This window comes from Amycolatopsis palatopharyngis, from assembly GCF_003385185.1.
In the GTDB taxonomy this organism is placed as follows: Bacteria; Actinomycetota; Actinomycetes; order Mycobacteriales; family Pseudonocardiaceae; genus Amycolatopsis; species Amycolatopsis palatopharyngis.
In genome coordinates, this window is sequence record NZ_PQHZ01000006.1 from 111226 (window position 1) to 168079 (window position 56854).

The window sequence follows — 56854 nt, forward strand, 5'->3', positions numbered from 1 at the left end:
CCGGTTGACAGTGGTGGCGAATCCGGCGCGGGAGTCCCTTGACTCTGACACCGTGTGAGGCCGTCCACTCGGAGGCGTCATGTTCACCATCGGAGATTTCGCCAGGCACGGCGGGGTTTCGGTCCGGATGCTGCGGCACTACGACGCGATCGGCCTGCTCCGCCCTGCCAGAGTCGACCAGTACAGCGGCTACCGCTACTACGGGGCAGCTCAGCTGACGCGGCTGAACCGCATCGTCGCGCTCAAGGGTCTCGGCTTCACCCTCGAGCAGGTGCGGGACATGCTCGACGAGCAGTTCAGCGTCGAGCGACTACGCGGGATGCTCACGTTGCGCCGGGCAGAGCTCGAAGCGGCACTGGCCGCCGACACGGCGCGACTGAACCAGGTCGAGGCGAGGCTCCGAACGATCGAGAGCGAGGGCAGCATGATCGCCGCCGACGTCCTACTCAAAAGCATCCCGGCCGCCACGGTGGCCGAACTGACCGGCATCGCCGCCGACTTCCGGCCCGAGGACATCGCGCCGGTCGTCCAGCCGCTGTGCGCGGAGTTGTTTCGGCGGCTGGAAGGCACGACGATCACTCCAACCGGGCCACTGACCTGCTATTACGAGAGGACGTCCGACGCGGAGGGCAAGGTCGTCGTGCACGCGGCGATCCCGGTGACCGGTGCGGTCGATGACCCCAACGGCCTGACGATCACGACCCTGCCTGCAGCCGACAAGGCGGCCGTCCTCGTGCACCGGGGGTCGATGGACGACTGCATGCCGAGCTGGCAGGCGATGGCCCGCTGGATCGAGGACAACGGGTACCGGTCGACCGGCTTTCCACGCGAGGTCTACCTGGGGTGTCCCGCCGATCCGGACGAGTGGGTCACGGAGCTGCAGGAGCCGGTCACGCCGGTGTGACCGGCGGCTCGTTTGCCCGGCAGCCCAGCTCCCGTGACGGCTGCCGGGCGGAGCTCCGCCGCGATTTGCGAGACTGGGTGTCGTGACACAGCCAGTTGATGAGTCCAAGGCATGGTTCGAGCGCGCGAGCGTCGCCACGCCCGGCGGGGTCAACTCGCCGGTGCGGGCGTTCAACTCGGTCGGCGGCACCCCGCGGTTCATGGCGGCCGGTGACGGCGCCTACCTGACCGATGTGGACGGCAACCGGTATGTCGACCTGGTTTCGTCCTGGGGGCCGATGATTCTCGGGCACGCGCACCCGCAGGTCGTCTCCGCCGCGCGGGCGGCCGCATCGGAAGGCCTCTCGTTCGGCACCCCGACCGTCGGCGAGGTGGAGCTGGCCGAGGAGATCATCGACCGGGTGGATCCCGTCGAGCAGGTCCGGCTGGTGAATTCCGGTACCGAGGCGACGATGAGCGCCATCCGGCTGGCCAGGGGATTCACCGAGCGTTCGAAGATCATCAAGTTCGCGGGCTGCTACCACGGTCATGTGGACGCGCTGCTCGCACAGGCCGGTTCCGGAGTGGCGACACTGGGCCTGCCGGCCTCGCCCGGCGTCACCGGCGCGCAGGCCGAGGACACCATCGTCCTGCCCTACAACGACATCGAGGCCGTCCGGCAGACCTTCGCGGACGCGCCGGACACGATCGCGGCGATCATCACCGAGGCCGCGGCGGGCAACATGGGTGCGGTCGCGCCGGACCCGGACTTCAATGCCGCGCTACGCGACATCGCACACGAGCACGGCGCGCTGCTGATCATGGACGAGGTGATGACCGGCTTCCGGGTCTCCCGCAGTGGCTGGTTCGGTCTCGAACGGGTCGCCGGTGACCTCTACACCTTCGGCAAGGTCATGTCCGGTGGACTGCCTGCCGCCGCGTTCGGCGGGCGCGCCGACGTCATGGCCAGGCTCGCCCCGACCGGCCCGGTCTACCAGGCGGGCACCCTCTCCGGAAATCCCGTCGCGGTCGCGGCGGGGCTGGCCACGCTGCGTGCCGCTGACGAGTCCGTGTACCGCGCGCTGGACGCCAACTCCCAGCGCCTCGGCGCCCTGCTGGGAGAGGCGCTGACCGCCGAGGGTGTCCCGCACAACGTGGCGTACGCGGGCAACCTGGTGAGTGTGTTCTTCCGCGAGGAGCCGGTGCGCAACTTCCACGACGCGGCCGCCGCCCGTACCGACTGCTTCCCGCCGTTCTTCCACGCCCTGCTCGAACGTGGGGTGTACGCCCCGCCGAGCGCCTTCGAGGCGTGGTTCGTCAACGCCGCCATGGACGACGACGCGTTCGAGGCCATCGAGGCCGCGCTGCCGTTCGCGGCTCGCGCCGCGGCGCAGGTCGTGCAGGCATGACAACGACCATCGTGCACGTGCTGCGCCACGGCGAGGTGCACAACCCGGACGGGATCCTCTACGGGCGGCTCGCCGGTTTCGGCCTCTCGGAGACCGGACGCAAACAGGCAGTGTCCGTAGCGGAGGCGCTGTCCGGGCACCAGCTGGTGCACGTCGTGGCGTCCCCGTTGCAGCGGGCGCAGGAAACCGCGGCCCCGATCGCCGCCGCCCATCGGCTCGACGTCGACACCGACGACCGGCTGATCGAGGCGGACAACCAGTTCGAAGGCCTTCGAGTCTCGGTGGGTGACGGTGTGCTGCGTCAGCCGAAGCACTGGTCGAAGTTGTGCAACCCGATGAAGCCCTCGTGGGGTGAGCCCTACGCCGAGATCGCGCAACGGATGCTCGGGGCCGTGCACGCGGCCCGCGCGAAGGCCGAGGGGCACGAGGCGCTCTGCGTTTCGCACCAGCTCCCGGTCTGGACGCTGCGCCGGTATCTGGAGGGGCGTCCGCTGTGGCACGACCCCCGCAGGCGGCAGTGCTCACTGGCGTCGCTGACCAGTTTGGTCTTCGAGGGTGAAACGCTGGCCGACATCGTCTACAGCGAACCCGCGGGAGCCAGCGACCCGACTAAGACCGGTGCCTGACATGAATACGAGAAGAGCGCGAAAGGCCGGCGCGGCACTGTGTGTGGCGGTGCTGGTACTGGCGGGATGCACGTCGGGAGACGACGCCGTGTCCCAGGGCAGCACGTTCGAGTTCGTCTCACCCGGCGGCAAGGTCGACATCTTCTACGACGATCCGGACCGGCAGTCGCTGGAAATCACCGGTGAGGACCTGTTCAACGAGGGCCAACAGCTCTCCACGGCGGACTTCCCCGATGACGTGATCGTGATCAACCTGTGGGGCCAGTGGTGTAACCCCTGCCGGGCCGAGGCGCCGGAGTTGCAGAAGGTCTACGAACAGACCAAGGACGACGGCGTGATGGTTCTGGGGATCGACCTGCGGGACCCGAACCGGCAGGCCCCGATCGACTTCATGCGCGACCGGGACCTGACCTATCCGTCCATCTACGACCCATCAGGGCGGACCCTGCTACAGCTGTCCGGATACCCGCGCAACATCGTGCCTTCGACGATCGTGCTGGACCGCCAGCACCGGGTGGCCGCGGTTTTCCTGCGCACGCTGCTGGCGAGCGACCTGCTGCCGGTGGTCGAGCGCCTCGCCGCCGAGCGCCCCCCAGCCGCGGCGGCGGCGGCGCCCCCGAGCCGCTGAGCGGTGCCGCGTCGGGAGTTCCCCAATGTGGCATTCGGGACATCTAACGTCCCCAATGTGGCATTCGGGACATCTAACGTCCCCAATGTGGCATTGGGGAACTCCAACTGCCCAAACGCCGCATTGGCGGCTGTGACCGGGCTCCTGCTCGTGGCCACCCGCAGCGCCTCACGTCGTTCACACTCCTTACCCTGATCGTGTGGATCCCGTGACCGAGCTGGCGACCTCAGGGCCGCTGTTGCTCGCGGCCGGGGTGGCGCTGCTCGCCGGGACGATCTCCTTCGCTTCACCGTGCGTGGTGCCGCTCGTGCCGGGCTACCTCGCCTACCTCGCCGCGCTGGTCGGCGCGGACGCGCCTGCCGTTAGCGAGGACGAGGAGCGCAAACGGGGCAGGTACGCCGTGGTCGGCGCTACCGGGTTGTTCGTGCTCGGCTTCACCGTCGTCTTTGTCGCAGGGGTCGGCACCCTCGTCTGGCTCGCCGACGCCCTGCTGGTGAACCAGGACGTGCTGCAACGCGTCGGCGGGGTGCTGACGATCGCGATGGCACTGGTGTTCCTCGGCCGCTTCCGGTTCATGCAGCGCGAGGTACGCGGGCATCACGTGCCGCGCGGCGGACTGTGGGGCGCCCCCGTGCTCGGGGCAGTGTTCGGCCTCGGCTGGACGCCCTGCATCGGGCCGACGTTGTCCGGTGTCCTCGCGATCGCGAGCGCCAGCGGAAGCAGCGGCGCACGCGGCTTCCTGCTCGTACTCGTCTACTGCCTCGGGCTGGGACTTCCCTTCCTGCTCATCGCCCTCGGTGCCCGCTGGGCCGTGCGCGCCACCGACTGGCTACGCCGCAACGGCAGGCGCGTCCAGCTCGCCGGCGGCGGTCTGCTGTTGCTGGTCGGAATCATGCTCGTCACTGGATTGTGGGGCGACCTGGTGGCGTGGATGCGCGACGCTTTCATCGCTGACACGGAGCTGCCGCTGTGACAACCACCGAAGCCCCGCCCGCACAGCCGCGCAGGCCCTACCGGCAGACGCCGATACGTCGTGCGCTCGCCTTCGTCCGAAACACCTGGCGCGGGCTCATCTCGATGCGCACAGCGCTGATCCTGCTGTTCCTGCTCGCGCTGGCCGCGCTGCCCGGCGCACTGCTGCCGCAGCGGTCGCTGAACCCACCGAAGACCGAGGAGTACATCGCCGCCTACGGCTGGTGGGGTGAACTGCTGGACCGGCTGCAGTTCTTCGACGTCTACAGCAGCGTCTGGTTCTCCGCGATCTACCTGCTGCTGATGGTGTCGCTCGTCGGCTGCCTCGCGCCGCGCAGCCGGGACTACGTCCGGTCGATGCGGGCGAAGCCGGTACTGACCCCGCGCAACCTGAGCCGGATGCCGCATCACCAACGCGCCGAGGTGGCAGCCGAGCCCGCCGAGGTGCTCGCGGCCACCAGCACCCGGCTACGCGGCTGGCGGGTGGCGGAGCGCGAGGAGCCCGACGGCGCGCGCAGCATCAGCGCCGAACGCGGCTACCTGCGCGAGACCGGCAATCTGGTGTTCCACTTCGCCATGCTCGGGCTGATCGTCGCGTTCGCACTGGGCAAGATGGTCTCCTACGAGGGTCAGGTCATCGTGCAGGCGGACGGACAACCGTTCTGCAACTCCGGCATCCTCAACTACGACTCGTTCAACCCCGGTCTTCAGGTGGACGGCACCCAGTTGAACCCCTTCTGCCTGCGGGTCAACAGCTTCACCGCCGAGTACACCGAGGCCAACCAGCCAGAGCACTACGAGGCCGACCTCGAGTACCAGTCCGGGAAGGACCTGCAGACCGGCACCTGGCGGCCGTACACCCTGGAGGTCAACGAACCGCTGCGTACCGCGGGGGATCGGGTCTACCTGCTCGGTCACGGGTTCTCCCCGACCTTCACCGTCACCTTCCCCGACGGCAGTGTGCGGACCCAGACGATCCAGTGGCGCCCGATGAACCAGACCACCCTGCTGTCCGAGGGGGCGACCAAGTTCGACCCGCCCGGCGTGACCGACCCCGTGCAGCGCCGCGAGCAGCAGTTGGCGATCACCGGGCTGTTCGCCCCGACCTCGCTGTTGCACGGCAATGTGCTCAGTTCGGCCGGCCCCCAGCTCGACGATCCCGCCGTCGCGGTGGACGTGATGAAGGGCGATCTCGGCCTCGACTCCGGAAAGGCACAGTCGATCTTCGAGATCGACCAGGGCATGGTGGACCAGGGCAGACTGGAACGGGTGGCCAGGGAGAACCTGGAGCTCGGTGAGCGGATCACCCTCGACGACGGCACGACCGTCAGCTTCGACGGGGTGCAGCGGTGGGTCTCGCTGCAGGTCTCGCACGACCCCACCCAGCTCTGGGTGCTCGGGTTCGCCGTCGCGATGCTGCTGGGCCTCGCCGGTTCCCTGCTGGTCAAGCGCCGCAGGCTGTGGGTGCGCGTGACCCCTGCGGTGGGTGCGGACGGTCAGCGACTTACCGTTGTGGACATCGGCGGTCTGGCCAGGACTGACCAGGCCGGGTACGGCGAAGAGTTCAACCGGATCGCAGCCGGACTGCTGCGCGAGACAAGGAAACACTGATGCCGGTCAACGAGACACTGTCGCAGTACAGCGACTGGTCCTACACCACCGCGGTCGTCGTGTACGTGGTCGCGATGATCTTCTTCCTGGTCGAGCAGTCGTTCGGACATAAGGGTGCGCAGGCTGCCCAGCGGACCCGGGAGCGTGCCGCCGAACTCGTCGGAGCGGGCGGACCGTCCAGCACTGTCGAGCCTCCTGCCGAGCACACCGGGACGACCTCCGCCAGGCCCGAACGCAACCGCGCCGAGCGGTTCGGCCGAATGGGTGTCGCCTTGACCGTGCTGGCGGTCTTGCTCCACCTGAGCGCGCTGGTGCTGCGCGGTCTGTCGGCCGGCCGTGTGCCGTGGGGCAATATGTACGAGTACACGATGGCGATCTGCCTGGTCGCGGTCGTCACCTGGCTCGTCGTGCTACGCCGGTCGCCGCTGCGGCATCTATCGGCGTTCGTGCTGTTGCCGGTCGTGATTCTGATGTTCATCGGCGGCACGATGCTCTACAGCGAATCCGCTCCAGTGCAGCCCGCCCTGCAGTCGTACTGGTTGGTCATCCACGTTTCGGCCGCTGCCGCGTCCTCCGGGGTGTTCCTCGTGCCCGGTGTGGCGAGCCTGCTTTACCTGGTTCGGTCACGGCACGAGAAGAACCCGCAGAAGTTCGCGCGGTTCGGTGCCCGGTTGCCCGCGCTCGACGTGCTCGACCGGGTCGCATACCGCACGACGGTCTTCGCGTTCCCGGTGTTCACCTTCGGTGTCCTGTGTGGTGCCGTGTGGGCGGAGGCCGCGTGGGGCCGGTTCTGGGGCTGGGACCCCAAGGAGACCGTCGCCTTCATCGCCTGGGTGGTCTACGCCGCCTACCTGCACTCGCGGGCGACGGCGGGCTGGCGGGGCAACCGCGCCGCCGTGATCAACGTGATCGGCTTCGCGATGACCGTCTTCAACCTGTTCTTCATCAACCTCGTCACGACGGGATTGCATTCCTACGCCGGGGTGGGGTAACGCACCTGCGTTCGACCCCCGGCCTTCCTGCGACTACCGTCGCTACTGACAGGGCGTCTGGAGTGCGGATTCCGAGGTCACAGTGATTCCTGGAACTCGGCCGACGAAGTCCCGCTATCGAGGCGGCAGGGCGTCACGCGGCAGAACTGGACAGTGCCTGGGTGCCAGAGCCCTGGGGATTCGATCGCGGACCCGAGTTCTCAGACAGGCCCTGATGGCGCCGGGGCGTGCGCGTCCTGCGACAAGCACAGGAGGAATGCAGAGCGGTGACCGGACCCAACGACGAGCCGGCTGACGGCTATACCGGGGACCAGGAAGGGCTGGCCGCCGAGACGCCCACGCAGTGGCACAACCCGCAGACGGATCAGGCCGAGGGTGCCGCGGCGTTCTCTGAGGAGAGCACCGACTCGACTCCGCACCCCGCCGCACCGAACTCCTCGGCTCCGGGTCAGCACCAGGCGCCGGCAAACCCGAGCACCTCGGGGCCGTACCAGGTGCCACCACCTTCTTCCGACCCAGCGCAGCCCACCTACTACACCGAGGCCACCCCCTCCGGTCCGCAGCAGCAGCCCGTCTATCACCACGGCTACGACCCGAACCTGCCTCCGCTGCACCCACCGCAGTACCAGCAGCAGCCGCCGAACCCGGGTCAGTACCCCGGCCCGCCACCGCCCCTGCCGGGACAGCAACAGGGCGGCAGGCACGCCCTGGCCGGGGGCAGCGACCTGACCTCCGCGCACCTGGTCAAGCGGATGAAGCGGCGGCCGCAGACGGGCTGGCGCAAGGCCCTCTTCGTCGGTACGGGTGGGCTGATCAATCCTGGTGAGAGTCCAGCGGACCGGCGCAAGCGGGAGCTGATCTCACGCGTCAACCAGCCGCTGCGTGGGTGCTACAAGATCGCCATGCTCAGCCTCAAGGGCGGGGTGGGCAAGACGACCACCACGACCACACTCGGCTCCACCTTCGCTTCGCTGCGGGGGGACCGGGTGGTGGCTGTCGACGCCAACCCCGACCGGGGGACGCTGTCACAGAAGATCCCGATCGAGACCACGGCCACCGTGCGGCACCTGCTGCGGGACGCGGACAAGATCACTCGATACAGCGACGTCCGCTCCTACACCTCGCAGGGCGCGAGCAGGCTGGAGATCCTCGCCAGCGAACAGGACCCCGCGGTGTCGGAAGCGTTCTCCGAGGACGACTACCGGCGCACGGTCAACCTGCTGGAGCACTTCTACAACATCGTGCTCACCGACTGCGGGACCGGCCTGATGCACTCAGCGATGAAGGGCGTGCTCGACGTCGCCGACGCGCTCGTGATCGTGTCTTCGGGTTCCGTCGACGGCGCCCGCAGCGCCTCTGCGACCCTCGACTGGCTCGACGCGCATGGTTACGGCGACCTGGTGAAACGCTCCGTCGCGGTGATCAACTCGGTGCGGCCGAAGGGTGGCTCCGTCGATCTCGAGAAGCTGTCCGCACACTTCGGCGCCCGGACGCGGGGAGTGTGCAAGATTCCGTTTGATCCGCACCTGGAAGAGGGCGCGGAGATCGAACTGGACCGCCTGGACACCGGCACGAGACTGGCGCTGCTGGACCTGGCGGCGACGGTGGCCGACGGATTCCCGAACGACCGCACCGTCCGCTGACGAAGATCGGCAGGGCACCAGACCCTGCCGATCTCACTACTTCTCGTCTTCGCGCCGCCGCTTACGCTGTTCCTCCGCGAGTTTGCGGAGGAAATCCGGGTCGTCGTCGGGTGCGGTCGGCGCCTGCCGTGTCGGCACGCCGACGCGCTCGGAGCCGAACGACCGCCACAACAGTACGGCGATGGTCAGTGCGCCGATCACCGCGAGCAGGTAAACCATGCCCGCTCCTTCCGTCGTGGAATGCGTGCCTGTCACTTCCGAGGTTAACCCTTTTGTCAGGATATGGGGGCACAGGCCTGCCACGATTGTCTTGGGCGCGCTTCGCGGCGCCTCACGGGCACGCGAGTGAGCGCGGTTTTGGCGTTACAACCGTGGCGTTGGCTCACTCGCTGTGTTGGCCCGGCGCGCTCCGCGGCGCCTCACAGTGACGCGAGTGAGCGCAGCTTTTGCATTACAACCGTGGTGTTGGCTCACTCGCTGTGTTGGCCCGGCGCGCTCCGCGGCGCCTCACAGTGACGCGAGTGAGCACAGCTTTTGCGTTACAACCGTGGCGTTGGCTCACTCGCTGTGTTGGCCCGGCGCGCTCCGCGGCGCCTCACAGTGACGCGAGTGAGCGCAGCTTTTGCATTACAACCGTGGTGTTGGCTCACTCGCGTCCGTGGTCAGTTCGGCCAGGAGTTCGTTCACCTCGGCCTCGCGGAATCGGCGATGTCCGCCCGGGGTGCGGATCGAACCGATCCGGCCCGCGGTGGCCCAGCGGGTCACGGTCTTCGGGTCCACTCGGAACAACGCTGCGACCTCACCCGGTGTGAGCAGCCGTCCTCCCATGGTCGCGGTCATTTTCCGCCTCCTTCACGCGCTGCCTGTTAGACCTGCGGTGGGCTTCGGCCGTTCGGCCGAAGGACCCGGTCTTCCAACAAGGGCAATCGTTGCATCTCACCCGTCGGGTACTCGAACGGTTGTCGGACAGTAAAGAGGTAGTAATGGGACAAATCGCCCCAGCGTTGGCGCGTACTGCCCACCGCCTGGCCGATGGTTAGAGTGGGCTGGTGGATCAGCTGGACCGCAAGATCATCGCCGAGCTGCGGCTGAACGGCAGGGCCACCTACGCGGAGCTCGGCCGCACGGTGGGGCTGTCACCGTCCTCGGTGCACGAGCGGGTCGGCAAGCTAGAGGCCGCCGGGGTCATCACCGGTTACCACGCGGTGGTCGATCCGGGCACCGTCGGCCTCGGCGTCACCGCGCTGGTCGGTATCCAGCCCACCGACACCGCTACCGACGACGATGTGGCCGAGGCGCTCGGCCAGCTCGCCGAGGTGGAGAGCTGCTATGCCGTGGCAGGTGACGAAGCCTTCGTGGTCAAGGTCCGCGTTGCCACCGTGGACGAGCTGGAGCGCACTCTCGGCAGGCTTCGCCGGATCGGTGGTGTCGCACGCACCCACACCACCGTCGTCCTGTCCACGCGCTTCGAGGGCCGTCCCAACAATGCCGTTCTCACCGAGCGCGTAGCCTCTGCAGACCGTGAGTGAATCCCCCGACGAGCAGCGAAACACCCCCGGCCACCTCGCCCGCGACCTCACGCTGTACATCCTCGCCCGCTTCGTGCTGATCGCGGTTGTCGCCGGGATCCTCGTGCTGTTCGACGTTCCACTGCTGGTCGCGCTGGCCGTGGGGACAGTCGTCGGCCTACCGCTGGGCCTGCTCACGTTCCGCGGTCTCAACGCCCGCGTGACCGCTGGGCTCGCCGCCCGCAACAAGCATCGCGCCCGGCAACGCGCCAAGCTGCGGGCAGAGTTGCGTGGCGAAGACGTGCCGAAGGAACCGGAGGACGATACGTCCGAGCAGCCGACCGAGGACCGGGAGCAGGAGAAGTGAGCCAGCCGGGCAGGGCATGGGTCCGGGAGGCCGTGCGGATCATCGAGGCCGACGCGAACCGCAGTGCGGACACGCACCTGCATGTCTTCCCGCTGCCCGCGGACTGGGGCATCGATCTTTACCTCAAGGACGAGTCGGTACACCCAACCGGATCGCTGAAGCACCGGCTGGCCCGTTCGCTGCTGCTCTACGGCCTGGTGAACGGCCATATCGGCCCGGACACCGTGCTCATCGAGGCCTCCAGCGGATCCACCGCGGTGTCGGAGGCGTATTTCGCGCGGATGCTCGGCCTCGACTTCGTCACCGTCGTGCCGCGAAAGACCAGCCAGGAGAAGGTCGCGCTCATCGAGTTCTACGGCGGCCGCTGTCACTTCGTGGACACCCCACCGGAGATGTACACCGAGGCCGAGCGCCTCGCCGCCGAATGCAACGGGCACTACCTGGACCAGTTCACCTATGCCGAGCGCGCCACCGACTGGCGGGGAAACAACAACATCGCGGAGTCGGTGTTCGCGCAGCTGCGCTCCGAGCGACACCCGGTACCGTCCTGGATCGTGGTGGGGGCCGGAACCGGCGGTACCAGCGCGACCTTCGGGCGCTACGTCCGTTACCGCAGGCACACCACCAAGATCGCGGTCGTCGACCCGGAGAACTCCTCGTTCTTCGGGGCCTGGCAGACCGGTGCGCTGGACTACTCCACCGGAATGCCGTCCCGGATCGAGGGGATCGGGCGGCCGAGGGTGGAGCCGTCATTCGTGCCAGGTGTGATCGACGAGATGTTCCAGATCCCCGACGCCGCGTCCATGGCCGCCATCCGGCTGCTGCGCGAACGCACCGGGCACTGGGCGGGCGGGTCGACCGGGACGAACCTGTGCGGCGCGTTCCAGCTGATCGCCCGGATGCTGGCGATGGGCCAGACCGGCAGTGTGGTCACGCTGTTGTGCGACGGCGGTGACCGCTACGCCCACACCTACTACGACGACGACTGGCTGGCCGAGCAGGACCTCGACCCGGCGCCGTACCGGGAGTCGATGGAGCGCTTCCTGGCTACCGGCACCTGGTCCGGCCAGTACTAGCGAGGCCCAGAAACCGCACTTTCCCGGGAAAGTGCGAGGTCGGAAAACTCCAGCCGCAGGTCGTGGGCGTGCTCGTCGGCACTTTCCCGGGAAAGTGCTACGCCGCTAGCACCAGTCCCAGTGCCGTGAGTACCGACCAGACCAGCATCGCCATACCGGTGTCCCGCAGGGCCGGAATGAGGCCCGGACCGGTGGCCCCGCCCGTCACGGCCCGCACCGGCTTGAGCAGGGGGGCCGCGGCGAGCACGGCCAGCAGCGCCAACGGGAAGGCCGGGGCGAGCGCGAGGGTGATCAGGAACGGCACCAGCGCCAGCCCGAGGTACAGCCTGCGGGTCCCCGCGTCACCGAGGCGAACCGCCAATGTCCGCTTGCCGGCGGTCACGTCGGTGGGAATGTCGCGCAGGTTGTTGGCCGTGAGCACCGCCGTGGAGAAGCAGCCCACGGCGACGGCGCAGCCCAGCGCGGCCCAGCTCACCGTGCCTGCCTGGACGTACACCGTGCCGAGCACCGCGGCGAGGCCGAAGAAGACGAAGACAGCGACCTCGCCGAGGCCGGCGTAGCCGTACGGCCGCCTGCCGCCGGTGTAGAACCAGGCTCCCGCGAGGCAGGCCGCCCCGCCCGCGAGCAGCCACCAGCGTCCGGTCGCGGCGACGAGGGCCAGGCCGAGGACGCCCGCGACGCCCAGCGAAGCCAGTGCGGCCGTCAGCACGGCACGGGGCCTCGCGGCCCCCGAGCCGACGAGTCGCAGCGGGCCCACCCGGTCGGCGTCGGTTCCCCGGATGCCGTCGGAGTAGTCGTTGGCGAAGTTCACGCCGATGATCAGGGAAAGCGCCACCAGTAGCGCGAGCAGCGACTGCCACCAGGAGAACGCATCCAGTTGCGCCGCGACACCCGCGCCTGCCAGCACGGGTGCCACCGCGTTCGGCAGGGTCCGTGGCCGGGCACCCTCGATCCATTCCGTCACCGTCGCCATGGCGATCATTCTTCCCATGGCGGCCGTAGGTACCGGCCGCGGCCTCCCGTGATCAGCAGGCGCCGGGTGCGGAGCCGATCCTGACGTAGGCGCGGGCGACGTACTTGCCGCTCGCCAGGCGATACCAGAGATTCGAGGTGCCCTGCGTTCCCGTGACACTGGCGCCGGTCACCTGGCACTCGATCCGCACCTGGGCGTGCCTCGCCGCCAAACCCACCTGCGAGGCGGACCCCTGCGGCCCGGAGCGGACGTTCAACGGCGTGCTCTCGGTCGCGATCGTGCCCCACGGGCCGGAACCGGTCCATTCGTAAGTCACGTTGACCCAGGCGTTGTCGGCGAGTTTCAGCCCGTCCCAGAACGTGCCGTCGGCGAGGTCGATGCCCGCCGGGTTGGCGACCCTGCGGCCGAACTGGTCCTTGCCGCCGTTGTAGCCGTCCTGGTACGCGGCCTGTGCCTGTGGCTTGCCCTGCGGCAGGTCGGTCCACATCTCGCGGTCGGCGTTCCAGTAGTCGTCCTTGGTGTTCCAAGGTCCGACGTCCCACACCGGGGCCCACTCGCAGCGCGCGTTGTCCGAGGTGCAGACCTGCACGGTGTAGTTGCCGCTGCCCTTGTTCGCGAGGCCCCTGCGGGAGGGCAGCGCGACGAAGTGGTCCCGGCTGACGATCACGTGCCCGTTCGCGGTGGTGCCCCCGACGAGTCCCTCGCGGGTGGCGAAGACCCGGTAGGTGGAGGCGGCCGCCTGTACCGACCGGGTCGCGACGGTGTTCCCGGTGTTCCCGGCGTTCCATGCCGTCAGGTCGATCCGGTCGACGTCGGCTCCCTGAGTGCCTTCCGGTGTGATCAGCACGAGTCGCGTCTGCACCGAGGTCGTGGCCTCCGGCAGCACCGCCGCTGCCTCCGGGGTGATCTCGGTCCACTCGCTCCACATGCCGTCGGCCCGCAGGCCGCGGACATCCACCGCGGCTTGTGCCTCGTCCGGGATCGTCGCGTCCAGTTCGGCCACGACGGTGTTCACTGGCGACTCGAGTCGTTCGGCCGGAAACTCCTCGATCGAGGTGAGCTCGCTTCGCTCGGCACTCGCATAGGTGCCCGCGGCCGTGCCGTCGTACTGGGGCTCGGCCGGATTGACGAACCAGGTCAGGGTGCCGCTGGCCGGTACGGGTGGCCCCGCCGAGGCCGGTGCGGCGAGCGCGGTGGCGGCGATCGCCACTCCTGCGAAGGCCGCCGCCACGGAAGTCCACCGTGGACGGCGTCTCGTTCCGGTTCTCGTCGGCGTCATCGGGCATCTCCTCCGGCGGGCCACGGAGCGACCTCCCGCAGGTCGCTACAGGGCCGCACCCCGCCTGGCTAGGGAGAGCCAAAACCGATCGTGGTGATCTGTCAACCAACCGTGTGAAAGCGAGTGAAAATTACCGACTATCGTCGCCCAGCAGAGTGTCCAGCTCGGCAAGTGGGCGTGCCGCGTTGCTGCACCCGGGGGACGCTCGCGCGGGGGAGTCACCCAGCGAGACGGCCTCGCACCGCCTCGCGGTCGACCTTGCCGGGGCCACGCAGCGGAAGTTCCGCGTTGAACTCCAGCCGCTTCGGCACAGCGGCGCGCCCGAGTTCTGCCCGCACTCCGGCCAGCAGCCGGGAGTGCAGCTCCTCTCCGCCGGACGAGCTCCCGGTGGGCACGACGACCGCGGCGACGGATTCGCCCCACTCGGGATCGGGCAGGCCGACCACGCAGGCCATGGCCACCCCAGGGTCTGCCGTCAGTACGCGTTCGACGGCCGCCGCCGCGATCTTGACGCCGCCAGTGTTGATCACGTCGTCGGCGCGGCCCAGGATCTCCAGCCTGCCGTCGTCGTGCAGCCGTCCGAGGTCGCTGGTGCGGAACCAGCCTCCGGTGAAGGTCGTCGCCGTGAGGTCGGGCCGCAGCCGGTAGCCGTGCGCGAGCATCGGTCCCGCCAGCTCCACGCGGCCTCCGGTGTCGAGACGCACGCGCACCCCGGTCAGCGGAACCCCGTCGTACACACAGCCGCTGGCGGTCTCGCTCATGCCGTAGGCACTGATGACGCTGATCCCCGCCCAAAGGGCAGCCGACCGCAACCGGTCGTCCAGCGCGGCTCCACCGAGGACGATCGCGTCGAACCCGGCGGCCGCACTGACCGCGTCCTCGCCCGCGGAAAGCAGCCGGGCGAGCTGGGTCGGTACGAGCGCGGTGTAGTGCGGTCCGGGCAGGCGCTGGTGTGCCCTCGCGGCTTCGGCGAAGGCGCTGGGATCGAAACCCGACGACGTGTCGAGGACGGTGGGTTCGTGCCCGGCGAGCATCCCGCGCACGAGCACCTGCAGGCCGCCCACGTAGTGCGCGGGGGTGGCGAGCAACCACCGCCCGGGCCCGCCAAGGCGGTCGATGGTGGCCGTGGCGGATGCGGTGAGCGCGGCGGCGGAGAGCAGGACACCCTTCGGTGCGCCGGTCGAACCGGAGGTCGGCACGATCACCGCGGTGGACGGCTCCACCGGCGTGCCGGGTTCCATCGCATCCCTGACCGCACCGGCACCAGGGGAACGTGAGTCAAGCGGCAGGACCGCGGGGCCGCCGTCGAGAGCGGTTTCCAACGCGCTCATCAGCTCACGTACGGACTCCGGCCCGCTGTCGGTCCACACCTCGTGCACCCTGCCTCCTCTCTCACCCACGTATCGCACTTTCCCGGGAAAGTGCGATACGTGCACGCGCAACTACCGCGCTTTCCCGGGAAAGCGCGCGTCGAAGGTGCCCCCGGCCTTGGGAACCCTCGCACTTTCCCGGGAAAGCGTGATGACTGTCAGTAGTAGTAGGGGTGCGGGGACCAGTCTGGGTCTCGTTTGGCGAGGAAGGCGTCCCGGCCCTCGACGGCCTCGTCCTGCATGTACGCCAGCCGGGTGGTTTCCCCGGCGAACAACTGCTGCCCGACGAGCCCGTCGTCGATCAGGTTGAACGCGTACTTCAGCATCCGCTGGGCGGTCGGCGACTTGCCGTTGATCTCCCAGGCCCAGCGCAGTGCCTCGGCCTCGAGCTCGGCGTGCGGGACGGCCGCGTTCACCGCGCCCATCGCCTTCGCCTCCTCCGCGCTGTACTCGCGGCCGAGGAAGAAGATCTCCCGCGCCACCTTCTGCCCGACCTGCCTGGCCAGGTAGGCCGAGCCATAACCGCCGTCGAACGAGCCGACGTCGGCATCGGTCTGCTTGAACTTGCCGTGCTCGGCCGAGGCCAGTGTCAGATCACATACGACGTGCAGGGAGTGACCGCCGCCTGCCGCCCAGCCGGGGACCACCGCGATCACCACCTTCGGCATGAACCTGATCAGCCGCTGGACCTCGAGAATGTGCAGCCGGCCTGCGCGAGCGGGGTCCACAGTGTCGGAGGTCTCCCCGTCCGCGTACTGATAGCCGGAGCGACCGCGAATACGCTGGTCACCACCAGAACAAAAAGCCCAGCCGCCGTCCCGTGGCGATGGGCCGTTACCGGTGAGCAGGACGCAGCCGACGTCCGAGCTCATCCGGGCATGGTCAAGCGCCCGGTACAGCTCGTCCACGGTGTGCGGACGGAACGCATTACGCACCTCGGGACGGTCGAACGCGATCCGTACCACGCGTTTGCCGGACCGGTTTTCGGTCGAACGGTGGTAGGTGATGTCGGTGAAGTCGAAACCTTCGATTTCGCTCCATTGGGCGGGGTCGAACAGCTCGGAAATCTGGACGTCATCCACGTTTGGGAGAATAGGTCTTGTGACGACGACCAGTACGACGACATCAGGGGTCCGCTGGTGAATCCGTCAACCGCGCAGGCCAGGGTCATCGTCGACGAACTCGTCCGCAACACCGTGTCCCACGTGGTGCTCTGTCCCGGCTCCCGCAACGCCGCGCTCTCGCTGGCGCTCTACGAGGCCGCCTCGGCCGGGAAACTGCGCCTGCACGTGCGCATCGACGAGCGCGGCGCGGCCTTCCTCGCCCTCGGTATCGCCGCCCGCACCGGGCGCCCCGTCGCCGTGATGTGCACCTCGGGCACGGCCGCGGCCAACTTCCACCCGGCCGTGCTGGAGGCCGACCGCGCCGGTGTCCCGCTGATCGTGCTCACCGCCGACCGGCCGCCGGAGCTGCGGGCCGCGGGCGCGAATCAGGTCATCGACCAGCACCAGCTCTACGGCGGTGCCGTGCGCTACTTCGACGAGCTGGCGGTCGCTGAGGGCAGGGCGGGGCAGAACTCGTACTGGCGCAGCCAGATCTGCCGGGCCTGGAACGCTGCCTACGGGGAATGGCGCTGCGGGCCCGTGCACCTCAACGTGCCGTTCCGGGAACCGCTGGTGCCCGAAACCGGCCCCGGCGCCGACGAGTGGTTCGAGTCGCTGGAGGGCCGCGCGGGTGGTGCGCGGTGGACCGAACTGCCCGACTTCGGCGCGCTGCCGGCTTTCGTCGTGCCCTCGGCCCGGCACGGGCTGGTCATCGCCTGCGACGCGGGTGTGCGGGCGGCCAGCGAATGGGCCGAGCAGCACGGCTGGCCCGTGGTCTCGGAGACCGGCGGTCTCGGCCTCGGCGGCGCGACCGCCATGGGCTCGGGCGCCTGGCTGCTCGGTGTCGAGGAGTTCATCTCCGAGCACAAGCCCGAGCAGGTGCTGTGCATCGGCCGCCCGACGGTGTTTCGCCAGGTCCAGGGCTTGTTGTCCGATCCGGACGTCGAGGTCCTGCTCGTCCGGCCCGACTCGGACTGGCCCGCGCCCGCGCACAATGTGCGGCAGGTCGGGCAGTGGTTCGACGAGCCGACCAAACCCGCCGACCCCGACTGGCTGGCCAGCTGGCAACGCGCGGACGCCGCCGCGGGCGCGGCCGTGCGCCACGCACTCGCCGAGGAGCCGTGGCCGAGCGGGCTGGCACTGGCAGCCGAACTTGTCGACGCCCTGCCCGAGGACTCACTGCTGGTCGTCGGCTCGTCCAACCCGACCCGGGACGTCGCACTCGCCGCAGGCATCCGGCCGGACGTGCTGGTGCACCGCAACCGGGGCGTCGCGGGCATCGACGGGACCGTGTCCACCGCCATCGGCGCCGCCACCGTGCACCGCGGCCACTCCTACGCGCTGATCGGCGACCTGACCTTCCTGCACGACGCCAACGGCCTGCTCACCGGCTCGGCCGAGCAACGCCCCGACCTCACGATCGTGGTACTCAACGACGACGGTGGCGGCATCTTCTCGCTGCTGGAGCAGGGCGCGCCGGAGCACGGCGCGAGCTTCGAGCGGGTGTTCGGCACGCCGCACGGCGCCGACCTCGGCGCACTGTGCGCGGCCTATCGGGTGCCGCACAGTGTGGCGGCCACCCGGACCGAACTGCGCGCCGCGCTGCGCCCGGAGCCCGGCCTGCGTGTCGTTGAGGTGCGGGTCGACCGGTCCAGGCACCGCGATTTGCACGCCCGCGTCCGGGCGGCAGTGGCCAGGGACGTCGGCACCAGGCGGTAGGTCCCGGCCAAGCGCCGCCTAGACCCCAGCGAACGCGCGTAGCGTCACACCGGCATCGAGCAGTGCGGCGCGGACCGCATGGGCGATCTCCACCGCACCTGGGGTGTCCCCGTGCACGCAGATCGAGCGCGCCGACACCGCGACGTCGGTGTCCCCGGTGCTGCGCACCGTCGCCTCGGTGGCCAGCCGGACGCAGCGGGCCGCGATGGCCTCGACGTCGTGCAGAACGGCACCGGGCTCGCGGCGGGAGACCAGCCTGCCCTCCGGGGTGTAGGCCCGGTCGGCGAAGGCCTCTGGCACACCCCGCGCCCCGGCCGCCGTGAGCAGACGCGATCCGGGCAGCCCGAGGATCGGCAGGTCCGGTGCGTACCGCGTGACGCCCTCGACCACCGCGGCGGCCTGCGCCTCGTCGGTCACGGCGGTGTTGTAGAGCGCGCCGTGCGGCTTGACGTAGGCCACCCTGGTGCCTGCCGCTCTGGCGAAGCCGTCCAGCGCGCCGATCTGGTAGATCACCTCGTCGGCGAGTTGGGCAGGGTCGACGTCGATGTACCTACGGCCGAATCCGGCGAGGTCGCGGTAGGAGACCTGCGCTCCGATCACCACTCCTGAGGCGGCGGCACGCGCACAGGTGGCGCGCATGATCGACGGATCTCCGGCATGGAAGCCGCAGGCGACATTCGCGCTGGTCACCACGCCGAGCAGAGCCTCGTCGTCGCCGAGGGTCCACACCCCGAATCCCTCGCCGAGATCGCAGTTCAGGTCGATCACCGGTGTATGAGCCAAGAACCATCCTTCGGCCGTGTTCCGGCGGTCGAAACGCCGGATACGTTCGTCGGGCTTGTACTACTGGGAGGCTATACATGCGCGTTCGAACTCGCGCCGGGATCGGCCTCGCGGCCACCGGGCTCGCGACGGTCATGCTCTCCACGACGGCCACGGCCGCGCCGGCCCACGGCGCTCCCGGCGTCGGCGACCCGTACTACCCGGGCGCGGGCAACGGGGGATACGACGTCGCCCACTACGACATCCGGCTGACCTACCAGCCCGAGATCGACCTGCTCAGCGGCACCACGACGATCCTCGCGACGACGACGCAGGAGTTGTCCCGCTTCAACCTCGACTTCGGCCTCGGCGTCGAGTCCGTGCGGGTCAACAACGCCCCGGCCCGCTTCCGCACCTCGGGCAAGGACCCGAGCGAGTTGATCGTCACCCCGGCCAGGCCGCTGGCGGCGAACCAGTTCGTCGCCGTGACCGTGCGCTACTCGGGTACGCCCTCGGAGGTGGAGATCGACGGCTACACCGCCTGGAAGCGCACGGCCGATGGCGGACTCGCCGTGGACGAACCGCAGAGCGCCGAGTGGTGGTACCCGTCCAACGATCACCCGACCGACAAGGCGACGTTCGACGTCTCCGTCGAGGTCCCCGACGACTCCGCCGCGATCTCCAACGGCACCCTGGTGCGCAAGACCAAGCAGCGGGCGGGCTGGACCAGGTGGAACTGGCGCAGCACCCAGCCACAGGCCACCTACCTGACCTTCCTCGCGGTCGGCGACTTCGAGGTATCGCAGTCGACCACCCCGAGCGGGCTGCCGATGATCAACGCGTACGACCCCGCGCTCGGCGCGAACCTGTACGCCGCGAAGGCGAGCATCGAGCGCACTCCCGAGGTGGTCGAGGCACTGGAGCAGTACTTCGGGCCCTACCCGTTCGAGGCGCAGGGCGGTGTCGCTTCCACCGGCCTCGGCTTCGCCCTGGAGAACCAGACCCGCTCGGTCTACAGCGACAGGTTCTTCCGATCCGGCTCCAACACCTCGGTCGTCGCCCACGAGAACGCGCACCAATGGTTCGGCGACTCCGTTTCGCTCGGCCGGTGGAGCGACATCTGGCTGAACGAGGGCTTCGCGACCTACGCCGAGTTCCTCTGGTCGGAGGACCAGGGGGAGGGTACGGCCGCCGAGCTCGCGCGGTATATGTACGACTCGGTCCCGGCCGACGACGACTTCTGGCAGGTGCTGCCGGGCGATCCCGGCGCCGAAAACCAGTTCGACGCGGCCGTCTACGACCGGGGCGCGATGGCGGTGCACGCGCTGCGCACGACCGTCGGTGACGAGGCCTTCTTCACCATTCTGCGGACGTGGCTGGAGCAGCGGAAGGGCGGCGACGCACGGATCCCCGAGTTCGTCGCACTCGCGGAGCGCGTCTCCGGGCAGGAGCTCGACGAGCTGTTCCAGACCTGGCTGTTCACCAAGGGCAAGCCGGAGATCGGCCCGAACGGCGAGACCGTGCGGACCATGACCGCCCCGGTCCAGCCCGAGTCCTACGCCCAGATCAAGGCCAACCAGCAACACCTGCACGAGCACTGAGCCCGGACAGCGCTGGGGGCCGCTGGGGCCACGACTGGAGTCCGCCCGCCACACACGGGGGGTGGGCGGACTCCACTAGGCTGGATGGCGTGGTGGCGGGCAGCGAGCGTACGTGGCGGATCGCCCTGCGGGCGGTGTTCGCGGTGGCCGTTCTGCTGACCGTGCTGTGCGTCGCGCTGCTGCTGGCCGCGATCCGGAACGACAGGGCCATCTCCGCCAACATGGGCACCGCGTACGCCACGGTCGAGCAGGTCAGTTTCGACCGCGCGATCATCCGCTACGAAACCCCGGATGGCATCGCGCACAGTCCCGCCAACGGTGTGCTCTATCCCGAGGGGTTGGCCGCTGGAGACCTGGTGTGGATCGAGTACGACACCACTGATCCGGATCTGGCCAGGGTCGCGGGCCGCGATGCCTCCCTGACCCTGCTGCCGCTCGGCACGATGCTCCTGTTCACCTGGCTGGTGGCCGGCCCGTTGATCTGGTGGATCCGCCGCAACGTGTCCGCTGCCGCCGCGCCGGCCCCCGAAGGCGCGAAGACCGAGGCCACCCACCCCGCCTGATTCCGCGCTTTCCCGGGAAAGTGCGACGCCGGGTCAGGGGGAGCCGGACGAGCCGGGGGAGCCGGAGGCTGTTTCCTGCCACCACGCGAGCACGTCCTCGGCCGCGCTCGGTGCGGCAACGAGCAGGCCGTCCGCGGGGAGTGCCGTGCCCTCGCCCCGGCGATCAAGCACGACCGCTCCCGCCTCGATCGCCAATGCGACCGAGCCCGCGACATCCCACTCGTGGTAGCTGTGCAGCACCGCCGCGGCGGCGTGACCGAGGGCGACCTGCGCGATCGACAGGGCTGCCGAGCCGAGTACCCGAACACCGGCACGTGCCGCTGCCGCTCGTTCGATGAACTCGCCCATCCCCGGCCACGGCCCGGTACGGGACAGTTCGGTGCAGACGATCGAACCAGCACCGCCAGGCCGGTCGGTCAGCAGCACGGGAGTGCCGTTGGCGCGAGCTCCCCGGCCGCAGGCGGCAGCGTAGATCTGCCCTCTGAAGGGGTCCGCGACCACGCCGACCACCGGTCCCGACGCGTCGATCAGGGCGAGGCTGTAGGCGCACCACGGCACCCCGGCCACGTAGTTGGCCGTGCCGTCCACCGGATCGACCACCCAGCGGTACTCCGCGACATCGGCACCGACGTCGGCGCCGAACTCCTCGCCGACCACCGGGATACCGGGAAACTCGGCGGTCAGGACGCGACGCGTGTGCCGCTCCAGGGTCCGATCCGTATCGGTCACCCAGTCGAAGGGGGAATCCCGGGGAGCGGGCCGCGCCCCGCGTCCAGCGGTCGCGGTGATGACGTCGGTGGCGTCATTGGCCAGCCGCCCGGCCACCTCGAGCGCGCGGGACAGCAGGCCGGGCTCCACGGGCTGCCATTGGCGGGAGGACAGGAGAGTCACCCCCTCAAGCGTGGACACCCATCGTTTACGGAACGCGACCATCAAGTGACGGCCGTCTCGACATCTGACAACAGGTTCCCCTCACCCTCGCGGGGGAATCGGACAATCTTCGTCCAGCGTTGGCCTGGTGGACACGCTCGTGTCGATGTGCTCGCAGCCTGCCGATGCGACAGTGCTGGCGTGCGAGTCGCGATTGTCACCGAGAGTTTCCTCCCGCAGGTGAACGGCGTGACCAACTCCGTGCTGCGGGTCGTCGAGCACCTGCGCGACCGGGCACACGAGGTACTCGTGATCGCGCCCGGCGCGGGCCCCGAGGAGTACCGCGGAGTACCCGTGGTGCGAGTGCCCGCCGTCGACCTGCCCATGGTCAACTCGATGCCCGTCGGGGTACCGACCAGAACCGTGCTCACGGCGATGGCCGGATTCGTGCCCGACGTGGTGCACCTCGCCTCGCCGTTCGTCGTCGGCGCCCGGGGGCTGGCGGCCGCTCGAAGGCTGGGGGTGCCCTCGGTCGCGGTGTACCAGACCGACGTCGCGGGATTCGCCTCCGCGTACGGTCTGGGGCTCGGCGCCCGTGCCGCATGGCGCTGGGTGCGGCGACTGCACTGCAGGGCGGACCGCACACTGGCGCCCTCCACGCACTCGGTCCGGCAGCTGCGGCTGCACGGTGTGCCGCGCGTGCACCGCTGGGGTCGCGGTGTGGATATCGAGCGGTTCGCACCCGGACACGCGGACCCCGCGCTGCGTGCCACCCTGGCACCCAACGGGGAGCTGCTGGTCGGGTTCGTCGGCAGGCTCGCACCGGAGAAGGAGGTCGACCGCCTGGTCGCGCTCGCGGGGATGCCCGGCGTGCGGGTCGTGGTGGTCGGCGACGGACCCGATCTCGCCGCACTGCGTGAGCGGATTCCGGACGCGGCCTTCCTCGGTGCCCGCTACGGCGAAGAGCTCTCCGCCGCATACGCCAGCCTCGACGTTTTCGTCCACACCGGCCCGCACGAGACCTTCTGCCAGGCGGTGCAGGAGGCGATGGCCTCGGGGCTCGCGGTGCTGGCTCCCGCCGCGGGTGGTCCACGGGACCTGGTGTCGCACGGCAGGACCGGGTACCTGCTCCCACCGGAGCGCGCGGAGTTCGCGGCCGAGCTGCGCAACAGGGTCGAGGAGCTGCGCGACGCCGCACTGCGCGCCGAATTCGGCGCGAACGCAAGGGCGGCGGTGCTCGGCCGGACCTGGCCCGCGGTGTGTGAGGAGCTGGTCGGCCACTATGAGGCGGTGCGGGGACGTGTCGCCAGAGCAGCCTGACCGCGTGTCCGAGAACTCGGGTCCGCGATCGAGTCGCCAGGGCGCTGACTTCCAGCGACTGTCGACTTCTGCTGCTCGACGCCCTGCGGCCTCGACAGCGGGACTTCGTCGGCGTTCCCAGACGCCCCCTGACCGAGCCGGGTAGCGCATGCACATCGTCCAGCTGGCGAACTTCTACGGTCCCCGTTCCGGCGGTCTGCGTACCGCGTTGCACCACCTCGGCGCGGGATACGTCGCGCAGGGCCACCGGGTGACCCTGGTGGTTCCGGGCCGCCGATACGCCGACGAAATGTTGCCGGGCGGCGTCCGGCGGTGCTCATTGCCAGCGCCGCGGATACCCGGCACGGGCGGCTACCGCGCGGTGGACCCGCGCCGGGTCCGTGCGGTGCTGCGGGAACTGCGCCCGGACCGGCTGGAGGTGTCCGACCGGCTGACCCTGCGCGGGATGGGGGAATGGGCGAGACGGGCAGGCGTGCCGAGTGTGGTGATCTCGCACGAGCGGCTCGACCGGTTGCTCGAGCAGTTCCTGCTGCCCGCGCCACTGGCCAGGCGCGTCGCCGACACCGCCAACCGCAGGATGGCGGACAGCTACGACACCGTGGTGTGCACGACGGCCTTCGCCCGCGCCGAATTCGACCGTATCGCCGCACCGAACGTGCGCAGGGTGCCGCTTGGAGTGGACCTGTCGGTATTCGCTCCCGCACGCCGGGACGACGGCTGGCGGCACACACTGGCGGGCGGGGCCGACGCGCTGCTCGTGCACTGTGGCCGCCTTTCGCCGGAGAAGCACGTGGAGCGCAGTGTGGACACCGTCGCGGCGTTGACCGACGCGGGTGCGCGGGTACGTCTCGTGGTCGCGGGGGACGGGCCCCGGCGCAGGGCACTGGAACGCAGGGCGCGGGGACTGCCCGTCACGTTCCTCGGCTTTCTCGGCGACCGGATGGACGTGGCCAGGTTGCTGGCCAGCTCGGACGTCTCACTCGCCCCCGGCCCGCACGAGACGTTCGGCCTCGCCGCGCTGGAGGCACTGGCCTCTGGGACCCCGGTCGTGGTGTCGGCCTCCTCGGCGCTCGGGGAGATCGTCGGTCCGGTGGGTGGGCCTGCCGGCGCAGCTGTGCAGGACGCCGCCCCCGCGTTCGCGACGGCCGTGACCGGCCTGTTGGAGAGCCCCGAGAGCATCCGCCGGTCGGCTGCCCGTGCCCGGGCAGAACAGTTCTCCTGGGGGGATTCCGTTGCGGAGATGCTCGGTGTTCTCGGTGCCGATCACTGACCGTCACCCAAATGAGGCAGCGTGACGACCCATCGTTGTGGCATTCGACACCGAATGACTTTCGCAGAGGTGCGGCGGCGGTTCCATTCCCGCGGAGCCGCACCTCTGCGCCCGCACGCCCGGCCAAGATCACACTGCCGGGTGCCGTTCGCGCGACTACCTTCCACAGCGTGACCGGGAAAACGGGCAAATGCCCTGATGCTTTCAACGGAGAGTCCTCCGACGTCGTGGCCGAGCGGATGGTGGACATCGCCTGGACGATCACGTCCTCGTGCGGAGTGGGCAGGCGCAGGGCCGCCAGGAGTGTCTCCCGGGTCGTGCCGAGGCTGAACTGGAGTTCGCTGGCCGACGACCCGACCGGCCGCGAGGTCCGCGACGAGTTGATCACGGAGATGGCCGCCGTGGCTGGCAGGCGCGGACGCAGGGCGTTCGCCGAGGCAGCGGGGGCCGCCGTCGCCCGCGACGAGTTGAACCTGTTGCCCTCCCCGCAGCGCGAACTCCTCACCGGCGTTCTCGTTGACCATCTCGACCTCGCGCACGCGGCCGAGCGGGCCAGTACCCCGGCCGAGCAGGCGCCTGTGCTGCTGCGGACCGGCCTCGCGCAGCTCTCCGCCCACATCTGAGGAGGCGGAGCCGAGCTCGCGGACAGGCACCGAGGGGAAGCAGGCGCGTTGCCGGGGAGCTGCGGCTAGGGTGACGGCATGTCCCGTGCCAGCCTGGACAAGAATCCACGCGATGTCGCCGCGATGTTCGACGACGTCGCGTCCGGTTACGACCGGGCGAACTCCTTCATGACCTTCGGCTTCGATCGCCGGTGGCGCGTCACGACGGCCAAGGTGCTCGACGCACGCGAGGGGGAGAAGGTGCTCGATCTCGCCGCGGGCACCGGAGTGTCCACAGAGGAGTATGCGCAGAACGGCGCGTGGTGCCTCGCCGCGGACTTCTCCCTCGGCATGCTGCGTGCGGGACGCCATCGGGACGTACCGATGGTTGCCGCCGACGCGCTCCACCTGCCGTTCGCCGACGCCAGCTTCGACGCGGCGACGGTCTCGCTCGGTATCCGCAACTTCGTCGACACGAAAGCCGCGCTGGCGGAGATCGCGCGAGTGGTGCGCCCAGGCGGGCGGCTGGTGATCTGCGAGGTCTCCACCCCGACGTTCGCCCCCATCCGGTTCGTCTACCGCAAGTTCATCCTGCGGGCGCTGACCTGGGTCGGGAAGCGCACCTCGAGCAACCCGGACGCGTACAGCTACCTCGCGGAGTCCATGCTCACCTGGCCGGATCAGCGCGCGTTCGGGGAGATGATCGCCGCGTCCGGCTGGACGAAGGTGGAGTGGCTGAACCTGACCTTCGGCGCGGTCGCGATCCACCGCGCGGTCAGGGAAGGCGACGGCTGACGCAACCCGGTCCGGGAAGTTCCCCAATGTGGCATTTGGGAACTTGAACGTCCCCAATGCCACATTGGGGACATCCGGCCGCCACCCCCCAAGGAGCGCGTTGCGCGCCGATTACTCTGGGGCCATGAACTCTCCCAGGCAGGATGCCGAGGTCATCGTCGTCGGAGCTGGCCCTGCCGGTTCCACTGTCGCCACATACCTCGCCCGTTCCGGCGTGGACGTCCTGCTGCTGGAGAAGACCTCGTTCCCCCGCGAGAAGGTGTGCGGCGACGGCCTCACCCCGCGTGGCGTCAAGCAGCTGATCGACCTGGGGATCGACACCAGCCAGGAGGCGGGTTGGGTGCACAGCAGGGGGCTGCGCATCCTGACCGGCGATTTGACGCTGGAACTGGACTGGCCGGAGCTCACCAGTTACCCGCCGTACGGTGTCTCGCGCACACGGCACGACTTCGACGACCTGCTCGCGAGGACCGCGGTGAAGGCGGGCGCACGGCTGCAGGAGCGCACGACGGTGACCGGCGCCGTCACCGACGAGCGCAGCGGCCGGGTGGTCGGCGTGCAGGCGAAGGTCGGTGGCGAAGACGGAGTCAAGCGCCCCGCCGAATTCCACGCCCCGCTGGTCCTCGCCTGCGACGGAGTGTCCGCGCGACTCGCGCTGTCGGTAGGTATCGACAAGCACGAGAAGCGGCCGATGGGCGTCGCCGTCCGCCGCTACTACACGAGCCCACGGCACGACGACCCGTTCATCGAGGGGCACCTCGAACTGTGGGACCGCAGCGATCCCCGCAGGCCCCGGTTGCTGCCCGGCTACGGCTGGGCCTTCCCGCTCGGCGACGGCACGGTGAACGTCGGCCTCGGCATGCTGTCCACCTCGAAGGCCTTCCGCAGCACGGACTACCGCGCGCTGCTGCGTTCCTGGCTGGACTCCACACCGGAGGAGTGGGGCTACCGCGAGGAGAACGCCGTTGGCCGCATCGGCGGCGCGGGCCTGCCGATGGGGTTCAGCCGCACCCCGCACTACCGCGACGGGCTCCTGCTGCTCGGTGACGCGGGCGGCATGGTCAGCCCGTTCAACGGTGAGGGCATCTCGGCGGCCATGGAGTCCGCCCAGCTGGCGGCGGAGTTCGTCGTGCAGGCGCTCGCCCGGCCGGAGGGGCCGTCCAGGGAGCGGGCGCTGCACGGATACCCGCTGGCGCTCAAGGAAAAAATGGGCGGCTACTACCAGCTCGGTAACGTTTTCGCGAAGGCGATCGGGAAGCCGAAGGTGATGCGGGCGGCGACCAAGTACGGACTGCGCATCAATCCGCTGATTCCGTTGGTCTACAAGGGTCTGTCCGGTTGCTATGACGCCTCCGGCGGGGACGCCGTCGACCGCCTCATCTCGATCGCTTCGCGGCTCACCCCGAGCCCGCGCTGACCTCACAGGGCGTGGGTTAGCTCACACGCCGTCAGCGCGCGAAGGGCGCCGGCGGGCGCGATCCGTCCTCTTCATGCAGGTCTTCGGCTTACAGCGCGCCGAAGTCGTCGTTGACCCTCCGTCAAGTTAGGGCAGCCTTATACCACGGGCCCTGGCGACAAGTGTGTGAGTCGCGTCCTACACTGCCCCCATGCTTTGTGAACCCCTTCACAACGCCGACGCAAGGCTTGTGAACAATTTCACAAGCGACCGGTCGTTGGGTCGCTGTCCACGGGGTGATGTGTACCCGTTGTAAGGATGCCCTAACACCCGGCGGTGTGATCTGAGTCCCTTAGGGTGCCGCCGAGGTCGTTGCACACATCACGTCCATGCAGCAGCGGCGCGGAAAGGAAGGCAAGACCCGTGCTGATGTCAGAAGCGACCGGGCAACTGGCGCAGGGGGCGGCCCCGAACCTCGATATGTACCTGCCGCTCGTCCTGCTCTTCGTCATGGCAGCCGGATTCGCGGTGTTCTCGGTGTTGCTCGGTCCGCTGGTCGGCCCGCAGCGCTACAACAGGGCGAAGTTCGAGGCCTACGAGTGCGGGATCGAACCGTCGCCGCAGCCGGTGGTCGGCGGCGGGCGGATGCCGATCGCCTACTACGTCACGGCGATGCTGTTCATCCTGTTCGACATCGAGATGGTGTTCCTGTTCCCGTACGCCGTCTCGGCCGACGCGCTGGGCATCTGGGGTGTGTTCGCGGTGGCCATTTTCATCGCGACGTTCTTCATCGCGGACATCTACGTGTGGTTGCGCGGCGGGCTGGATTGGAACTGAGTTGAAACCACCGATCACCGGCTCGTGCACCGCGAAGGCTGAGGACTAGGAGCGCTCATGGGACTCGAAGAGAAACTGCCCAACGGCATCCTGTTGGCCAGCCTGGAAGGCCTGGTCAACTGGGCCAGGAAGAACTCGCTGTGGCCTGCCACCTTCGGACTGGCCTGCTGTGCGATCGAGATGATGACCACCGGTGGATCGCGCTACGACATCGCCCGGTTCGGCATGGAGCGGTTCAGTGCGACGCCGCGACAGGCCGACCTGATGATCGTCGCGGGCCGGGTCACCCAGAAGATGGCGCCCGTCCTGCGCCAGATCTACGACCAGATGGCCGAGCCCAAGTGGGTTCTCGCCATGGGCGTCTGCGCCTCCTCGGGCGGCATGTTCAACAACTACGCGGTCGTGCAGGGCGTCGACCACATCGTGCCGGTGGACATGTACCTGCCTGGCTGCCCGCCACGGCCGGAGATGCTGCTCGACGCGATCCTCAAACTGCACGCCAAGATCCAGGACGAGCCGATGGGACCGCGGCGTGCCGCGCTTCGGGCCGCCAGTGGCGAGCAGACCGAGATCGTCCCCTCGTCCGTCAAGTTTGCGAAGAAGTGATCGGGCATGGCTGACAAACCAGATACAGGCGGCGAGCAGTCCAGCGCCGAGCGACAGGAGACCGGGCTGAGCCCCGCCGGGGCGCGTCCCGCCCAGGCGGCCGAGCCGGTCGTCGCGGGCAGGCAGCGCAAGGGGATGTTCGGTGTCGCAGGCAGCGGTGACACCTCCGGCTACGGCGGACTCCGCCTGCCCGCCTACACCCCGCCCGCTTCGGAGCGGCCCTACGGCAGCTGGTTCGACGAGTTCGCCGACGAGTTCTACGCGGCGCTGTCGGACAACGGCGTACCGGTGGAGGCCATCCTGCAGGTGACCGTCGACCGTGGCGAGATCACCTTCTACGTCGACCGCGCGCATCTGGTGGCGGTATGCCGCACCCTGCGCGACGACGCCGGGCTCCGCTTCGAGCTGTGCAGTTCGGTGTCCGGGGTGGACTACGGCCCGGACGTGCCGCAGCGACTGCATTCGGTGTACCACCTGACCTCCATGACCTTCCGCCGTCGTATCCGGCTGGAGGTCACCCTGGAGATCGAGGACGCACACGTTCCCTCCATTGTGGAGATCTACCCGACCGCCGACTGGCAGGAGCGGGAGGCGTGGGACATGTTCGGCATCATCTACGACGGCCACCCCGCGCTGACCAGGATCCTGATGCCGGACGACTGGGACGGCCACCCCCAGCGGAAGGACTACCCGCTCGGCGGCATCCCGGTTGAGTACAAGGGCGCGGAGATCCCGCCACCGGACGAGCGGAGGGCCTACTCGTGACCACCAGCGAAAACATCGCCGAGAAGTCGACCGGGACCGACACGACGGCCGAGGGCGCGGACAGCACCGGCTCGGCGGACTACGCCGAGTCGAGGGAGACCACCGAAGGCCGCATCTACACCGTCAGCGGCGGTGACTGGGACGACGTGATCGGCGACGCCGAACACGACGAGCGCATGGTCATCAACATGGGCCCGCAGCACCCTTCGACCCACGGTGTGCTCCGGCTCGTGCTGGAGATGGAGGGCGAGACCGTCACCCAGCTCCGGTCGGTCATCGGCTACCTGCACACCGGTATCGAGAAGAACGTCGAGTACCGCAACTGGACCCAGGGCGTCACCTTCGTGACGCGGATGGACTATCTGGCACCGCTGTCCAACGAGATGGCGTACTGCCTCGCGGTGGAGAAGCTGCTCGGGATCGAGGTTCCCCGCAGGGCCGCGCTGCTGCGGGTGCTGCTGCTGGAGATCAACCGCATCGCCTCGCACATGGTCTACATCGCCACCGGCGGGATGGAGCTCGGTGCGACCACCGCGATGACCCTCGGTTTCCGCGAGCGGGAGGAGGCGCTGCATCTGCTGGAGCACCTCACCGGCCTGCGGATGAATCACGCGTTCATCCGTCCCGGTGGTCTCGCCCAGGACATGCCCGCGGACTACCACGAGGTCGTCACCGCGTTCTGCAAGGTGATGGACGAGCGGCTTCCGTTGTACGACAAGCTCTTCACCGGCCAGCCGATCTGGCGCAACCGGCTGCAGAACGTCGGTTACCTCCCGGTGGACGCCTGCCTCTCGCTCGGCGTGACCGGTCCGGTGCTGCGGTCCGCCGGTCTGCCGTGGGACCTGCGCAAGGTCGAGCCCTACTCCTGCTACGAGGAGTTCGAGTTCGACGTGCCCACCTCCACCGACGCCGACTGCTGGGCCCGGTACCTGATCCGCGTCGAGGAGATGCACCAGTCGTTGCGGATCATCCGGCAGGTGCTGCAGAAGCTGGAGCCGGGGCCGGTGATGGTCGAGGACAAGAAGATCGCCTGGCCTGCCCAGCTCTCCATCTCCAGTGACGGCATGGGCAACTCGCTTGAGCACGTCCGCAAGATCATGGGCCAGTCGATGGAGTCGCTGATCCACCACTTCAAGCTGGTCACCGAGGGCTTCAAGGTTCCGCCGGGTCAGGTGTACGTGCCGGTGGAGTCCCCGCGGGGCGAGATGGGCTACCACGTGGTCTCCGACGGAGGAACGAGGCCGATGCGTGTGCACGTCCGGGACCCGAGTTTCGTGAACCTGCAGTCGATGCCCGCGATGTCCGAGGGCGGCCTCGTCGCCGTCGTGATCGCCGCGGTCGCCTCCATCGACCCGGTGATGGGAGGGGTGGACCGATGACCGAGACAACCGGCCGAGAGCCGTTCCGCAGGCGCGGCGAAGGGGTGGCGAGCGCCACCTCGACCCGGCAGGTGACCGAGGGAACGACCCAGGTACCCGAGCCGGGTCCGAACCAGAGCGCCGAGACCTACTCGTCGGCCGGTGGTGACACCGACGTGGTCGCCATCGCGCCCGAGGGGGCCGAGGGCATCCTCGAGGACGCCCCGCTGGCCGACCCGTTCGGCCCGGACGTGGTGGCCAAGGCGCAGAACCTGATCAACCGTTATCCGCAGTCCCGGTCCGCGTTGTTGCCGATGCTGCACCTCGTGCAGTCGGTACAGGGTTACGTCAGCCAGGAGGGAATCTCCTTCTGCGGCAGGCAACTGGACCTGTCCGACGCCGAGGTCAGTGCGGTCGTGACGTTCTACACGATGTACAAGCGCCGGCCCTGTGGCGAGCATCTGGTCAGCGTCTGCACCAACACGCTGTGCGCGGCCATGGGCGGCGACGCGATCTACCGGAAGCTGCAGGAGCATCTCGGTACGGACGGCGCGCCGCTGGGTCACGAGGAGACCGCGGGCTCGCCGGGCGAACCCGGCTCGGTCACGTTGGAGCACGCGGAGTGCCTCGCCGCCTGTGACCTCGCGCCGGTGCTGCAGGTCAATTACGAGTACTACGACAACCAGACCACGGACAGTGCGGTCGAGCTGGTGGACGCGCTGCGCAACGGGGAGCGTCCCGCACCCACCCGTGGTGCGCCGCTGTCGGACTTCAAAGGTGCCGAGCTGCAGCTGGCCGGGTTCTTCCCGGAGGACGAGCAGGCCTACCGCGCCGATGTGGACGGTCGCTCCGCCGCTGTGGAAACACTGCGCGGAGCCCGGCTGGCCGAGGAACGCGGCTGGACCGCACCCGTGATGCCGGACAACGTGGCTCTGCCGGAGGTGGAGAAAAAATGACTCCGGATCAGTCGGAACGTCCAATGCGCACCTTGCGCATGCGCGCGCGCTCACCCGAAGGGCTCGCGATCGTGGAGGCGGGCCGCTCGGCCTTCGGGAAGTGCGCTTCATCGCGGAAGCCAAGGTCCGTCTACGCGATCGCGATCGCGCGCTCGGAGGTGGAGAAGAAGTGACCGTCGATCCCGTTACCCCGGTACTCACCAAGCGCTGGCTGTCCCCGAACTCCTGGCGGTTGGAGACCTACGAGCAGCTCGAGGGCTACACCGCCATCCGCAAGGCACTGCGCGGCACTCCGGAACAGCTGGTGCAGCTGATCAAGGACGCCGGGCTGCGCGGTCGTGGCGGAGCGGGCTTTCCGGCCGGTGTGAAGTGGAGCTTCATGCCGCCCAACGAGGACAAGCCGCATTATCTGGTCATCAACGCCGACGAGGGCGAGCCGGGAACCTGCAAGGACATCCCGCTGATGATGGCCGATCCGCACTCGCTGATCGAGGGCTGCATCATCGCCGCCTACGCGATGCGCTCGCATCACTGCTTCATCTACGTCCGTGGCGAGGCCCTGCACTGCATCCGCAGGCTCAACGCGGCGGTTCGCGAGGCATACGGCGCCGGTTACCTCGGCAAGGACATCCTGGGTAGCGGGTTCGACCTCGACATCACCATCCACGCTGGGGCGGGCGCCTACATCTGCGGCGAGGAGACGGCGCTGCTGGACTCGCTCGAGGGACGCAGGGGCCAGCCGAGGCTGAAGCCGCCGTTCCCGGCGGCCTCCGGTCTCTACGCCGCCCCGACCACGGTGAACAACGTGGAGACCATCGCCAGCGCGCCGTTCATCGTCAACGCCGGTTCGGGCTGGTTCCGGGAAATGGGCAGGGAGAAGTCGCCCGGCCCGAAGATCTACTCGATCTCCGGGCATGTCGAGAAGCCGGGACAGTACGAGTGTCCATTGGGGACGACGCTGCGTGAGCTGCTCGAACTGGCCGGTGGCATGAAGGACGGGATCCCGCTCAAGTTCTGGACGCCCGGCGGTTCCTCCACCCCGATGTTCACCGCGGAGCACCTGGACACCCCGCTGGACTTCGAGGGCGCGGCGGAGGCCGGCTCGATGCTCGGCACCACCGCGGTCATGGTGTTCAACGAAACCGTGTCCGTGCCGTGGGCCGTGATGAAGTGGACCCAGTTCTACGAGCACGAGTCCTGCGGCAAGTGCACTCCCTGCCGGGAGGGCACCTACTGGCTGGCCCAGGTGCTGGAGCGCATGGTCGAGGGCAAGGGCACCGAGGAGGACATCGACACCCTGCTCGACGTCTGCGACAACATCCTCGGCCGCTCGTTCTGCGCACTCGGTGACGGTGCCGTCAGCCCGATCACCAGCGGTATCAAGTACTTCCGGGACGAGTTCCTCGCGCTGTGCGAGAAACAGCACCCGAGCAAGGCCGAACAGACACCCGCGCTGGCTGGAGCGTCCTCATGACGATCGCACCGGACAAGCCCGAGACCGCGGAGATCCCGGTCCCCGAGGGGCACGTCAAGCTCATCATCGACGGCGAGGAGGTCATCGCGCCGAAGGGTGAGCTGCTGATCCGTACCGCCGAGCGGCTGGGCACGGTGATCCCCAGGTTCTGCGACCACCCGCTGCTCGATCCCGCAGGTGCGTGCAGGCAGTGCCTGGTCGAGGTCGAGATGAACGGCCGGCCGATGCCGAAGCCGCAGGCCTCGTGCACGATGACCGTCGCCGACGGCATGGTCGTCAAGACCCAGCTCACCTCGCCGGTCGCCGACAAGGCGCAGCAGGGCGTGATGGAGCTGCTGCTGATCAACCACCCGCTGGACTGCCCGGTCTGCGACAAGGGTGGCGAGTGTCCACTGCAGAACCAGGCGATGGCGCACGGCCGAGCGGACTCGCGGTTCCGGGACACCAAGCGGACCTTCCCCAAGCCGTTGCCGATCTCCAGCCAGGTGCTGCTCGACCGCGAGCGTTGCGTGCTCTGCCAGCGTTGCACCCGGTTCTCCGCGCAGATCGCGGGCGACCCGTTCATCGAGTTGCTGGAGCGCGGTGCCCACCAGCAGATCGGCACTGCCGAGACGGCCGACGTGCTGGACATGGCCTCCCGCACCACGAGCGGGCAGCCGTTCCAGAGCTACTTCTCCGGTAACACCATTCAGATCTGCCCGGTAGGCGCACTCACCAGTGCGCAGTACCGGTTCCGTTCGCGCCCATTCGATCTGGTGTCCGCACCGAGTGTGTGCGAGCACTGCTCGTCGGGCTGTGCCGAACGCACCGACTTCCGGCGCGGCAAGGTGATGCGCAAGCTCGCCGGTGACGACCCCGAGGTCAACGAGGAGTGGCTCTGCGACAAGGGGAGGTTCGCCTTCCGTTACGCGACGGCTCCCGATCGTCTGCGCAGGCCGATGGTGCGCAACCAGGAGACCGGGCAGCTGGAGGAGGCCTCCTGGACCCAGGCGCTGCGAGTGGCTGCCGACGGGCTGACGAAGGCGCGCGAAGCACTGGGTGTCGGCGTGCTGCCCGGCGGCAGGCTGACCGTCGAGGATGCCTACGCCTACACCAAGTTCGCCCGGGTCGCGTTGCGTACCAACGACATCGACTTCCGTGCGCGCGCACACTCCGCCGAGGAGCTGGACTTCCTTGCCTCGCGGGTCGTGGGCACCACGCCGGAGCATGTGAGCTTCGCCGGTCTCGAGTCCGCGCCGGTGGTCCTGTGTGTGGCGTTCGAGCCGGAGGAAGAGGCGCCGATCGTGTTCCTGCGCCTGCGCAAGGCCGCGCGGGACCAGGGCACAAAGGTCGTCCACATCGGACAATGGACGACGTCCTCTGTGCGTAAGACGTTCGGCGAGCTGCTTGCCTGTGAGCCGGGGGCTGAGGCGGCGGCCGTGGAGGGCATCGCCCGTTACGCCACCGACCTGGACGAGCAGTTGCGACGCGACGGAGCCGTGGTGCTCGTCGGCGAGCGGGCAGCCGAGGTGCCCGGGCTCTTCGCCGCACTGCACCGTCTTTCCGAGCGGACCGGCGCTCGACTGGCCTGGGTTCCGCGCAGGGCGGGGGATCGGGGCGCTGCCGAGGTCGGCGCGCTGCCGACGCTGCTGCCAGGTGGGCGCATCGTCCAGGACGCCGAAGCTCGTGCCGAGGTGGAACGGCTGTGGGGTCTCGGAACAGGCGCACTGCCTGCCCAGCCGGGCAGGGACACCGGTGGAATGCTGGCCGCTGCCGCGGCGGGTGAACTGTCCGGCCTGTTGGTCGGCGGCGTCGATCCCCTCGACCTGCCGGACCCCGAACTCGCCGAACAGGCACTCGCGGCCGCCGACTTCGTGGTCAGCCTGGAGTTGCGCGAAAGCCCGGTCACCGAGCACGCCGATGTGGTGCTGCCGGTGGCCCCCGCGGCGGAGAAATCCGGTAGCTACCTGAACTGGGAGGGTCGCCGCCGCGAGTTCGACGTGACCCTGCGGGATACGGGCGCACTGCCCGACTGCCGGGTGCTGGACACCCTCGCCGTCGAGATGGACGCCGATCTCTTCACCCAGACCCCGGCCGCCGCCGCGGCCGATCTCGCCAAGGTGGCCGCCACGACGGCCACGGTGGCCCCCGCGGCCCCTGATGTTCCTGGCGTCGCTCCGGCCGCGGCCGGAGCAGGGAAGGTGTTGCTGGCCACCTGGCGGCAGTTGCTGGACAACGGCTCGCTGCAGGACGAGGAGCCGCACCTGGCAGGCACCGCGCGGCCTGCGGTGGCGCGATTGTCGGCCTCGGACGCGAAGTCGGTCGGCAACCGGGTCACCGTCGCAACAGAACGGGGTTCGATCACGTTGCCGGTGGAGGTCGCCGACCTGCCCGACGGTGTGGTCTGGCTGCCGGGCAACTCCGACGGCTCGAGAGTCCGCGCCTCACTGGGCGCAGGGCATGGTGCCGTGGTTTCCATCACGGCCGGAGGTGAGGAATGACCACCCTGCTCGCGCAGGCGCCGGAACAGCTCAGCCGGGCCGAACTGCTGGCCGACGATCCATTGTGGCTGATCCTGATCAAGGCCGTGGTGATCCTGCTGATCGGTCCGGTCATGACCATCGGGCTGATCGTGTGGGAGCGCAAGGCCGTCGGCCGGATGCAGAACCGCCCTGGCCCCAACCGTGTCGGCCCCGGCGGCTACCTGCAATCGCTCGCCGACGCGCTCAAGCTGCCGTTCAAGGAACAGATCATTCCGGACAGCGCCGACCGGAAGGTATACTTCCTGGCGCCGGTGATCTCGGCGGTGCCCGCGCTGATCGGTCTCTCCCCGATCCCGTTCGGCCCCGAGGTGACGATCTTCGGCGAGCGTACGGTGCTGCAGCTGATCGAGCTGCCGGTGAGTGTGCTGGTCGTGCTGGCCACTTCGGCGATCGGCGTGTACGGGCTCGTGCTGGCGGGCTGGTCATCCGGTTCGCCGTACCCCCTGCTGGGTGGCCTGCGGTCCGCGGCACAGGTGATCTCCTACGAGATCGCGATGGGTCTGTCGATCCTCGGTGTCGCGCTGTACTCGCAGTCGCTGTCCACCGGCGAGATCGTCGAGGCGCAACAGGGCGGCTGGTACTTCTACCTGCTGCTCCCGAGTTTCGTGATCTTCCTGATCTCCATGGTCGGTGAGACCAACCGGGCACCGTTCGACCTCCCGGAGGCGGAGTCCGAACTGGTCGGTGGTTTCCACACCGAGTACAGCTCGATGAAGTTCGCCATGTTCTTCCTCGCCGAGTACGTCAACATGGTGATCGTCTCCTCGTTCTGCACCACACTGTTCCTCGGCGGATGGATGGCCCCGTGGCCGCTTTCCACGATCGGCGACGGTGTGCTCAACACCGGCTTCTGGCCGCTGTTGTGGTTCTTCGGCAAGGTTTTCCTGCTGCTGTTCGGCTTCATCTGGCTGCGCGGCACGCTGCCCCGGTTCCGCTACGACCAGTTCATGAAGCTGGGCTGGAAGGTCCTGGTGCCGGTCGGGCTCGTGTGGTTCCTGCTGATCGCGGCGATCCGCGCCATCCGCAACGACGCGGAGGTCACCACCGGCCAGATCCTGGTCGTCGGCGGAGTCACGATCGTCCTCCTGGTGCTGCTGACATTGCTGCTGCCGGAGAAGGAGATCAAGGACTCCGACGCCGTGCCGATCACCGGTGGCGGTTATCCCGTGCCGCCGCTGGACCTGAAGGTCCCCGACACCACACCGCGCCGCAAGGCGCTCAAGGCCAAGGCCAAGGCGAGCAAGCAGGAACCCGCCGCGGTTGGTTCCGGTAAGGACAGCGGCGATGAATGAACTCCGGGGTTCCGGTCGCGCTCGAACGTCGGACAGAGAGGAGGCTCGCGATGGGAATGTTTGACCCCGTCAAGGGCTTCGGCGTCACCTTCGCGAACATGTTCAAGAAGGTGGCCACCGAGGAGTATCCGGAGATCGGTGCGCCCGCCGCACCGCGCTACCACGGCAGGCACCAGCTGAACCGGCATCCGGACGGGCTGGAGAAGTGCGTTGGCTGCGAGTTGTGCGCCTGGGCCTGCCCGGCGGACGCGATCTTCGTCGAGGGTGGCAACAACACCGAGGAGGCCCGCTACTCTCCCGGCGAGCGCTACGGTGCCGACTACCAGATCAACTACCTGCGCTGTATCGGTTGTGGACTGTGCGTCGAGGCCTGCCCGACCCGATCCCTCACGATGATCAACTTCTATGAGCTGGCCGACGACGACCGGCAGAAGCTGATCTACACCAAGGAGGACCTGCTCGCCCCGCTGCTGGCCGGTATGGAGCAGCCGCCGCACCCGATGCGACTCGGGGACAACGAGCAGGACTACTACGTCAACGGTCCCGAACTGGCCGTCGACCGCGGTGTCCCCGAGGGCGAGACCGTCGAGACCTCCGAAGAGAAGGCCATGCAATGATCGCGCTGTCTTCGGCCCTGGTGCTCGCGCAGGGTTCCGCGGAGAACACCGTGACGACCGGTGAGGCGATCGCGTTCTGGGTGCTTGCCCCGGTCGCGCTCGCCGGGGCGCTCGGCATGATCTTCGCGCGCAATGCGGTGCACTCGGTGCTCTGGCTGGCACTGACGATGCTGACGCTTGGCGCGCTGTACATGGTGCAGCAGGCGCCGTTCCTCGGCTTCACACAGATCATCGTCTACACCGGCGCCGTGATGATGCTGTTCCTCTTCGTGCTGATGCTGGTCGGCAAGGACAGCTCGGACTCCGTGGTCGAGGTCCTGCGTGGACAACGGCTGGTGGCCGCACTGCTCGGAATCGGGATGGCGGGGCTGTTCGCGGCCGCGCTGGCCCGTTCGATGGCCGAGGTGACCGCGGCCCCGCTGCTGGATCCGGCCAATCCGGACGGTGGTGGCGCCAGCGGCCTCGGCCGGCTGATCTTCACCGAGTACCTGTTCCCGTTCGAGCTCACCTCGGCGTTGCTGATCACCGCGGCGATGGGCGCGATGGTGCTGGCCTACACCGATCGGCATGGCAAGGGCGGCAAGCGCTCGCAGCGGGAACTGGTGGAAGCCCGGTTCCGCGGTGAGTACGAACGGCCTTCGCCGCTGCCGGGTCCCGGCGTGTTCGCCACTTCCACATCGGTGGCCACCCCCGCGCTGCTCCCGGATGGCTCGATCGCACCGGAGTCGCTCTCCGCGCTGATCGAGTCGACCCCGACCGCGCAGTACGACGTCGAGCAGCGGCGCCTCGCGGCGGTGGAAACCGAAGCGGGGCCGGACGCGCACTCGCTCGTTGCTGCCGAAGACGACTCCGCCACCGAGGCCGAGGAGGGGCAGAAGTGACCCCGACGTACTACCTGCTGCTGTCGGCACTGCTGTTCGCCATCGGTGCGGTCGGTGTGCTGGTGCGACGCAACGCCATCGTGGTGTTCATGTGCATCGAGCTCATGCTCAATGCCGTGAACCTCTCGCTGGTCACCTTCGCGCGGATCAACGGCTCGATCAACGGCCAGGTGATGGCGTTCTTCGTGATGGTCGTCGCCGCCGCCGAAGTTGTGGTCGGGCTGGCGATCATCATGTCGATCTTCCGCACCCGCCGATCCGCGTCGATCGACGACACGAACCTGCTGAAGTACTGAGGGAGCCGAGTAAGTGATCACCTCCTCGTGGCTGCTGGTCGCGTTTCCCGCGCTCGGTGCGCTCATCCTGCTGGTCGGCGGAAAGCGCACCAACGCGTGGGGACACGTGCTCGGCTGCGCCACAGTCATCGCGTCCTTTGTGTACGCCCTGGCGATGTTCTTCGCCAGCAGCTTCGACCAGGCCGCCGACACGACGCTGTACTCGTGGATTCCGGTAGAGGCGCTGCAGGTCGACTTCGGACTGCGGATCGATCCGCTGTCCATGACGTTCGTGCTGCTGATCACCGGCGTCGGCGCGCTGATCCACATCTACTCGATCGGATACATGTCCGACGACGAGGGTCGCAGGCGGTTCTTCGGTTACCTGAACCTGTTCGTCGCTTCGATGCTGGTTCTGGTGCTGGGCAACAGCTTCGTGATGCTGTACCTCGGCTGGGAGGGTGTCGGCCTCGCGTCCTACCTGCTGATCGGCTGGTACCAGGACCGTCCGTCCGCGGCCACCGCCGCGAAGAAGGCGTTCCTGATGAACCGGGTCGGTGACGTCGGCCTCGCCATCGCGATCTTCCTGATGTGGAAGCACATCGGCAGCACCGGCTACGCCGAGGTCTTCGCCGGAATCGGCGACCAGTCGCCGGCCGTGATCACCGCGATCGCGCTGCTGCTCCTGCTCGGTGCGGCCGGCAAGTCCGGTCAGTTCCCGCTGCAGGCCTGGCTGCCGGACGCGATGGAAGGTCCGACACCGGTCTCAGCACTGATCCACGCGGCGACGATGGTCACCGCGGGCGTCTATCTGATCGCCCGTGCCGCCCCGATCTACAACCTCACTCCCACCGGCCAGCTGGTGGTCACCATCGTCGGCGCGTTCACGCTGCTGCTCGGCGCGATCATCGGTTGTGCCTACGACGACATCAAGAAGGTGCTGGCGTACTCCACTGTCAGCCAGATCGGCTACATGATGCTGGCCGTCGGGCTCGGTCCGTTCGGTTACGCGCTGGCGATCACGCACCTGCTCACCCACGGGTTCTTCAAGGCAGGCCTGTTCCTCGGGGCCGGTTCGGTCATGCACGGCATGAACGACGAGGTCGACATGCGCAAGTTCGGTGGCCTCTACAAGAAGATGCCGATCACCTTCGCCACCTTCGGTCTCGGCTACCTGGCGATCATCGGTTTTCCGTTCCTTTCCGGCTTCTACTCCAAGGACGCGATCATCGAAGCCGCGTTCGGCCAGGAAGGCTGGCGAGGATGGGTGTTCGGTGGTGCCGCGCTGCTTGGTGCCGGGATCACCGGCTTCTACATGACACGCCTCGTGCTGCTGACGTTCTTCGGGAAGCAGCGGTGGAAGGACATCAAGTCCAGCGACGGCCGCGAGTTCCACCCGCACGAGTCGCCGCCGGTGATGACCGGGCCGATGATCGTGCTCGCGATCGGTTCGGTCGCGGCAGGATTCGTGTTCACCCAGGGCGACATGCTCATCGAGTGGCTGGCCCCCTCGGTCGGCGAGCTGCAGGAGTCCGAGCACGGGGTGCTGCCGCACGCGCTGGTACCGATTCTGACGGTCGGGCTCTCCGCCCTCGGGGCCCTCGCCGCCTGGCTGTTGTTCGGCAGGCGGGACACCTCGGTGGAACGTCCCCGTGAGGTCTCCGCCGTGGTGCGGGCCGCCCGCAACGATCTGTACGGCAACGCGATCAACGAGAATCTGGTCGCCAGGCCGGGGGTCTGGCTCACCAGGTTCTCGGTCTACCTCGACAACCGGGGTGTCGACGGAGCCGTTAACGGGATGGCCGCACTGCTCGGCGGCACCTCCGGCAGGCTGCGCCGGATGCAGACCGGCTTCGTCCGCTCCTACGCGCTGTCCATGCTGGGCGGGTCCTTCCTGCTCGTGGCCGCGCTGCTCCTGGTGAGGTTCGCATGACTCTGTTGCTCGCACTGATCCTGCTGCCGCTGGCCGGCGCACTGGCGCTGACCGCATTGCGCGGCAACGACAAGCTGGCCACGCTCGTCGCGCTCGGGGTATCGGTGGCGGAACTGCTGCTGATCGTTCCGCTGTGGCTCTCCTACGATCCGGGCGGCGAGCGGATCCAGCAGGCGAGCTCGATGGACTGGATTCCGGCGTTCGGGATTCACATCTCGTTCGGCATGGACGGCATCGCGCTGGTGATGATCGCCGTCATCGCGCTGCTGGTGCCGATCGTGATCGGCGCACTCGGCAGCACCGACAAGCTGCCAGCCGGGCGCAGTGCGGGCGGCTACCTCTCGCTGATCCTGGTGCAGGAAGCGCTGACGATCGGGGTCTTCGCCGCCACCGACGTCTTCCTGTTCTACGTCCTGTTCGAGATCATGCTGATCCCGATGTACTTCCTGATCGGCGGCTACGGCGGGCCGAACCGGCAGTACGCGGCGGTGAAGTTCTTCCTGTACTCGTTCCTCGGTGGACTGATCATGCTGGCGTCGGCCATCGGCGCCTACTCACTCGCCAGTGACGAACTCGGGCAGGGCACCTTCGACTGGGCCACCCTGGTGGCGGTCGTCAGCGAGGCCCCGCTGAGCACGCAGATCTGGTTGTTCCTCGGGTTCTTCCTGGCCTTCGCGATCAAGGCGCCGCTGGTGCCGTTGCACACCTGGTTGCCGGATGCGGCTGGGCAGGCACCGATCGGTGTCGCCGTGCTGCTGGTCGGCGTGCTGGACAAGGTCGGCACGTTCGGCTTCCTGCGCTACTTGCTGCCGATGTTCCCGGCAGCCAGCGTGGAACTCGCACCGTTGGTGCTGGTGCTCGCCGTGGCCGGAGTGATCTACGGGTCGATCCTCGCGGCAGGGCAGCAGGATCTCAAACGGTTCATCGCCTACGTCTCGATTGCCCACTTCGGCTTCATCGCGCTCGGCATCTTCGCCTTCAACACGCAGGCCATGGTCGGCTCGGTGTCCTACATGCTCAACCACAGCCTCGCGACCGGCATGCTGATCCTGGTGATCGGCATGGTGATCGCGCGGGGCGGCTCCACCAGGATCTCCGACTACGGCGGGATGTCCAAGGTGACCCCGCTGCTCGGCGGAATGCTGCTGATAGCCGGACTGTCGACATTGTCCCTGCCGGGTACGAACTCGTTCATCAGTGAGTTCCTCGTACTGCTGGGGGCGTTCGAGACAAGGCCGGTGTTCGCGATCATCGCAACGGTCGGAATGGTGCTGGCCGCGGTCTACGTGCTGTGGCTGTACCAGCGGATCATGACCGGGCCGGTGCGCGGGGACGCGATGATCGGTGCCGGGGGTGGCCCGGGCACCACGATGGCTCCCGAAGCGGGTGCGAAGAAGGCGATGAAGGACCTGTCCGCACGTGAGATCGCGCTGCTGGCGCCGATGGTCGTACTGATCATCGGTCTTGGCTTCTACCCGAAACCCGTGCTGGACACCGTGACGCCGTCGGTAGAGGCCACTATGGACTCTGTTTCCGTGCAGGAAGGCAACTGATCAATGCTCGACGTTCTTCTTGCCCAGCAGGCGCAGCCACTCGAGGCTCCGGCCATCGCGTGGGCTGCCGTGCTGCCGATCGTGCTGGTCCTCAGCGCCGCCTGCCTCAGTGTGCTGCTAGAGGCATTCCTGCCCAAACACCAACGCTGGCCCGCGCAGGTCACACTGTGCCTGCTCACCCTCGCCGGTGCTGGGGTCGCGCTCGGCGCGTACGTCATGGATGCGCCCGAGCAGGGGTTGACCACGTTCAGTGGAACGCTGGCAGTGGATACTCCCGCGTTGTTCCTCTGGGGCACGCTGCTGGCGCTGGCGCTCGGTGCGATCCTGCTGATCGCTGACCGGTCGGTGGAGCCGGGCGGGGCGTTCGTCGCGCAGGCCGGGATTCGTCCTGGCACCGTGCAGGACCGGGCGCAGGTCGGTTCCACGGGGATGCAGACCGAGGTTTTCCCGCTGACGCTGTTCGCGCTCGGCGGCATGATGACCTTCACCGCGGCCAACGACCTGCTGACGATGTTCATCGCGCTCGAGGTGCTGAGTCTTCCGCTGTACCTGATGTGCGGTCTGGCGCGGCGGCGCAGGCTGCTGTCGCAGGAGGCGGCGGTCAAGTACTTCCTGCTCGGCGCGTTCGCCAGCGCGTTCTTCCTTTATGGACTCGCGCTGCTCTACGGCTACGCGGGCTCGGTCCGGCTGTCCGATATCGCGAACGCCACCGCGGGCACGGACCGGTCCGACACTCTGCTCTTCGCCGGGCTCGGACTGCTCGTGGTCGGCCTGATGTTCAAGGGGTCCGTCGGCCCGTTCCACACGTGGACTCCCGACGTCTACCAAGGTGCGCCGACGCCGATCACGGCATTCATGGCCGCCTGTACGAAGGTCGCGGCGTTCGGCGGAATCCTGCGGGTGTTCACCGTCGCGTTCGAGTCGACCAGCTGGGAGTGGCGCGGCGTGCTGTGGGGCGTCGCGATCGTGTCGATGGCGATCGGTGCGATCATCGGGCTGACGCAGACCGACATCAAGCGGATGATCGCGTACTCCTCCATCGCACACGCGGGCTTCCTGCTGATCGGTGCGATCGCGATGACCGAGGACGGGCTGTCCGGCACCTTGTTCTACCTGCTGGCGTACGGCTTCACCACGATCGCGGCGTTCGGTGTGCTCAGCCTGGTGCGCGACTCGACCGGGGAGGCGACACACCTTTCGGCGTGGGCAGGACTGGCGAAACGCTCGCCGTTGGTGGCGGGTGTGTTCACGTTCCTCATGCTCGCGCTCGCCGGAATCCCGCTGACCAGTGGCTTCATCGGCAAGTTCGTGGTCTTCTCGGCGGCGCTCTCCGACGGTATGGCCCCGCTCGTGGTGATCGCGCTGGTGTTCAGCGCGGTCGCGGCGTTCTTCTACCTGCGCGTGGTCGTGTTGATGTACTTCTCCGAGCCCGCCGCCGACGGTCCCACGGTGAGCGTGCCCGGCGCGTTCACCACAGCGGCGATCACCCTTGGCGTGCTGGTGACACTGCTGCTGGGCATCGCTCCCTCCTTCGCGCTCGACTGGGCGGGCGCTGGGGGCTTCGCCTTCTGACGCAGGTGCTCGTCCGCCGCTGACTTTCTGTTCCGAGTGGCACCCGCTCGGTAGCCATCCCCGGTTACGCTGCTCCTACCAACGGATTGGCAGGGGAGGGTTCCGTGGGTGGATACAAGGTCAACATCGCCGAACTCGGCAGACTGATCCAGACCCTTGAGGATGGGGCAGAACAGGTCCGGGACGCGAACAAGACGTTGGCGGCGGTCGGGCAGCTGGAGATGCTGGGCAACGAAACGCTCAAGGGCGAGGCGCACCGGTTCGAGGAGAAGTGGGAATCGGGACCCTCCATGGTCGCGCAGCGTGCAGGCGAGCACCGAATCTCCCCCGAAGCCGCCGGGCAGCTACAGGAGGTGGTGATTCCGGAGTTCAAGGCCGAGTTCCAGATCCTCGCGCCGGATGCTGCCCACCTGGTGGTCATGGTGATCACCACGACCAGTGAGATCGGTTGGCCTGCCGTGGCGGCCGAGGCGATGCGCGTAGCCAACAGCGTCCGTTTCGAGTACCCGGACGACTCCCGGCTCGACGCAAGCGAGTATTGATGGAGCAACTCGTCGCCTGGGGCATTATTTTTGTACTTGCTGGGATTCCAATCTTGACTGCCATTCCGCTTATTGTAATCGCGATGCGGCAAGCCAACATCGAGCGAGAGCGGCTTAAGCTAACTCACTACTACTTCTGCGGTCATCCGCAAGTTGCCCTGCCGCTTGCCGGATGGAAGATCCCCGTAGCAGGAATTCGCCTTCTTGCCTGGCAGCGTGGCTATGCCGAAGTTGGTGGGCCGAATCCAGGAACTCTCGTATTCCGCTTGCTCGAGACAGCACCGGACGGTCCTCCTGCCGTGCCCGCCGCCGCACCCGCCGTGGCGGCTACCGGTCACCCGACGCGGAGGCAACTCCGCAGGAGGCGGCAGTTGACCAAACGACTGGAGTCCGGCCACATTGCCTGGGCGCGACTACGAGAGTTGGGCATCGGAATGGCCGAACTCGACAACGTGGCGAGAGCAAAGGGATTCAGCCTCGCGCGAAGTCTGGGTAACCGTGATGATCCCACGGTGTTGCTCAGTCGAGTTCCCATTTGGCGAGTGAGCGACGCCACTGATTCTAGAATTGGTCGATCGTTGACGTCGCTCGAACGCCGAGTCGCGATAAGTGCAGGCGGGGGATTGACTGCTGTCGCTGGCGGAACTTGGATGTTTGTCTTGCTCTACGGTGATTTGCCAGTCGTGCTCAACGTCGGTATCGGGATCTTCGCGGCACTCTCGGTGGGCGCCACTGTGTGGCTCGCCGTCGGGGTCTGGGTTAGAGATACGACCCACCGGATGTCGTTGATGATCCGAGAATTTGACGGTCGAATGAAGCTCGCCCTGTATGGAAATTTCTACCTCTTGGATCGATGGGTGATCGGCGACGTGGCTAATGAACTTGGCTACGCGTACGTCGGCTCGTACCACGGCATCTACGGATCGTCCCGGATGAACCATGTCCGCATCGTCTACGCGCGCACACCCAACTACCAGCCGAGGGGGCAACGATGATCGAGCAGAGCAGTAGGGATCTCGTCGAGGAGATGCGCTGGCAACTCGGAAAGATCCGGGACAGGGAGGCCGCGAACGAGGAGTTGCTCGGCAAGCTGGATGAGGCCAAGCAACAACTCGCGGCCCTTGAAGCGAGGGTGAGTTCACCCGACGGGCGGGTCACGGTGGCGGCGGGATCGGGAGGGATCGTGCGTTCGGTCGAGCTGGCCGAGAACGCGATGAACGCCAACGCCAAGACGCTCACGGCGACGATCAACGCCACGGTGCAGGCCGCGATCGCCGAGGCGACGGGCAAGCAGTTGGAGATCGTGCGAGCGCAAGTCGCGGATGATGTCGATCCGGTGCGCATCCTCGGCCCGCAGGCCAAATTCGCGAGCTTCGGCAACACGGCGATCACTTCGGACACCGGCGTTGCGGTACAGGAGCAATCCCGACCAGCTGCCGAAGGCGATGACGACGCGTTTCACGACCCGCTGGCCGACGACGAACCCGATCGGGCTCCTACTTGGTCGGCTCCGGCTGAGGACACGTCCCACTCCGACGATGAAGACGAGTTCCACCAACGGCTGGGCCTCGATCAGCGCTGAATGGTCTGGACTGCTGGGGAGGCGTACTCGTTGGAGCCGTCCCACGCCACAGAGATGTCAGCGATCACCTCGCCAGCTTGATCGAACTGGTCGACCTCCGCGTAGACAAAGCTGTACAGCCCGGCCTCGTGCCGCCCGACGCGGAGCAGGTCGATCGCCCACGGGTGTAGCCGCTCGATGAACAGCGCGTGCTTGCCGAGGGCCTGATTGACCTCAGCGAACCCGATGCTCTCCACGTAGACGTCGTTGACGCCGACCTTTCGGTGATCGAAGGCGAAGAAGCCGTAGCGCATTGAGATCTCCCCCGAATGGTGTGAATGATTACTGCATAACTATGGGTCACCCAGTGGCATGTGGCAAGATTTGTCCCCGGAACGGGGAGGTCTCAAATGCCAAAGCCCAAGCCGAAGCCGCAGGCTCGCGGACTGGCGGAAGGTCTGCGGATAGCGCGCAAGGCCAGCAAGCTGGCCATGGTCGAGGTTGCGGAGAAGTTGCAGTGGTCGCAGTCCACCCTGAGCCGCATCGAAACCGGGGTCCGGAATGCATCAGCGGAAGAAGTCTCGGCATTGCTGGCCGTCTACCAGGTGACCGGAGAGCAACGGGACAGCCTTATCGAGATGGCACGGGACGTCGATCGGCCCAACTGGCTGGAAACCCGCTACAGCGATGTGCCGAACCAGGCGAAGACACTCGCCCAGTTCGAGTCGGACGCACGCCGGATCGTGGACGTAGGGCTGATCCTGATCCCGGGCCTACTGCAGACCGCGTCCTACACCCGTTCCTTGATGAACTCCGGTGGTGTGCGACCTGCAGACATTCAGGCAAGAGTCGATCTTAGGATCGAGCGGCAGAAGGTCCTGGCTCAACGAAATCCGCCGCACTTGGTGACGTTCATCGACGAGGCAGCCCTACGCAGGCGCATCGGCGGAGCGCGCGTAATGGCCGATCAGCTCCGTCATCTGGTAACCGTGGCGCGCCGAAGTAGTGTCGAACTGCGCGTGATTCCATTCGACGTAGGTGGTCATCCCGGTGTCAACGGCGCATACGTTCTGCTGGAGTTCGCCGACGCACGCCCGGTCGTGCACCTGGAACACCGTCGGTCTGGAGTGTTTCTGCACCAGGCGATCGATGTCGATCCATACGTCGAGGCAACGGCTAGTATGAACGCGATCGCCCTGGAGCCTATGCAGTCAGTGCGTATGGTGGAGGTGATCGCTGAAAGCTACGACTGACCTTCGTGAGAGGACGGCCCGCCATGGACCACAACACGACCTCGTGGAGGAAGTCCAGCTACAGCGGGACCGAGTCGAACTGTGTCGAACTGGCGATGACCGTCGAGCGGACCGCTATCCGGGATTCCAAGGCGCCGGACTCCGGTGCGCTGGAAGTTCCTCGCGGCGCCGCGATCGCCCTGTTCACCCAGCTGCGGGCGCACTGACTCAGGCCACCCGTGCTTGTAGGTCCGCGAGTCGCGCGGCAAGCGTTGCCGGTTGGCCCGGGAACACCGTGATCTGCTGGCTCCCGCGTGGGCCGCTCATTTCCAACCCGATTCGGCCCGCGTCGATATCGAGGTAGGACAACGTGTCGACGGAAGCATGTCGCGTGCCGTCCTTGGAACGGGCGACGTGCAGGTACCCGAAACCGTAGTGGCGCACGGAGAAGATGTCGTCCAACTCGCGCGCCTCCGGGCTGCGTGCCTCTGGCTCGTCGTACACGCCGGTTACGCCGTTCTCGTCGCGCCGGAAATCTCGCTGTGACAGGGAGAACGTCGTGAATCCGGCGGCTGGAAACTCCGGTAGGTGCGCGACGAGAGTGCCTTCCAGGTCGCGGTCGTCGGCGGGGTTCAGCCACACCCGGCGGTCCTGATGCAGGGCGGTGACGGCCGTTCGCCCCCGAGCGGCGACGAGCACGCTGAACTGCTCATCCCCGGTGCGGATGTGTGCGTAGCACTCGCGCTCAGGCCTGGCCAGTACGTGGATGGCGTCCTCGAAGGCCTCGCTCGGCCGGCCTCCCGTGGTCAGACCGGCGTCGGCCAGCTCGTTCAGGGCCTCCTGGTTGACCTGCCGTGCCGCCTCCGGCGGGACATAGCGGGCGCCGCCTGCGAAGACCTCGTGCGGTTGCCCGCATCCCGCGCCGCTGAGCGCGGTCAGCAGGGTGTGCAGCGACAGTCGGGCCGTGCGCTCGATGACCACCGTGACTCCCCTCCCGATGGTTACTTCGCGCGCTTCTCCCCGATGACCGGTGGCGTCGGCTTCTCCTCGGTGCCACCGAACGTCGTCTCAGGATCGGGATTGGTCAGGTATGCGGCCCGCTGATGTTCGTTGTCCTCGCCGCCCTTGCCGCGCCCGCCACCAGCGCCCATCGGCATCGCGCCGCCTCGGGGACCGCCGGCTGTTCCGCCAGTTCCCGGCACGGGACGTCCTCCACCTGCAGCGGCCTGCCCCGGGGGAACCGCGCCGGTGCCGCGGCCGGGAGTCGCACCGGTACCCGCGCCGGGAGCGCCCCCGCCAGGTGTGCTGCCACCGAGACGTCCTACACCTCCGCCGCCAACGCGTCCCGAGCCCGATCCACCAGCGCCTCCACCGGTTTTCGCTGATCCGCTGCCGCCGCCGGTGGTCGGCACGATTCCGGTTCCACCGCCGTAGGGCCCTGGCGTGTTGAGGTTGCTGATCGGCTTCCCACTCGGACCGAACTGGTAGCCGCCCTGCTGCGACTGCTGGGGAATCGGCTGCGGCCGGTAGTTCGATGCCGAAGTGCCGCCAGTGTCAGTGTTCGCCTGCGCCGCAGGCGGGGCACCGGTGCTTCCGGGCGTCCCGGCGGGAGGAGGCGCCTGGTAATTGCGCGTCCCACTGCCCGAACTCCTCGTGGGCGCACCACCCGAGGCCCCGACCGACCCGCCGACGACGGGCACCGGTCCGGGCTTGGTGCCGGTCCCGGTGTCCTTCGCGGTGTTGCCATCGACCATGGTGATGGCGCTGTCCGGAGCGGTGAGCGTGGTGTAGCTGGCGGGAATGGTCTGCCCGTTGCTCTTGCTCGCCGCGTCGTATGCGGCGAAGGCGTCGATGTTGGCCTGGCTGGTGGTTTGGTACTCGGCCATGTTGCGGGTGTGCACTGCAAGGCCCGAACTGAACGTGTCGAACATGCCCTGGCTGGTCATCTCAGGTGGGTCGGGCGGCACCGGAACCACAGTGTTGCGGACTGTGTCGAACGCCCCGACCTGCTGACCGATGGCGCTGTCGGCGTTGTGCAGCAGATCGGCATCGCGATCCGACGCGTCTGCAAGGGGTTTCGCCGCACCGGCAGCCGCCTCGCCCGCCTTGCCCTGCCATCCCTCCTGCATCTGCCTGGTCAGCGCGTTGACCTCGTGCGAGCAGTCGCCGAGACGATTGCGCAGGGTGGCTGCCGCCTGCTGCGCAGCGGCCAACCGGGAGCTGCCAGGCCCGCCGTGGACCTGGTTGTAGATCTCCGTTGCGGTCAGCGGGACGCGAGCAATCTGCGCGCCGGACATCAGTTCCGCTCCTTGATGTTGGCGATCACGGTGGAGGCCACCTCGTGCACGGCCTCGCAGGGATCGATCTTGCCGATCTTGTCCTCGGAGAGGGCGATGCTCACATTGACCGTTTGGGTGTCGCTTGTCCCGACATCGAGGTTGCATCTGCCCTCGGGGCGCTGGTCGCCCAAGTCGTAAGCGACAGCCGGGTATCCGGTGATCGGAGGTAGCTCGATAAAGAAGGCGGCTTCGTCCCGATTGCTGTAGATACCGCTCAGTCCGGACTGGTCTACTGTCGGGAAAATCACGCCAATGCTTGCTTGGCCGATCCCCGCAGCGTTCCAGGTGCAGGCGGGTCCGGCGGCGCCGTCGGGCCGGGGTTTGGTGGTGACGCCGTCGCCGAAAAACTCGGTCATTTCGGCGTCTGTGATGGCGGCGCAGGGGTCCTGCTGCCGAAAATAACTGGTGTCGAGCGGGTTTTCGACCTTGGGGGCGCCGTGGCGAGGCAGAGAGTCGCCGTTCCCGTCCGACGTGCTGGTGCCCGGACCGGCATCCGGCGTAACGGGGTTTGGTGTTCCGGGTTCTTCGCCGGAGCAGCCTGCCGCGACAGCGGCGAGGAATGCGACGCCGACGGTGGTCTTCCAGCGGGGCATCAGAACTTGCCTTCCTGTGTCGTCACGTCGGCGGTGGCGTCGTCTTCGGCGTTGGCGTACTTGCCCATGGCTGCGCGGGTCTTTTCGGCCTCGTTGCGACAGAACTTCTCCCGCGCGACCAGGGTGTCCCATAGTGCCTGGCCAGACGCGCGCACCAACTGTGCATTGTCGCCACTGGCGTACTCGGCGCCGGGCCCTTCCGCTTCGGCGATGCGCCGTGCGTCTCGCTGACCGTCCAGGAACGTGTCCGCCAGGTCCTCCCACTTCGTGACTAGCGCCTGCAGTTGTTCCTCGGTGAAGGCGTAGCCGGGGCCGTTGACCTTGCCGCGAATGACGCCGCCGAAGGCCGCGCCCCCGGCGATCCCACTGTCGTCAAGCACTGGCCGACCCTCCCGGCATGCACACTTCGCGCAGCGCTGCGCCCCCGACTGACTGGCCGGTTGGGCACGGCTGATGCGGCGTCATGAGTCCCTCCCCGAGACACGAACACTGCCGACGCACCGTCGCCTCCCCGGCACGCTGCGTCTTCGACGGCTTGAAACTAACACGCGTTCCCGAACCATTGGCCGCTATCGCCGGAATCACCGGCCCTTGGTGACACGGAATTGCACCCCAAATGCATGGTAACTGTGCGTGTTGGGAATATCTCGAAGGGTAACTAGAATCAGTCGCTCAGATGCAGCATCAGCGAGCGGGGATGACCAGTGCGAGCCTTTGTCCTTTGTCTTGTCGCGTTCGTGGCGGTCACCGCCTGCGTCAGCGCGGAACCTGCGCAGGACGATTCAATCTCCGCGATCGGCCCAGTCACTCTCGGTGTGATCGTCGGTGCGATCGATCCGTGTGTCCTGCTCGGTGCCGGAGATGCGAAACCGGAGCCCGAGGGAGAGTGGGCCTGCCGACTGGGGGAGTTCCGCGCTGCCATCACCGATTTCGGGCACCAACAGCGATACAGCGCTGAACCCGTCGGCCTCGCCGGGGTCAAGGCCTACCAAACGGCGCGCTATGTCGGCGGCGAACCCGCCAGTTGTGTCATCCACGTTCCACTCGGGGTCACAGTCGCGACCGAGTTCGAGTACATCCCGGCCGCCCCGGAGCACGCGGCCGATCATTGCGCGGTGTTGCGTGGACGCGCGAGTGCGGGTGTGGAGGTGCTGGCCGAAGACCCCGATACCGGCCCGCTGCTCTACCTTCCCGGCGAGAACGACACCGGTGTACCGGGAGCCTGTGCCGATCTGACGAACACTGACGGCTGCGAGCCCTACCGTGCGACGCCCCTCCCCGGCGATCCCGCGTCCAAGTTCTCGTTGGCCGTCACCGATTCGCACGCGCGGTGCACCCTGTTCGCCGACCCTGTCGCCCGTATCTACGGCGACGCCTTCACTCCGGTTGTTGCAACAGGCGGCTGCTACTTCGTCCGGCCCGACCACCGCCTCCAGATTCAGGTCATGGCACTCGAGAACGAGGGCACCTGCGAGGACTCGCACCCCGGCACGTTCCGCGTCTGCAAATCGCCGGGCACGGCGATCGACAGTACCGATCTGCTGGTCGTCGACGTGACCGCGCACGCTCGCCGGGGCATGGCCTCGACGGATGTTCCTCGTGTCTCCGAGAAAGACACCGAACGCGCGCTCGCCGTACTCGATCACGTTCTCGCCCGGCATTTCGCCTGATCTGGTGTCGCGCATCACGCACGCCGTTGACCAGCGCGGTCACCGCTGCCGGAACCCTTGCCATTAGGCTTGGCTGGACCGTGACCCCAGTGCCGAAAGGCGGAGCCGACGTGTCAGTGCCTCATGGCGCCTCAGCGGCAGAGAGCGCCCCGGCGCAACCTGATGCCGCCGCGATGGAGAAGTTGCGCGCCGCCGTAGGCCTGCAGATCGCCGACGAGGGCCTCCTGCGCAACCTCGCCGAGGGGCTGCAGGACGTCGAGCGGTTGCTGCACGAGGTCGTGCGCAGCGACGTCAAGGCGGTCAACGACGCCGCCAGCCATCTGGTCGATGCCGGGGGCAAGCGTTTTCGTCCGTTGTTCACGCTGCTCGCGTCGCAGTTCGGTACCGGAGGCAGGGACGCCGTGGTCACCGCCGCCGCCTCGGTCGAACTCGTGCACCTCGCCACGCTCTACCACGACGACGTGATGGACGAGGCCACCATGCGGCGCGGCGCGGAAAGCGTCAACGCCCGCTGGGACAACACCATCGCGATCCTGACCGGCGACTTCCTCTTCGCGCACGCCTCCAGGCTGGTGGCCGACCTCGGCACCGACGCCGCGCGGATCATCGCCGAGACCTTCAGTGAACTGGTCACCGGTCAGATGCGCGAGACCGTCGGCCCCACCGGCGACGACGATCCCGTCGAGCACTACCTCAGCGTGATCGGACAGAAGACCGGATCCCTGATCGCCACGGCGGGCCGCTTCGGCGGCATGCTCTCCGACGCCCCCGATGAGTACGTCGACGCACTGCGCCGATTCGGCGACATCATCGGCGCCGCATTCCAGATCTCCGACGACGTCATCGACATCGACTCCCCGTCCACCGAGCTGGGCAAGTCGCAGGGCACCGACCTGCGTGAGGGTGTCCGTACCCTGCCGATGCTGTACGCACTTGCCGACAAGTCGACAAATCCGCGACTGATCGAGCTGCTCGCAGGCCCGGTCACCGAGGACGACCTGGTCCAGGAGGCGCTGGACCTGTTGCGCGAATCCAGCGGCCTCGAACGCGCCAAGATCACTCTCGCCGACTACGCTCGTCGCGCGAGGACGGAGCTGGCGGCGCTGCCGGCCTCACCGGCCCGTGACGCCTGCGAGTCGGTCGCTGACTACCTCGTCGCGCGCACGCGCTGAACCCGCCCGGAAACGGGTGGGAGCAGTAGGGCGCCACCGGAGGGGGTAGGAAGGGAGACAACGCGGAAATGTCCATCTTCGGGCAGGTTTGGTTGTGGAGCGTGGCTGCGTTCGCGCTGGGCGCGCTGCTCGCATGGGCGCTGCTGGCCAGACCGGCGCAGGCGCGGGTGCGCGAGTTGGAGCGCAGACTCGTCACGGCCGAGGCCACCCCGGCCGCCGCGTCACCACGTGAGCCCGAGCCGACCCGCGTGCGGCCCGCCCCCGCGCAGGACGATGACGACTCGACGCACACCCACCAGATGCCGCAGGTGCGGCCGGCGCCGCAGCCCGAGCCTGAGCCTGAGCCAACTGAGTACGTCAGCCCTGCTCCCTCGTGGCTCGAACGCGACAGCTTCGAGCGGCAGCCGCAGCCGAGCGGCGACGAGACCATCGAGCGGGAACTGGCCGAGTACGACTGGGAGTCCGATCCCGAGCCCGCTTACGACACCGATCGTTCCCCGGGTAACGGCTACGACGAGAGCCGCTACGACGAGAGCGGGTACCGGTCCGAAGAACCGGACTTCGGCGAGCAGCGTCACGAGAGCCATGACCGCCAGGAACACGCTCAGCAGGATGTTGGGCCGTACGAGGAGTCCGCTACGGAAACCACGCGCGTGGGTGCCAGTCTGTTTCAGCCCCACTCGTACTCCGAGGACGACGACCCGCGCGACTACGACGCCTACGACGACCAGCCCTACGACACCGAAACTCGCGAGGATTCGTCGCGGGCCACGTACGAACCGACTTCCTACCAACCGTTCGAGCCGGTCTACGTCGGTCCGGACGCCGGCGAGTACGGCACAGAGCGTCGGGACGAGGAGCCGGAGGACGTCCATCAGCCGGCCGAACCGGAGGAGCCGGAGACGGAACCCGATATCGAGGACGAGGCCGAGACCGCGCAGGGACTGCCCAAACGGCAGCGGCGTGAATCGCCACCCGGCGGATTCGACACGCCGAAGCCCATCCAGCCGTCCATGCGAACCGTCACTCGCAGGGAACCCGCGCAGGATCAGGGCAGCACCCACAGTGGCTCGTTGTTCGAACCGGCCGTTCCTTCGGGACCGCCTGCCGAGCAGGCGCCGATGGCGCCACCCGCGCGCAGTCACGAGCAGGGCGCCCCGGTGCCCTCCGGCCCGTTCGGTCCCGGCTCGGCGATGCCACTTCCCGGCGGCGGCCGGCCTTCACCGGACTTCTCCGTCAAGGCCAGCGTCACCGCTCTGCGCTACTGCACCGACGGCTCCGCGCAGTTCCCGCAGATGGTCGCCGAGGTCTGGTTCCGCACCCCGGCCGACGCCGAGCGGGTGGGGTTCCGCCCGGTCAGCTAGCGGCGGCCGACGCCGAGGTCCTCAGGCGACCGTCCAGGTGTCCTTGCCACGCAGCAGCGCCTGGAGGTCGGGGGCCTTGGCCTGCTGTGCCTGTTCGACCTGGGCGCGGGCCTGGTCGTCATAGGTCGGGCGCTGCACCTGCCGGAAGATGCCGGTGGGCGTGTGGTTGAGGTGCTGGTCACCGATCCGCGACAGCGCGAACGCGTACGCGCTGTCGTCGATGGTCGGGTCGTGCACCACCAGGTTCTCCACCCCGATCTCGGACACCTTCGCGACCTCGAGCCCACCCCACGGGCTGCGGGTGACGCCGTACTCGCCCTCCGGCCCGAACTGGATCGGCTCCCCCGCCCGGAGCGGGATGAGCCGCTGGGCGGACTCGTCGGGATCCTTCAGGACGTCGAACGCGCCGTCGTTGAAGATCGGGCAGTTCTGGTAGATCTCCACCAGCGCGCTGCCCCGGTGCTCGGCCGCGGCGGTGAGCACCTCGGTCAGGCCCTTGCGGTCGGAGTCCAGCGCGCGGCCGACGAACGTGGCCTCGGCACCGAGCGCCAGTGAGACCGGATTGAACGGGTTGTCCACCGAGCCCATCGGCGTGGACTTGGTGACCATGCCCTGATCCGACGTCGGGGAGTACTGGCCCTTCGTCAACCCGTAGATCCGGTTGTTGAACAGCAGGATCTTGAGGTTGACGTTCCGGCGCAGTGTGTGGATCAGGTGGTTGCCGCCGATGGACAGCGCGTCCCCGTCGCCGGTGACCACCCAGACGCTGAGATCGGAGCGTGCGGTGGCCAGTCCGGTTGCGATCGCCGGCGCGCGGCCGTGGATCGAGTGCATCCCGTAGGTGTTCATGTAGTACGGGAAGCGGCTGGAGCAGCCGATCCCGGACACGAAGACGATGTTCTCCCGCTTCAGGCCGAGCTTCGGCAGGAACGACTGGATCGTGTTGAGCACGACGTAGTCGCCGCAGCCGGGACACCAGCGCACTTCCTGGTCGGACTTGTAGTCCTTGGCTTTCTGCGGCTCGTCTGTCGTGGGTACGCCTGACAGGCCGCCCAGAACGGGGAGCCCGAGGTCCGTGGCGGTCATTTCGCGCCCTCCTCGGTAGAAGAAATGTCGGCCATCATGCGGTGGCCTCCTTGGTGCGGTTGCTCGCGCCGGTGATCGTGTCGGTGAACACGCCCTGCAGTTCCTCGGCCTTGAACGGCAACCCGGCGACCTTGGTGTAGCTGTGGATGTCGATGAGGAACTTCGCCCGCAACAGCATCGCCAGCTGCCCCAGGTTCATCTCGGGCACGACGACCGTGTCGTAGGACGCGAGTACCTCGCCCAGGTTCTTCGGCAGAGGGTTGAGGTAGCGCAGATGTGCCTGCGCGATCGGCATTCCGGCCTTGCGTACGCGACGGCATGCGGCACCGATCGGGCCGTAGGTGGAGCCCCAGCCCAGCGCCAGTACCCGCGCCTGCCCGCCGCTGGGGTCGTCGACCTCGATGTCCGGCACGTCGATGCCGTCGATCTTGGCCTGGCGCAACCGGACCATCTTGTCGTGGTTGTCGGGATCGTAGGAGATGTTGCCCGTGCCGTCCTGCTTCTCCAGACCACCGATTCGGTGCTGCAGCCCGGCCGTTCCCGGAATCGCCCACTCACGTGCCAGCGTCTCCGGGTCACGGACGTAGGGCCAGAACTCGTCCGAGCCGTCGGCCGCGTTGGGAACCGAGGCGAACTGGACGCGCAGGTCCGGCAGTGAACTCGCGTCCGGGACCAGCCACGGCTCGGAGCCGTTGGCGATGGCCCCGTCGGAAAGCAGCAGCACCGGGGTGCGGTAGGCCAGCGCGATCCGCGTGGCCTCCAGTGCGATGTCAAAACAGTCGCCAGGGGTGGCCGGGGCGACGATCGGCACCGGTGACTCGCCGTTGCGGCCGAACATGGCCTGCAGCAGATCCGCCTGCTCGGTCTTCGTCGGCAGACCGGTGGACGGGCCGCCACGCTGCACGTCGATCACGACCAGCGGCAGTTCGGTCATCACGCCGAGCCCGATCGTCTCGGACTTCAGGGCCACGCCCGGTCCGGACGTGGAGGTGACCCCGAGCGCGCCGCCGTAGCTGGCGCCCAGCGCCGCGCCGATGCCGGCGATCTCGTCCTCGGCCTGGAACGTCATGATGCCGAAGTTCTTGTGCTTGGACAGCTCGTGCAGCACGTCGCTGGCCGGGGTGATCGGGTAGGTCCCGAGCAGGATCGGCAGGCCGGACTGCTGGCCGGCGGCCACGATGCCGTAGGCGAGCGCGGCGTTGCCGGTGATCTGCCGGTAGGTTCCCGCTGCGAGTTTGGCGGGCGCGACCTCGAACGTCGTCGCGAAGGACTCGGTGGTCTCGCCGTAGTTCCAGCCCGCGCGGAAGGCCAGGACGT

58 protein-coding genes (2 of these 58 running past the window's edge) are annotated in these 56854 nt (G+C 68.0%); 43 read left to right on the forward strand and 15 right to left on the reverse strand.

The window, feature by feature from the left end:
- The 9 genes from D0C15_RS06520 to D0C15_RS06560 form a co-directional block, all read left to right on the forward strand.
- A protein-coding gene (locus D0C15_RS06520) for a hypothetical protein (protein ID WP_116041700.1) crosses the window boundary here: on the forward strand, positions 1 to 8 show its 3' end. Its footprint begins 358 nt before the window's first position; 8 of the gene's 366 nt are visible here — the last part of the coding sequence; the start codon falls outside the window, past its left edge; its stop codon occupies positions 6 to 8.
- Between the two features lie 71 nt (positions 9 to 79).
- Positions 80 to 904, forward strand: coding sequence for a MerR family transcriptional regulator (locus D0C15_RS06525; RefSeq protein ID WP_116041702.1), 825 nt, complete (start codon positions 80 to 82; stop codon positions 902 to 904).
- 82 nt (positions 905 to 986) lie between these two features.
- Positions 987 to 2291, forward strand: a complete 1305-nt coding sequence (gene hemL, locus D0C15_RS06530) for a glutamate-1-semialdehyde 2,1-aminomutase (RefSeq protein WP_116041703.1) — start codon at positions 987 to 989, stop codon at positions 2289 to 2291.
- Complete coding sequence (locus tag D0C15_RS06535) at positions 2288 to 2917, forward strand: histidine phosphatase family protein (protein ID WP_116041705.1); 630 nt, start codon at positions 2288 to 2290, stop codon at positions 2915 to 2917. Before hemL ends, D0C15_RS06535 begins: the two co-directional genes overlap by 4 nt.
- 1 nt (position 2918) lies before the next feature.
- The gene (locus D0C15_RS06540; RefSeq protein ID WP_116041706.1) at positions 2919 to 3545 is read left to right on the forward strand and encodes a TlpA disulfide reductase family protein; all 627 of its coding nucleotides are present in this window, start codon (positions 2919 to 2921) and stop codon (positions 3543 to 3545) included.
- Positions 3546 to 3744: 199 nt separating this feature from the next.
- On the forward strand, positions 3745 to 4518 hold the full coding sequence (locus tag D0C15_RS06545; RefSeq protein ID WP_116041708.1) for a cytochrome c biogenesis CcdA family protein: 774 nt from the start codon (positions 3745 to 3747) through the stop codon (positions 4516 to 4518).
- Positions 4515 to 6128: a cytochrome c biogenesis protein ResB gene (resB, locus tag D0C15_RS06550; protein ID WP_116041710.1), complete on the forward strand. Its 1614-nt coding sequence runs from the start codon at positions 4515 to 4517 to the stop codon at positions 6126 to 6128. Before D0C15_RS06545 ends, resB begins: the two co-directional genes overlap by 4 nt.
- Entirely contained in the window at positions 6128 to 7120 is a 993-nt protein-coding gene (gene ccsB / locus D0C15_RS06555) for a c-type cytochrome biogenesis protein CcsB (RefSeq protein ID WP_116041712.1), read from the forward strand. The genes resB and ccsB overlap by 1 nt, the downstream gene beginning before the upstream one ends.
- Before the next feature lie 266 nt (positions 7121 to 7386).
- Complete coding sequence (locus tag D0C15_RS06560; RefSeq protein WP_245975605.1) at positions 7387 to 8763, forward strand: nucleotide-binding protein; 1377 nt, start codon at positions 7387 to 7389, stop codon at positions 8761 to 8763.
- Between the two features lie 36 nt (positions 8764 to 8799).
- Here the strand turns inward: D0C15_RS06560 and D0C15_RS06565 are convergent, their stop codons facing one another.
- The gene (locus D0C15_RS06565) at positions 8800 to 8982 is read right to left on the reverse strand and encodes a hypothetical protein (RefSeq protein ID WP_116041714.1); all 183 of its coding nucleotides are present in this window, start codon (positions 8980 to 8982) and stop codon (positions 8800 to 8802) included.
- Between the two features lie 408 nt (positions 8983 to 9390).
- Positions 9391 to 9603 (reverse strand): BldC family transcriptional regulator, encoded by a 213-nt coding sequence (locus D0C15_RS06570; protein ID WP_116041716.1) that lies wholly within the window; start codon positions 9601 to 9603, stop codon positions 9391 to 9393.
- Positions 9604 to 9812: 209 nt separating this feature from the next.
- On the opposite strand from D0C15_RS06570, the gene D0C15_RS06575 reads away from it, so the two are divergent.
- From D0C15_RS06575 to cds1, 3 genes are read left to right on the forward strand one after another with little or no spacing between them, the layout of a single operon-like run.
- Positions 9813 to 10292, forward strand: coding sequence for an Lrp/AsnC family transcriptional regulator (locus tag D0C15_RS06575; RefSeq protein WP_116041717.1), 480 nt, complete (start codon positions 9813 to 9815; stop codon positions 10290 to 10292).
- Positions 10285 to 10638, forward strand: a complete 354-nt coding sequence (locus D0C15_RS06580; protein WP_116041719.1) for a DUF4229 domain-containing protein — start codon at positions 10285 to 10287, stop codon at positions 10636 to 10638. Before D0C15_RS06575 ends, D0C15_RS06580 begins: the two co-directional genes overlap by 8 nt.
- A complete protein-coding gene (gene cds1, locus D0C15_RS06585) occupies positions 10635 to 11714 on the forward strand; it encodes an L-cysteine desulfhydrase Cds1 (protein WP_116041721.1) in 1080 nt (359 codons plus the stop codon). Before D0C15_RS06580 ends, cds1 begins: the two co-directional genes overlap by 4 nt.
- A 97-nt stretch (positions 11715 to 11811) precedes the next feature.
- Here the strand turns inward: cds1 and D0C15_RS06590 are convergent, their stop codons facing one another.
- From D0C15_RS06590 to D0C15_RS06605, 4 genes are all read right to left on the reverse strand, one after another.
- Positions 11812 to 12687 carry a 1,4-dihydroxy-2-naphthoate polyprenyltransferase gene (locus D0C15_RS06590; RefSeq protein ID WP_116041848.1) on the reverse strand — a complete coding sequence of 292 codons (876 nt, stop codon included), beginning with the start codon at positions 12685 to 12687 and terminating at the stop codon, positions 11812 to 11814.
- Between the two features lie 52 nt (positions 12688 to 12739).
- On the reverse strand, positions 12740 to 13966 hold the full coding sequence (locus tag D0C15_RS06595; RefSeq protein WP_116041723.1) for a hypothetical protein: 1227 nt from the start codon (positions 13964 to 13966) through the stop codon (positions 12740 to 12742).
- A gap of 218 nt (positions 13967 to 14184) precedes the next feature.
- Positions 14185 to 15345: an o-succinylbenzoate--CoA ligase gene (gene menE / locus D0C15_RS06600; protein WP_116041725.1), complete on the reverse strand. Its 1161-nt coding sequence runs from the start codon at positions 15343 to 15345 to the stop codon at positions 14185 to 14187.
- A gap of 149 nt (positions 15346 to 15494) precedes the next feature.
- Positions 15495 to 16418, reverse strand: coding sequence for a 1,4-dihydroxy-2-naphthoyl-CoA synthase (locus D0C15_RS06605; RefSeq protein WP_116041727.1), 924 nt, complete (start codon positions 16416 to 16418; stop codon positions 15495 to 15497).
- A 57-nt stretch (positions 16419 to 16475) separates the two neighbouring features.
- Between D0C15_RS06605 and menD the strand changes: the two genes are divergently transcribed.
- On the forward strand, positions 16476 to 18158 hold the full coding sequence (gene menD, locus D0C15_RS06610) for a 2-succinyl-5-enolpyruvyl-6-hydroxy-3-cyclohexene-1-carboxylic-acid synthase (RefSeq protein WP_116041729.1): 1683 nt from the start codon (positions 16476 to 16478) through the stop codon (positions 18156 to 18158).
- 18 nt (positions 18159 to 18176) lie between these two features.
- Here the strand turns inward: menD and D0C15_RS06615 are convergent, their stop codons facing one another.
- Positions 18177 to 18941 (reverse strand): LamB/YcsF family protein, encoded by a 765-nt coding sequence (locus tag D0C15_RS06615; RefSeq protein WP_116041731.1) that lies wholly within the window; start codon positions 18939 to 18941, stop codon positions 18177 to 18179.
- Between the two features lie 77 nt (positions 18942 to 19018).
- Between D0C15_RS06615 and D0C15_RS06620 the strand changes: the two genes are divergently transcribed.
- The gene (locus tag D0C15_RS06620; RefSeq protein WP_116041733.1) at positions 19019 to 20521 is read left to right on the forward strand and encodes a M1 family metallopeptidase; all 1503 of its coding nucleotides are present in this window, start codon (positions 19019 to 19021) and stop codon (positions 20519 to 20521) included.
- 89 nt (positions 20522 to 20610) lie between these two features.
- Complete coding sequence (locus tag D0C15_RS06625) at positions 20611 to 21084, forward strand: DUF3592 domain-containing protein (RefSeq protein WP_116041735.1); 474 nt, start codon at positions 20611 to 20613, stop codon at positions 21082 to 21084.
- 33 nt (positions 21085 to 21117) lie between these two features.
- Here D0C15_RS06625 and D0C15_RS06630 read toward each other — a convergent pair whose 3' ends face one another.
- Positions 21118 to 21975, reverse strand: a complete 858-nt coding sequence (locus tag D0C15_RS06630) for an inositol monophosphatase family protein (RefSeq protein WP_116041849.1) — start codon at positions 21973 to 21975, stop codon at positions 21118 to 21120.
- A gap of 180 nt (positions 21976 to 22155) precedes the next feature.
- Here D0C15_RS06630 and D0C15_RS06635 point away from each other — a divergent pair, with 180 nt between their 5' ends.
- From D0C15_RS06635 to D0C15_RS06740, 23 genes are all read left to right on the forward strand, one after another.
- Positions 22156 to 23274: a glycosyltransferase family 4 protein gene (locus tag D0C15_RS06635; protein ID WP_211323104.1), complete on the forward strand. Its 1119-nt coding sequence runs from the start codon at positions 22156 to 22158 to the stop codon at positions 23272 to 23274.
- Positions 23275 to 23422: 148 nt separating this feature from the next.
- A complete protein-coding gene (locus D0C15_RS06640; RefSeq protein WP_116041737.1) occupies positions 23423 to 24544 on the forward strand; it encodes a glycosyltransferase in 1122 nt (373 codons plus the stop codon).
- Between the two features lie 170 nt (positions 24545 to 24714).
- Positions 24715 to 25167, forward strand: a complete 453-nt coding sequence (locus D0C15_RS06645; RefSeq protein WP_162829921.1) for a hypothetical protein — start codon at positions 24715 to 24717, stop codon at positions 25165 to 25167.
- Positions 25168 to 25245: 78 nt separating this feature from the next.
- Positions 25246 to 25941, forward strand: coding sequence for a demethylmenaquinone methyltransferase (locus D0C15_RS06650; RefSeq protein ID WP_116041741.1), 696 nt, complete (start codon positions 25246 to 25248; stop codon positions 25939 to 25941).
- Between the two features lie 124 nt (positions 25942 to 26065).
- Positions 26066 to 27358 (forward strand): geranylgeranyl reductase family protein, encoded by a 1293-nt coding sequence (locus D0C15_RS06655; protein ID WP_116041743.1) that lies wholly within the window; start codon positions 26066 to 26068, stop codon positions 27356 to 27358.
- 408 nt (positions 27359 to 27766) lie between these two features.
- Positions 27767 to 28174 carry an NADH-quinone oxidoreductase subunit A gene (locus D0C15_RS06660; protein ID WP_116041851.1) on the forward strand — a complete coding sequence of 136 codons (408 nt, stop codon included), beginning with the start codon at positions 27767 to 27769 and terminating at the stop codon, positions 28172 to 28174.
- A gap of 57 nt (positions 28175 to 28231) precedes the next feature.
- Positions 28232 to 28780 carry a NuoB/complex I 20 kDa subunit family protein gene (locus D0C15_RS06665; RefSeq protein WP_116041745.1) on the forward strand — a complete coding sequence of 183 codons (549 nt, stop codon included), beginning with the start codon at positions 28232 to 28234 and terminating at the stop codon, positions 28778 to 28780.
- A gap of 6 nt (positions 28781 to 28786) precedes the next feature.
- Entirely contained in the window at positions 28787 to 29545 is a 759-nt protein-coding gene (locus tag D0C15_RS06670) for an NADH-quinone oxidoreductase subunit C (protein ID WP_116041746.1), read from the forward strand.
- Positions 29542 to 30924, forward strand: coding sequence for an NADH-quinone oxidoreductase subunit D (locus D0C15_RS06675; protein ID WP_116041748.1), 1383 nt, complete (start codon positions 29542 to 29544; stop codon positions 30922 to 30924). Before D0C15_RS06670 ends, D0C15_RS06675 begins: the two co-directional genes overlap by 4 nt.
- A 71-nt stretch (positions 30925 to 30995) precedes the next feature.
- Positions 30996 to 31859 (forward strand): NADH-quinone oxidoreductase subunit NuoE, encoded by an 864-nt coding sequence (gene nuoE, locus D0C15_RS06680; protein ID WP_245975612.1) that lies wholly within the window; start codon positions 30996 to 30998, stop codon positions 31857 to 31859.
- Complete coding sequence (locus D0C15_RS33970) at positions 31856 to 32032, forward strand: hypothetical protein (protein WP_162829922.1); 177 nt, start codon at positions 31856 to 31858, stop codon at positions 32030 to 32032. Before nuoE ends, D0C15_RS33970 begins: the two co-directional genes overlap by 4 nt.
- The gene (gene nuoF / locus D0C15_RS06685; RefSeq protein WP_116041752.1) at positions 32029 to 33333 is read left to right on the forward strand and encodes an NADH-quinone oxidoreductase subunit NuoF; all 1305 of its coding nucleotides are present in this window, start codon (positions 32029 to 32031) and stop codon (positions 33331 to 33333) included. The genes D0C15_RS33970 and nuoF overlap by 4 nt, the downstream gene beginning before the upstream one ends.
- The gene (locus tag D0C15_RS06690; protein ID WP_116041754.1) at positions 33330 to 35813 is read left to right on the forward strand and encodes an NADH-quinone oxidoreductase subunit G; all 2484 of its coding nucleotides are present in this window, start codon (positions 33330 to 33332) and stop codon (positions 35811 to 35813) included. The genes nuoF and D0C15_RS06690 overlap by 4 nt, the downstream gene beginning before the upstream one ends.
- Positions 35810 to 37147, forward strand: a complete 1338-nt coding sequence (gene nuoH, locus D0C15_RS06695) for an NADH-quinone oxidoreductase subunit NuoH (RefSeq protein WP_116041756.1) — start codon at positions 35810 to 35812, stop codon at positions 37145 to 37147. Before D0C15_RS06690 ends, nuoH begins: the two co-directional genes overlap by 4 nt.
- On the forward strand, positions 37144 to 37764 hold the full coding sequence (gene nuoI / locus D0C15_RS06700) for an NADH-quinone oxidoreductase subunit NuoI (RefSeq protein ID WP_281270664.1): 621 nt from the start codon (positions 37144 to 37146) through the stop codon (positions 37762 to 37764). The genes nuoH and nuoI overlap by 4 nt, the downstream gene beginning before the upstream one ends.
- The gene (locus tag D0C15_RS06705) at positions 37761 to 38645 is read left to right on the forward strand and encodes an NADH-quinone oxidoreductase subunit J (RefSeq protein WP_116041759.1); all 885 of its coding nucleotides are present in this window, start codon (positions 37761 to 37763) and stop codon (positions 38643 to 38645) included. The genes nuoI and D0C15_RS06705 overlap by 4 nt, the downstream gene beginning before the upstream one ends.
- On the forward strand, positions 38642 to 38941 hold the full coding sequence (gene nuoK, locus D0C15_RS06710) for an NADH-quinone oxidoreductase subunit NuoK (protein WP_116041761.1): 300 nt from the start codon (positions 38642 to 38644) through the stop codon (positions 38939 to 38941). The genes D0C15_RS06705 and nuoK overlap by 4 nt, the downstream gene beginning before the upstream one ends.
- A 13-nt stretch (positions 38942 to 38954) precedes the next feature.
- Entirely contained in the window at positions 38955 to 40853 is a 1899-nt protein-coding gene (gene nuoL, locus D0C15_RS06715) for an NADH-quinone oxidoreductase subunit L (RefSeq protein ID WP_116041763.1), read from the forward strand.
- The gene (locus D0C15_RS06720) at positions 40850 to 42406 is read left to right on the forward strand and encodes an NADH-quinone oxidoreductase subunit M (RefSeq protein ID WP_116041765.1); all 1557 of its coding nucleotides are present in this window, start codon (positions 40850 to 40852) and stop codon (positions 42404 to 42406) included. Before nuoL ends, D0C15_RS06720 begins: the two co-directional genes overlap by 4 nt.
- A 3-nt stretch (positions 42407 to 42409) precedes the next feature.
- Entirely contained in the window at positions 42410 to 43978 is a 1569-nt protein-coding gene (gene nuoN, locus D0C15_RS06725; RefSeq protein ID WP_116041767.1) for an NADH-quinone oxidoreductase subunit NuoN, read from the forward strand.
- Positions 43979 to 44082: 104 nt separating this feature from the next.
- A complete protein-coding gene (locus D0C15_RS06730; protein ID WP_116041769.1) occupies positions 44083 to 44520 on the forward strand; it encodes a hypothetical protein in 438 nt (145 codons plus the stop codon).
- Positions 44520 to 45515, forward strand: coding sequence for a hypothetical protein (locus tag D0C15_RS33975; protein WP_162829923.1), 996 nt, complete (start codon positions 44520 to 44522; stop codon positions 45513 to 45515). The genes D0C15_RS06730 and D0C15_RS33975 overlap by 1 nt, the downstream gene beginning before the upstream one ends.
- Positions 45512 to 46102 carry a YbaB/EbfC family nucleoid-associated protein gene (locus D0C15_RS06740; RefSeq protein WP_116041772.1) on the forward strand — a complete coding sequence of 197 codons (591 nt, stop codon included), beginning with the start codon at positions 45512 to 45514 and terminating at the stop codon, positions 46100 to 46102. Before D0C15_RS33975 ends, D0C15_RS06740 begins: the two co-directional genes overlap by 4 nt.
- Here the strand turns inward: D0C15_RS06740 and D0C15_RS06745 are convergent.
- Positions 46093 to 46395 carry a hypothetical protein gene (locus D0C15_RS06745; protein ID WP_116041774.1) on the reverse strand — a complete coding sequence of 101 codons (303 nt, stop codon included), beginning with the start codon at positions 46393 to 46395 and terminating at the stop codon, positions 46093 to 46095. The two genes, D0C15_RS06740 and D0C15_RS06745, sit on opposite strands and share 10 nt — an antisense overlap.
- Before the next feature lie 96 nt (positions 46396 to 46491).
- Here D0C15_RS06745 and D0C15_RS06750 point away from each other — a divergent pair, with 96 nt between their 5' ends.
- On the forward strand, positions 46492 to 47334 hold the full coding sequence (locus D0C15_RS06750) for a helix-turn-helix domain-containing protein (RefSeq protein ID WP_116041776.1): 843 nt from the start codon (positions 46492 to 46494) through the stop codon (positions 47332 to 47334).
- 23 nt (positions 47335 to 47357) lie between these two features.
- Entirely contained in the window at positions 47358 to 47540 is a 183-nt protein-coding gene (locus D0C15_RS06755; RefSeq protein WP_116041778.1) for a DUF397 domain-containing protein, read from the forward strand.
- A 1-nt stretch (position 47541) separates the two neighbouring features.
- Here D0C15_RS06755 and D0C15_RS06760 read toward each other — a convergent pair whose 3' ends face one another.
- Genes D0C15_RS06760 through D0C15_RS33980 form a run of 4 tightly spaced genes read right to left on the reverse strand, consistent with a single transcriptional unit; the run spans position 47542 to position 50625 of the window.
- Complete coding sequence (locus tag D0C15_RS06760; RefSeq protein ID WP_162829924.1) at positions 47542 to 48294, reverse strand: ESX secretion-associated protein EspG; 753 nt, start codon at positions 48292 to 48294, stop codon at positions 47542 to 47544.
- Positions 48295 to 48314: 20 nt separating this feature from the next.
- Positions 48315 to 49610 (reverse strand): PPE domain-containing protein, encoded by a 1296-nt coding sequence (locus D0C15_RS06765; protein WP_116041782.1) that lies wholly within the window; start codon positions 49608 to 49610, stop codon positions 48315 to 48317.
- A complete protein-coding gene (locus D0C15_RS06770) occupies positions 49610 to 50245 on the reverse strand; it encodes a DUF3558 domain-containing protein (protein ID WP_162829925.1) in 636 nt (211 codons plus the stop codon). The genes D0C15_RS06765 and D0C15_RS06770 overlap by 1 nt, the downstream gene beginning before the upstream one ends.
- Positions 50245 to 50625 (reverse strand): hypothetical protein, encoded by a 381-nt coding sequence (locus tag D0C15_RS33980; protein WP_162829926.1) that lies wholly within the window; start codon positions 50623 to 50625, stop codon positions 50245 to 50247. The genes D0C15_RS06770 and D0C15_RS33980 overlap by 1 nt, the downstream gene beginning before the upstream one ends.
- Before the next feature lie 357 nt (positions 50626 to 50982).
- On the opposite strand from D0C15_RS33980, the gene D0C15_RS06775 reads away from it, so the two are divergent.
- The 3 genes from D0C15_RS06775 to D0C15_RS06785 all read left to right on the forward strand — a co-directional run bounded on the left by D0C15_RS06775 (position 50983) and on the right by D0C15_RS06785 (position 54451).
- On the forward strand, positions 50983 to 51915 hold the full coding sequence (locus D0C15_RS06775) for a hypothetical protein (RefSeq protein ID WP_116041786.1): 933 nt from the start codon (positions 50983 to 50985) through the stop codon (positions 51913 to 51915).
- A 173-nt stretch (positions 51916 to 52088) separates the two neighbouring features.
- Complete coding sequence (locus D0C15_RS06780; protein ID WP_116041788.1) at positions 52089 to 53087, forward strand: polyprenyl synthetase family protein; 999 nt, start codon at positions 52089 to 52091, stop codon at positions 53085 to 53087.
- Between the two features lie 68 nt (positions 53088 to 53155).
- Positions 53156 to 54451: a sunset domain-containing protein gene (locus tag D0C15_RS06785; RefSeq protein WP_116041789.1), complete on the forward strand. Its 1296-nt coding sequence runs from the start codon at positions 53156 to 53158 to the stop codon at positions 54449 to 54451.
- Positions 54452 to 54472: 21 nt separating this feature from the next.
- Here D0C15_RS06785 and D0C15_RS06790 read toward each other — a convergent pair whose 3' ends face one another.
- Both D0C15_RS06790 and D0C15_RS06795 read right to left on the reverse strand, forming a co-directional pair.
- On the reverse strand, positions 54473 to 55537 hold the full coding sequence (locus D0C15_RS06790; protein ID WP_116041790.1) for a 2-oxoacid:ferredoxin oxidoreductase subunit beta: 1065 nt from the start codon (positions 55535 to 55537) through the stop codon (positions 54473 to 54475).
- 34 nt (positions 55538 to 55571) lie between these two features.
- A protein-coding gene (locus tag D0C15_RS06795) for a 2-oxoacid:acceptor oxidoreductase subunit alpha (protein ID WP_116041791.1) crosses the window boundary here: on the reverse strand, positions 55572 to 56854 show its 3' portion. It continues 646 nt past the right edge of the window; 1283 of the gene's 1929 nt are visible here — the last part of the coding sequence; the start codon falls outside the window, past its right edge; its stop codon occupies positions 55572 to 55574.

Excerpts from the sequence above, each read along its gene's own strand:
- D0C15_RS06790 (WP_116041790.1), bottom strand. The coding sequence starts at position 55,537 with ATGACCGCCACGGACCTCGGGCTCCCCGTTCTGGGCGGCCTGTCAGGC.
- D0C15_RS06690 (WP_116041754.1), top strand. The coding sequence starts at position 33,330 with ATGACGATCGCACCGGACAAGCCCGAGACCGCGGAGATCCCGGTCCCC.
- D0C15_RS06740 (WP_116041772.1), top strand. The coding sequence starts at position 45,512 with ATGATCGAGCAGAGCAGTAGGGATCTCGTCGAGGAGATGCGCTGGCAA.
- D0C15_RS33970 (WP_162829922.1), top strand. The coding sequence starts at position 31,856 with ATGACTCCGGATCAGTCGGAACGTCCAATGCGCACCTTGCGCATGCGC.
- D0C15_RS06780 (WP_116041788.1), top strand. The coding sequence starts at position 52,089 with ATGGAGAAGTTGCGCGCCGCCGTAGGCCTGCAGATCGCCGACGAGGGC.
- D0C15_RS06745 (WP_116041774.1), bottom strand. The coding sequence starts at position 46,395 with ATGCGCTACGGCTTCTTCGCCTTCGATCACCGAAAGGTCGGCGTCAAC.
- D0C15_RS06720 (WP_116041765.1), top strand. The coding sequence starts at position 40,850 with ATGACTCTGTTGCTCGCACTGATCCTGCTGCCGCTGGCCGGCGCACTG.
- D0C15_RS06595 (WP_116041723.1), bottom strand. The coding sequence starts at position 13,966 with ATGACGCCGACGAGAACCGGAACGAGACGCCGTCCACGGTGGACTTCC.
- D0C15_RS06565 (WP_116041714.1), bottom strand. The coding sequence starts at position 8,982 with ATGGTTTACCTGCTCGCGGTGATCGGCGCACTGACCATCGCCGTACTG.
- D0C15_RS06660 (WP_116041851.1), top strand. The coding sequence starts at position 27,767 with ATGTCAGAAGCGACCGGGCAACTGGCGCAGGGGGCGGCCCCGAACCTC.
- D0C15_RS06525 (WP_116041702.1), top strand. The coding sequence starts at position 80 with ATGTTCACCATCGGAGATTTCGCCAGGCACGGCGGGGTTTCGGTCCGG.
- D0C15_RS06650 (WP_116041741.1), top strand. The coding sequence starts at position 25,246 with ATGTCCCGTGCCAGCCTGGACAAGAATCCACGCGATGTCGCCGCGATG.
- D0C15_RS06590 (WP_116041848.1), bottom strand. The coding sequence starts at position 12,687 with ATGGCGACGGTGACGGAATGGATCGAGGGTGCCCGGCCACGGACCCTG.
- D0C15_RS06770 (WP_162829925.1), bottom strand. The coding sequence starts at position 50,245 with ATGCCCCGCTGGAAGACCACCGTCGGCGTCGCATTCCTCGCCGCTGTC.
- D0C15_RS06750 (WP_116041776.1), top strand. The coding sequence starts at position 46,492 with ATGCCAAAGCCCAAGCCGAAGCCGCAGGCTCGCGGACTGGCGGAAGGT.
- D0C15_RS06620 (WP_116041733.1), top strand. The coding sequence starts at position 19,019 with ATGCGCGTTCGAACTCGCGCCGGGATCGGCCTCGCGGCCACCGGGCTC.
- D0C15_RS06755 (WP_116041778.1), top strand. The coding sequence starts at position 47,358 with ATGGACCACAACACGACCTCGTGGAGGAAGTCCAGCTACAGCGGGACC.
- ccsB (WP_116041712.1), top strand. The coding sequence starts at position 6,128 with ATGCCGGTCAACGAGACACTGTCGCAGTACAGCGACTGGTCCTACACC.
- D0C15_RS06765 (WP_116041782.1), bottom strand. The coding sequence starts at position 49,610 with ATGTCCGGCGCGCAGATTGCTCGCGTCCCGCTGACCGCAACGGAGATC.
- D0C15_RS06705 (WP_116041759.1), top strand. The coding sequence starts at position 37,761 with ATGATCGCGCTGTCTTCGGCCCTGGTGCTCGCGCAGGGTTCCGCGGAG.
- D0C15_RS06655 (WP_116041743.1), top strand. The coding sequence starts at position 26,066 with ATGAACTCTCCCAGGCAGGATGCCGAGGTCATCGTCGTCGGAGCTGGC.
- D0C15_RS06670 (WP_116041746.1), top strand. The coding sequence starts at position 28,787 with ATGGCTGACAAACCAGATACAGGCGGCGAGCAGTCCAGCGCCGAGCGA.
- D0C15_RS33975 (WP_162829923.1), top strand. The coding sequence starts at position 44,520 with ATGGAGCAACTCGTCGCCTGGGGCATTATTTTTGTACTTGCTGGGATT.
- nuoI (WP_281270664.1), top strand. The coding sequence starts at position 37,144 with ATGAACTCCGGGGTTCCGGTCGCGCTCGAACGTCGGACAGAGAGGAGG.
- D0C15_RS06640 (WP_116041737.1), top strand. The coding sequence starts at position 23,423 with ATGCACATCGTCCAGCTGGCGAACTTCTACGGTCCCCGTTCCGGCGGT.
- D0C15_RS06785 (WP_116041789.1), top strand. The coding sequence starts at position 53,156 with ATGTCCATCTTCGGGCAGGTTTGGTTGTGGAGCGTGGCTGCGTTCGCG.
- D0C15_RS06570 (WP_116041716.1), bottom strand. The coding sequence starts at position 9,603 with ATGACCGCGACCATGGGAGGACGGCTGCTCACACCGGGTGAGGTCGCA.
- nuoH (WP_116041756.1), top strand. The coding sequence starts at position 35,810 with ATGACCACCCTGCTCGCGCAGGCGCCGGAACAGCTCAGCCGGGCCGAA.
- D0C15_RS06540 (WP_116041706.1), top strand. The coding sequence starts at position 2,919 with ATGAATACGAGAAGAGCGCGAAAGGCCGGCGCGGCACTGTGTGTGGCG.
- D0C15_RS06535 (WP_116041705.1), top strand. The coding sequence starts at position 2,288 with ATGACAACGACCATCGTGCACGTGCTGCGCCACGGCGAGGTGCACAAC.
- nuoN (WP_116041767.1), top strand. The coding sequence starts at position 42,410 with ATGCTCGACGTTCTTCTTGCCCAGCAGGCGCAGCCACTCGAGGCTCCG.
- D0C15_RS06665 (WP_116041745.1), top strand. The coding sequence starts at position 28,232 with ATGGGACTCGAAGAGAAACTGCCCAACGGCATCCTGTTGGCCAGCCTG.